Genomic DNA, 56,563 nt, shown 5'->3' with positions numbered 1-56,563 from the left:
GGCGCTCACGCGGCCTCCTCCCCGGCGGCGACGCCCAGATAGGCTTCCTGCACGGCGCGGTTCTCCCGGATGCGGGCGGGCGTGTCGGTGGCGATGATCCGGCCGTAGACCAGCACGGAGATGCGGTCGGCGAGCCCGAACACCACCGCCATGTCGTGCTCGACCATCAGCAGCGTGCGGCCCGTGGTGACCTCGCGGATCAGCTGGGTCGCGTGCTCGCTCTCGCTGTGGCTCATCCCGGCCATCGGCTCGTCGAGGAGGATCACCCGCGCGTCGCTGGCGATGGCGATGCCGATCTCGAGGGCCCGCTGCTCGGCATAGGCCAGCAGCCCCGCCGCCACCGAGGCGCGGTGGCCGAGGCGGATGCGGGAGAGAATCTCCTCCGTGCGCTCGGCCACGCCCGGCAGGCTCTCGACGCCGCGCCAGAAGGACGGGCCGTGGCCCATCGCCCGCAGCACAGCGCAGCGCACGTTCTCCCACACGCTGAGCTTGGGGAAGATGTTGGTCACCTGGAAGCTGCGGGCGAGGCCGGCCCGGTTGATCGCCGCCGGGCGCCAGCCGGTGATGTCCTGGCCCTCGAGCCGGATCGTGCCGCTCGTCGGCGCGAAGCGGCCGCTGATCAGGTGGAACAGGGTCGACTTGCCGGCGCCGTTCGGCCCGATGATGGCGTGGCGCTCGCCCACCGGGACGGCGAGGTCGACGCCGTTGATGATCTTGGCCGGGCCGAAGCTCTTGTGGACGCCGGACAGCTCGATCGCGGGGCTCGTGCTCACGGGGCCAATGCCGACGGAATTCTTGCTGACGGGATTGTTGCCGACGGAACTCATGCCAGCTTCTCCTTGGCGGCGGCGGAGGCCTCGTGCCAGGCGGCCGCGACCCGGGGCAGCACGGCGCGCAAGGCGAGCGCGCCGCCGATCGCCATGGCACCGGCGACGATCCAGGGCAGGACGTGGGCGGCGTCGAAGCCGAACCCGGCGAGGCTCATCTCGGTGCCGTCGCTCGCCTTGACCAGCATCCGGAACGCCATCTCGATCAGCGCGATGATGCCCGCCAGCATGATGACGAACGGCCCGAGGGCCAGGAGATAGGCCGGAGCCAAGCGGTGGACGGTGCCGGCGCGGATGAGCGGGCCGTGCATCAGAGCGAGACCGGCGATGCCGCCGGGGGCGAACATCACGATGGCGATGAACAGGAGCCCGAAATAGAGCTGCCAGACTTCCGTGAGGTCGCTGAGCGAGACCTGGAGCAGCGTCACCACCACGGCGCCGACGACCGGGCCGATGAAGGTGCCGATGCCGCCGATGAAGGTCGCGAGCAGCACCACGCCGGACTGGTGCACCCCGAGATAGGCCGAGTTGGCGATCTCGAAGTTGATCGCCGCCAGCGCGCCCGCGACGCCGGCGAACAGCGCCGACAGGCAGAAGGCGGTGATGCGGATCGCCTGCGGCTCGTAGCCCAGGAACTCGACCCGCTCCGGGTTCTCCCGCACGGCGTTGCACAGGCGCCCGAGCGGCGTCCGGGTGATCGCGTACATCGCCACCGCGCAGATCAGGCACCAGGCGGCGATCAGATAGTAGACCTGGATCTGCGGCCCGAAGCTGAGATCGAACACGCGCAGCATCTTGGTGCGGTTGGCGGTGATGCCCTCCTCGCCGCCGAAGAAGCTGTTCAGGACGTGCGAGCCGGACGAGACCAGCTCGGCGATGCCGAGCGAGATCATGGCGAAGACGGTGCCGGCGCGCCTCGTCGAGATCGCCCCGAACAGGATCCCGAAGGCGAGGCCCGCGAGCCCCCCCACCACCGGCATCAGCGGCAGCGGCACGGGCAGCCGCAAGGACGCCACCAGGTTCATCGCGTGGACGGTGAAGAAGGCGCCCAAGCCGTAATAGACCGCGTGACCGAAGGACAGGAGCCCGGTCTGGCCGAGCAGCATGTTGTAGGACAGGGAGAACACCACCATGATGCCCATCAGGCTCATCATGGTCAGCGCCGTGCCGCTGGTGAAGACGAGCGGCGCCACGACCAGGATCGCGGCGGCGAGGATCCAGGGCGCGACCCGGGCGACGAGGCTTAGCCCCCGCGGGCGGATCGACGGTCGGCTGCCTGCCTGCGCGAAGGACCCGGACGGCGCGATGTCGGCGAGGTCGCTCATGCTTCGCGGTTCCCGAGCAGGCCGGTCGGCCGCGCGATCAGCACGAGGACCAGCAGGAGGTAGGGGATGATCGGTCCGACCTGGGCGATCGTCACGTTCCACAGGTCGCCCAGCACGCCGCCGGACGGCGCGGCATCGATGCCGACGGCCTGGAGGACGCTGGCGACCGAGACGTCGAGCGAGATCGCGAAGGTCTGCACCAGCCCGATCAGGAGCGAGGCCGCGAAGGCGCCGGTGAGCGAGCCCAGTCCCCCGACCACCACCACCACGAACAGGATCGGCCCGAGCAGCCCCGCCATGTTGGCCTGTGTCACGAGCGCCGGCCCGGCGATGACGCCGGCGACCGCGGCGAGGCCGGTGCCGACGCCGAAGACCAGCATGAACACCTTGGGGACGTCGTGGCCGAGCATCGCCACCATGTTGGGATGGGTCAGGGCCGCCTGGATGATCAGCCCGACCCGCGTCCGCGTCAGGACGGCCAGCAGGGCGATGAAGATCACCACCGAGATCACCAGCATGAACAGCTTGTAGGCCGGGTAGTTGGTGCCGAACACCGTGAAGGCCGGAAAGTCGAGGATGGCCGGCACGCGGTAATCGACCGGCAGCTTGCCCCAGACCATCTGCACCACCTCCTCGATCACGTAGGCGAGGCCGAAGGTGAAGAGCAGCTCCGGCACGTGGCCGTGGCGGTGGACGTTGCGCAGGCCGTAGCGCTCGACGAGCGCGCCGATCCCGCCGACCACCACCGGCGCGACGACGAGGCCGACCCAGAAGCCGGCGAAGCGGCTGATCTGGTAGCCGAAGAACGCGCCCAGCATGTAGAAGCTGGCATGCGCGAAGTTGAGCACGCCCATCATGCTGAAGATGAGGGTGAGGCCGCTCGCCATCAGGAAGAGCAGCATCCCGTAGAGCACGCCGTTCAGCGTCGAGATGATGACGAGTTCGAGCACGCGGGGTCTCCTGCCGGTGCGGGGCGCCGGGGCCGGGATGCGGTTCCCGGGATGGCGGGCCGGCGGGCGCACCCACCGGCTTCGGATCTGCCTCGACCCCGCCCTGTCCGGGCCCGGACAGGGCCTGCGCGACGGGAGCCCCAGCGGAAGGAGATCCGGGAAGGGGCCTTTCGGGTCAGGACAGTCGCGCGACGCGAAGCGGCACCCCGTCACCCCGGGGTGCCGCCCTCCCTTCCTCAGCTCGGCCGGTCCATCTTGCAGGTGGTCGGCAGCAGGGTGTCCTGGGCGCTGACCTCGCCCGATCCGGTCCAGCCCCAGCCGGTATTCTCGCTGTCGAGGACCTTCGTAGTGTCGACCGGACCGAATCGCGAGATGTAGATCGGCTGGAAGATCTGGTGATCGTCCGGCCGGATGAAGCTGTCCTTGCCGTAGAGCGTGTCGTTGTGGATCGCATCCATCGCCTTGGCGATGGCCTTCGGGTCGGTCGACTTGGCGGCGAGCGTCGCCTTGGCCAGGATGTTCATCAGGTTGACCACCCGCGGATAGGTCAGCTCCTGGCCGGTCTTGGCGCGGAAGGCAGTCTCGAAGTCGTGGCCGGCCTTGGAATCGATGTTGGCGTAGCCCTCGGAGATCTGGAACACCCGGTCGGGCAGGTTGGCCTGCTTGATCGCCGTCGGACCGCCGCTGCCGCCGCCGTAATAGGTGTAGAAATTGGCCTGAAGCCCGGCATCGCCCGCCGCTTTCAGCAGCAGCGCCATGTCCTGCGCCCAGTTGCCGGTGATCACCGCGTCGGCGCCCGAGGCCTTGATCTTGGCGATGTAGGGCGAGAAGTCGTTGACCTTCTGCAGCGGCGCCACCTCGTCGCCGACGATCTGGATGTCGGGCCGCTTCTCCTTCAGCATCGCCCGGGCCGCGGCGCGCACCGCCTGGCCGTGCGAGTAATCCTGATTAATCAGGTAGACCTTCTTCACCTCGGGCTTGCCCTTGATGTAGTTGGTCAGGGCCGCCATCTTGATATCGGAATTGGCGTCGAACCGGAAGTGCCAGTAATTGCACTTGGCATTGGTCAGCGCCGGATCGACCGCGGCGTAGTTGAGATAGATGATCTCCTTGCCAGGATTGCGGTCGTTGTACTTGCCGACGAAGTCGATCAGCGCGGCGCCGACCGAGGAGCCGTTGCCCTGCACCACCACCCGGGCGCCGGAATCGATCGCCTTCTGGAGCTGGACCAGGCTCTCCTGCGGGTTGAGCTTGTTGTCGTAGCCGGTCACCTCGAGCTTCAGGTCGGGGTTCTTGGCGTTGAGCTGCTCGGCCATGAACTGGAAAGTCTTCAGCCCGGCCTCGCCGGTGCTGGCCCCGCCGCCGGAGAGCGGATCGACGAAGGCGATCTTCAGGCTCATCGGCGCGGCGAGCGCAGTCGAGGCCGCCAGGGCCACGAGGCCGGCGGCCGTGATGCGCGCGAGGGTCTTGACCAAGGCGTCCTCCTGGAATGGCGTTCCCGCGTTCTTGTGGCGCGCCGCATTCGGCGTCGCCGGCGGGTCCTTGCCCGCCTTGAGCTGACACTGCCTCCCCGTCCGGGACGGGTCAAGCCGCGAAATGACGATCCGCATCGCGAAACATGTTGCCGAGCCGGCGGCGTCCCGTCACCCTGGGAGTCGCCCGGAACGAGATCCGTAAGACAGGGCGTGGGAGGGAGGCGGCAGCATGGCACAGGCGGTGGCGGCGCGCGCCGGCGCGATCATGCAGGAGAGCGCGGAGCCGGAGGACAGCGACCGGCAATTCGTCACCGCGCTCTCCCGCGGCCTCCAGGTCCTGCGCGCCTTCCGGGACGCGGCCGAGATGCTAGGCAACCGCGAGATCGCGTCCCGCACCGGCCTGCCGAAGCCCACCGTCTCGCGCCTGACCCACACGCTCCTGTCCCTCGGCTACCTGGTGCACGACCCGGAGGGCGAGCGCTACGGCCTGGGTCCCGCCGTGCTGGCGCTGAGCGCCGCCTTCCTGCGGCAGAACTCCTTCCCGCAGATGGTCAAGCCGTTCCTGCAGGACCTCGCCACGGCGGTGCAGGCCCACGTGGCGCTCGGCCTCCTCGACGGGCTGTCGAGCGTCTACGTCCAGCTCTGGCGCGGGGAAGGCCAGCGCATCGTCCTGTCGAGCGAGGTCGGCTACCGCCTGCCGCTGGCCCGCAGCGCCATGGGCATGGCGACGCTGTCGAGCCTCGACGAGGCGGCGCGATCCGCGCTCATGACCCGCCTGCGCCGCGATGGCGCCGATGCGACGCGGCTCGACCAGACCTATCGCCGCTGCGCCGCCGAGATCGCCGAGCACGGCTTCTGCGTCGGCATCGGCATCTGGCACCAGGACATCAATGCCGTCGCGGCCCCGATCCACGCCCCCGGCGGGCGCGGCCATTTCGCGCTCAACATCAGCGGCCCGGCCTTCCTGCTCACCGAGGAGGTCCTGCGCCGGGACACCGGCCCGCGGCTGATGGAGACGATCGAGCGCATGCGCTCGCTCGGGATCGTCGATTGACGGATCACGCCTCCTCCAGGCCCGCGAACCACGCCGCATAGGGCGTGTTGCGGGCGAGGTGCCGGTTGTAGTCCGGCGCCCCGTCGGTCCACCAGGGCGGGCCGCGCTCGCCGAGCCCGTGCTTGGCCGCGTCGACCGCCGCGCGGGCCTCGGCCAGGGCGGCCCCGCCTTCGGCCTTCGCGTCGCGCACGGCGCGGCGGGCCCGCATCAGATCCTGCACCAGGGCCTCGCGCCGGGCGGCCGGCAGAGACGGATCGGAGCAGCGCCACAGCCGCCCGCGCACCACGATGTAGCGCCCGTCCGGCGTGGTCGGGACCGTCTTGCGCGGCATCACCGTAAGCTCCGCGATCGCCCGTGAGGCTTTGAGAGGGCGTTAAACCTTCGCGCGCAACCTCGTCGCGGGAAGCGGGAGCGGGTCCTCCTGCCGGGGGACGCCATGCACATCGTCGTCGTCGATCCGAGCCGGGTGGTGCTCAAGGTCATCAGCGGGCTCCTGACGCCCCGCGGCCATACCGTGGACACGTTCACGGATTCGCGCGAGGCGCTCGATTTCGTCACCGACAACGCATCGGTCACCACCCTGATCACCAGCCTCGAGGTGCGTCCCCTCAGCGGCCTGGAGCTGTGCTGGTCGGCCCGGCTGCTCGCGGATGCGCACCGCCCGCTCTACATCATCACGATGTCGTCGGCCCGCAACGCCCGCAACCTGGCGGAGGCGCTCGACAGCGGCTCGGACGACTTCATCGACAAGCCGCCGGGCCCGGAGGAGCTCTATGCCCGCCTGCGGGCGGCCGAGCGGATGACCGGGATGCAGCGCGAGCTGATCCGCCTCGCCGAGGCCGACGCGCTGACCGGGCTCCTCAACCGCCGCGCCTTCCTGCAAAGGGTCGGCGAGGTCGCGGACCGGGCCGGGGCCCACGGACGGCTGTCGATGGTGATGGTCGACATCGACCAGTTCAAGGCCATCAACGACCAGCACGGCCACGAGGTCGGCGACACGGCGATCCGGGGCGTCGCCGCGGAGCTGCTCACCGAGGCCGGCGGCATCGCCGGGCGCGTCGGCGGCGAGGAATTCGCCCTGGCCCTGCCCGGGCGGAACCTGGAGGAGGCCGAGGCCGCCGCCGGGCGCCTGCGGCTGCGCTGCACGCAGCTGCGCTTCAAGGGCCAGCGCGGCCCGGTGCAGCTCACCGCGAGCTTCGGCGTCAGCACCTGGTCCGAGGGCGAGACCGTCGGCGGCCTGCTCAAGCGCGCCGACATCGCCCTCTACGAGGCCAAGAGCACGGGGCGCAACCGGGTCGTCTCGGCGGCCACCGACCTGATCCTGGCGCGGGCCGGGTAGGCCGATGACGGCTCGGCCGGATCCGTCTAACCTCGGGTCATGACGGCAGCCGCAACCATCGGCGTGGAAACACCCCTGCAGGAGGACGTGGCGGTCCTCCTGTCACTGGCGGATGCCGTGGCGGCGCGCCTCTATCCGGAGGCTCAGCGCCGCCCGATCACGCCGGAGAGCCTGGCCGTACCGGGAACCCCCATCCTCGTCGCGCGCATCGCCGGAGCGGCGGCCGGCCTCCGTGCCGTGATCGAGCACGGCGCCGGCGCGGTGGAGCTGAAGCGCATGATCGTCGCCGCGGAGGCGCGCGGGCGCGGCGTCGGGTCCGCTTTGGTGCGGGGCGCCGAGTCCGAGGCGCGACGGCTCGGCGCCCGCGCGATCGTCCTCGAGGTCGGCAGCCGCAACACCGAGGCCCAGGCACTCTACCGCCGCGCGGGCTTCACGTGCCGCGGTCCGTTCCCGCCTTATCGCGCGCTGCCGGTCAGCCTCTTCCTGGAACGCGCCATCCCGGCCTGACCCAATGCGGGAAAATACCGAGGCGCGCGTGTCAAACTGGTCCGGACTTTCGGGTCCTCTCGCCTCGCGCGCCGGCTCCGTCCGCCCCGCTTTTCGCGACATCCTGCCGCAGAGTCGGTCTACCTAGGCATTCCGCCCCTCGGGCGCGCCCTCGCTCTGCCGCAAAGCCCGTCCCGCACGACCCTCCCCCCGCCGCGCTGGAACAAGGCTTGATCCGTCTCCTCCGTAGGCACCGCGCCTGTATCGCGCTGGAACGGAGGCAAGCGGCATGAGTGACGCCGTCAGGGTTCTGATCATCAACGAGCCGTCGGATCTGGGCGCCGCCTTCCGGGCGACGCTGGAGCATCATCCGGCCTTGCGGACGGTGGGCGAGGAGGAACTCGAGGAAGCCGGCTCGCCCTGCGTCGTCCTGGCCTTCGCGCCCGAGATCGGCCCGGCGGCAGTGGCGTCCTTGCGCGCGCGGGCGCCGGAGGCCCGGATCCTGGTGGCGTTCCAGGCCGCCGACGCGGCGGAGATCGGCCGGCTCGCCACGGCGGGCGCCGATGCCTTCGTGGCCCGCTGCGCGTCGCCGCGCGACATCTGCGCGACGATCCTGGCGCTCGCCCATGGCCTGCCGCTGCACGAGGGCGAGGCGGAGAATCCGGCGTCCGAGTCGGCGGCCGAGAGCCTGGGGCTCACCCCGCGGGAGGCCGAGGTGCTGCGCTTCCTCAGCGCCGGCTTCAGCAACAAGGAGGTGGCGCGCCGCCTCACGGTGAGCGTGCGCACGGTCGAGACCCACCGGCTCAACCTGCGCCGCAAGACCAAGACCGGCCGGCTCAAGGACCTGGTTCAGCTCGCCCGGCAGATCGGCCTGGCGCCAGTGCTCGAAGGCGAGACCCGGCCCCTGCGGCGCCTCTCCCACGAGGCACATGGCGCCGCTCCCCATTGAGGGGGCGGCGCGGTGGATCACAGGCGGTCCCCGGAGGAACCGCCCCGAATCAGGCGGCCTTGCGGGCCGCCGCCTTGCCGGACCGTGACGAGCCGGCCGAAGCTCTTTCACCCTTGACCGAGCGCCCCTTCGCCATGGTTCCCTTGCCCGGCTCCGCCTCCTTCATGCGGTCCTTGCTCGTGGACCGTTTGCTCGAGGATCCCTTGTTCGAGGACCCCTTGCTCGAGGATCCCTTGTTGCGCCCCGTCCCGGCCTTCGTCCTCGCCTCCTGCGCGGCCCGGGCGAGGCGGCCCTGGAGCAGGCCGAGCACCGCCGTCTCCTCGGGCCTGAGGCGGGCAATGTCGTCGCGCAGGGCCGCCTCGACCTCGTCCTTGACCTGGAGCAGCAGCTCGCCCTCGAGGTAGCAGCCGAGGATCTCCGGGTGGATGTAGCACTTGCGGCAGATCGTCGGCGTGTTGCCGAGCCGCTCGGCCACCCGCTCGATCGCCGCGCGCACGTTGCGCTTGGCCTTGGCCTCGCTGTCGAAGGCCTCGAACTCGCGCAAGGCCATCGCGGCCAGCACCGTCCCGGACCACGTCCGAAAATCCTTGGCGGTGATGTCGCGGCCGGTGATCTCGCGAAGATACGCGTTCACGTCGGCCGAGGTCACGTCCCGCTGCTCCCCGTCCTCATCGAGGTACTGAAACAGCTCCTGGCCGGGCAGGTCCTGGCAGGCCTTGACAATCTTCGCCACCCGGCGGTCGTGGACCGCGAGCTCCCAGACCTTGTTGCTCTTGCCCTTGAAGCGGAACCTCAGCTCCCGGCCCTCGATCCTGACATGCGGGTCGCGCAGGGTGGTGAGGCCGTAGCTCTTGTTCTGCTTGGCGTAATCGTCGTTGCCGACCCGGATCAGGGTGGTCTCGAGCAGGTGCACCACCGTCGCCAGCACCTTCTCGCGCGGCAGCCCGCGCCGGCCCATATGCTCCTCGACCGTCGCGCGGATGCCCGGCAGCACCTCCGCGAAGGTCATCATGTGGGCGAACTTGGTGCTCTCCCGGGCCTGGCGGAACTCCGGATGGTAGCGGTACTGCTTGCGGCCGCGGGCATCGCGCCCCGTGGCCTGGATGTGGCCGTTGGCGTGGCGGCAGATCCACACGTCGGTATAGGCGGGCGGGATCGCGAGCGACCGGATCCGCGCCAGCGCCGCCGCGTCGCGCACCTTCGCGCCCGTGCCGTCGACATAGGCGAAGCCGCGCCCGTTGCGCTTGCGACGATAGCCCGGCTCCTCGTCGCTGACGTAGCGCAGGCCGGCCTCGCGGGCGGCGTCGCGGGTGTCGACGCGATCCTCGGCGGCAGGCTCCGCCATCTCGGGATCCGACAGCATGGGCTTCACGACCTCACGGGTTGCGGTCGCTCTCAACCGGCGCGTGCCCGCATGGGTTCCTACGGGCGCGGAGTATCCAGGCGCGGAGGACCGCCGGACCGTATCCCGGCGCGGCGCCAGGCTGTAGGGAAGGCGGGACCTTGAGCGGGAGAGACCGGGTGCAGCCACAGGACGCGGGCGGAGAGGGGCGGCGGGCGCATGTCGCCTTCGTGGTCACCGAGGACTGGTTCTTCGCCTCGCACTTCCTGCCGATGGCCCGTGCGGCGGTGGCCGCCGGCCACGCCGTCTCGGTCGTCACCCGGGTGCGGGCGCACCGCGACGTCATCGCCGCCACCGGCGCCCGGGTGGTGGCGCTCGAGGCCGAGCGGTCGAGCCTCAACCCGATGGCGGCGGGCTACGCCGCCGGCCAGCTCGCCGCGATCCTGAAGGCGCTCAAGGCCGACGTCGTCCACTGCATCGCCCTGCGGGGCATCCTGGTCGGGGGCACGGCAGCGACGCTCGCCAGCATCCCGTCGCGGGTCTACGCGCTGACCGGCCTCGGGCTGATCGGCGCCCGGCAGGACCGGACGGGGCGCCTCGCCCGCACCGCCCTGCGCCTTCTGATCCGCGGCCCCCTCGAGACCGCCCGCACCCGTTACCTGTTCGAGAATCCGGACGACGCGACGCTGCTCGGCCTCGACCCGGAGAGCCCGCGCGTCGCGGTCGTCGGCGGTGCCGGCATCGACCCGGAGGCGTGGATCCCGCAGCCCCTGCCACCGCAGCCGCCTCTGCGGATCGCGCTCACCGCCCGGATGCTGTGGTCGAAGGGGATCGATACGGCCGTGAAGGCGGCCCATCTCGCGCGGGCCGAGGGCGCGAACCTCGAACTCGCCCTCCACGGCGCCCCCGATCCCTCGAACCGCCGCGCCATTCCCGAGGCGACCCTGCGCGAGTGGTCGCGCGACGGCGTCGTCTGGCACGGCCCCACCGACGATGTGGCCGGAGCCCTGGCCCAGGCCCACGTCGCCTGCCTGCCCTCCCGCGGCGGGGAGGGCTTGCCGCGGGCGTTGCTGGAGGCGGCGGCGAGCGGACGGGCGGCTCTCACCACCGACGTGCCGGGCTGCCGGACCCTGGTGCGGGACGGGATCGAGGGTCTGATCGTGCCGCCGGACGATCCCGCCGCGCTCGCCGCCGCGATGGCGCGGCTCGCCGTCGACCCCGCCCTCGTTGCCCGGATGGGGGCGGCGGCCCGCGCCCGGATCATCACCGGCGGCTTCACCGAGGCCGCGGTGACGGCCCGCGTGCTGCGGCTCTACGCGGAGCTCGCCTGATGGAGCCGGTCGCCTTCATCCGCGCCCACACGGCGCTCCGTCCCGTGCCGCACGCCCCGGCGATCCGCCTGCACGTCGCCGACGAGGCGACGGAATTGTGGGGCCGCACCGAGGAGGAGCTGGGCGAGATCGGCCTTCCGCCGCCGTTCTGGGCCTTTGCCTGGGCCGGCGGCCAAGCGCTCGCCGCCTACGTGCTGGAGCATCCCGAGACGGTGGCGGGCGCCCGGGTGCTCGACTTCGCCTCCGGCTCCGGCCTCGTCGCCATCGCGGCCGCCATGGCGGGGGCGGCCTCGGTCGAGGCGAGCGACCTCGATCCCTTCGCGCTGGCGGCGATCGGCCTCAACGCGGCCGAGAACGGCGTTGCCGAGCGCATCACCGCGAAAGGGGCCGACCTGATCGGCCGCGACGAGGGCTGGGACTGCGTGCTCGCCGCCGACATCTTCTACGAGCGCGACCTCGCCGCCCGGGTCGGCGACTGGCTGGCCGGCCTGCATGCCCGCGGCGCCCGGGTGCTGCTGGGCGATCCGGGCCGGGCCTACCTGCCGAAGGACCGGCTGGAGACCTTGGCGACCTACGAGGTGCCGGTGACCCGGGCGCTGGAGGATGCCGAGATCAAGCGGACGGGGGTGTGGCGGTTTCGGGGGTGAGGTCTCCTCCCCCGGCATTGCGAGCCGAATTCGAAACCCCCTGCGTCATCCCGGGGCCGCGAAGGCGGAGCCCCGGGATGACGGTGAGGATATGTGCGCAACTGGATCGATCCCAGGACTCAATTAAACCGCTGATCAATGCGCGCCCTGCTGCTGCTTGGCCCGCGCCACGATCTGCGTCGGGTTGACGAACCTGAGCGCGATCACCAGCCAGATCAGCGTCACCGCCATGTAGACCACCGCCATCGCGTCGATCGACTGCCCGGCGCGCACGCCGGCGGCGAAGACCGCGTAATAGAGCGCCACCACCAGGGTCTGGCTCGTCGGCCCGGCGACCAGGAAGGTCAATTCGAACATCGCGATGGTGCGCACCAGCACCAGGAGCAGGGCGGCCAGGATGCCGGGGATGAGGAGCGGCAGCAGGATCCGCAGGAAGAGCTGGCGGGTGCCGGCGCCGAAGACCCGGGCCGCCGCCTCGATGCGCGGGTCGATCTGCTCGATGAACGGGATCATCACCAGCACCACGAAGGGCACGCTCGGCACCAGGTTGGCCAGCACCACGCCCCACAGCGTGCCGGCGAGGCCCGCCTGGTAGAGCACGGTGGCGAGCGGGATGCCGTAGGTGATCGGCGGCACCAGGAGCGGCAGCAGGAAGACCAGCATCACCAGCCGCTTGCCCGGAAAGTCGCGGCGCGCCAGCGCGTAGGCCGCCGTGACCCCGAGGAGCCCGGAGACCAGCACCACCAGGAACACCACCTGGAGCGTCACGACCAGCACCTCGCCGAGCTGGAACTCGTCCCAGGACGCGGCGTACCAGCGGGTGGTGAAGCCGAGCGGCAGCCAGGTGCCGAGCCAGCGCGTGGCGAAGGAGTTGAGCACCACCGCGGCGATCATCGCCAGGAGGTTGAGGCAGAACAGCAGCGTGACGGACCAGACCGCCATCCGCCACAGGCGCGAGCCGAGGCCGGTGTCGCGGATCATCCCTTGGTGCCTCCGACCGGGCCGGTATAGAGGAGCGTGCGGCCCCAGAGCAGCAGCCCCACGATGGCGAGCTGGACCGCCCCCATGATCATCGCGATCGCCGAGGCCAGCGAGTAATCGTATTCCTCGAACGCCGCCTGGTAGGCCGCGATCGAGATCACCCGCGTGGCGCCCGCCGGCGCCCCGAGCAGCACCGCGGAGGGGAAGACCGAGAAGGCCTGGACGAAGGACAGGCAGAAGGTCACGGCGAGGCCCGGCAGGATCAGCGGCAGGATGACCTTCGTGAAGCGCTGCCAGGCATTGGCCCCATGGGTCGCCGCCGCCTGCTCCAGGGCCGGATCGATGCCGGTGACCGAGGAGAGCGTCAGCAGGAACGCGAACGGGAAGCCGGTGATGAGGAGCGAGGCGAACACGCCCCAGTAGTTGTTCGTGAGCTTGAGCGGGCTCCCGATCACCCCGAGCCAGACGAGAGAGCGGTTGAACCAGCCCTGCGGCCCGAGGAAGTTGAGCAGGCCTTCCGCCACCAGCACCGTGCCGAGCGTGATCGGCAGGACCAGGATCGTGGTCAGCAGGCGCTGGCGGCGCATCAGCCGCACCCTGAGGGCAATGGGCACCGCCAGCGCGAGGTTGAGCACCGTGACGGGGAGCGCCAGGCGCAAGGTCGCCGCGACGGTGTCGTAGAGGAACGGGTCGGAGAAGAAGCGGGCGTAGTTCGCCCACCAGGCGCCGGCCTTCGGCTGCAGCGACAGCACCAGGCCATAGGCGAAGGGATAGACGAACAGGCCGAGGATCGCGAAGAGAGCGGGCAGCACGAGGAGCGTGGTGCCATCGAGGCCGCTGGCGGCCAGCCGCACCGCGAGCGGCGGCGTCTCGGCCCGGGGTGCGGCCGTGGGGAGCGAGGCCGAGGTCACGCCGCCTCCCCGGGGAAGACCAGGACCCGCGGCGAGGCGGCGGCGAGGCGCACCGTCTCGTCCTGCGCCACTGCCCGGTCGGAGCGGAAGAACAGCTCGGTCCCGTCCTGCGCCACGGCGGTGCCGAAGAAGGCCCGGCCGCGATACTCGACGCTGGCGACCCGGGCCGGTACGCCGTCCGTCGCGGGCGTCAGGTCTTCCGGGCGGATCGCCGCGACGGCCGGCGCACCGGGACTCAGGGTCTCCCGCAGGGTGCCGGCGAGGCGGGTGCCGCAGATCTCGACCTCGGCCCGCGCGCCGTCCACGGCGACCGCCCGGCCGCGCAGGCGATTGCGAAAGCCCATGAAGTCGGCGACGTCCGGATGGGCCGGGCGCTCGTAGAGGTCCTCCGGCGTGCCGACCTGGCGGATGCGCCCGTCGCGCATCACCACGATCCGGTCGGCCATCGACAGGGCCTCGTCCTGGTCGTGCGTGACGTAGATCGTCGTCGAGCCGATGGTGTCGTGGATGCGGCGGATCTCGGCCCGCATCTCGAGGCGCAGCTTGGCGTCGAGGTTCGACAGGGGCTCGTCCATCAGCACCACCGGCGGCTCGATCACGATCGCCCGCGCGATGGCGACGCGCTGCTGCTGGCCGCCGGACATCTGGCCCGGGAGCTTCGCGGCCTGGGATTGCAGCCGCACCAGCGCCAGCGCGTCGTCGACCCGGCGCGCGGCCTCCTGGCCCCTCACACCCCGCATGGCGAGGCCGAAGCCGACGTTCTTCGCCACGTTCATGTGCGGGAACAGCGCGTAGCTCTGAAACACCATGCCGAAGCCGCGCTCCTCGGGCTTCAGCCGGTCGATGCGGCGCTCGCCGAGATGGATCGACCCGCCGGTGAGCGGCAGCAGTCCGGCGATGCAGTTGAGCGCCGTCGACTTGCCGCAGCCGGACGGGCCCAGGAGGGCGATGAACTCGCCCCCCCGGATCGTCAGGTCGAGCCCGTCGAGGGCGGTCATCGCGCCGAACCGGCGGCTCAGGCCGCTCAGGCGCAGATCCTGCGGCGCCTCGTGGTGGCGTGCCATCGGTGTCCTCTCCCCGCCTCTTCCGGGCCGCCGGCGCAGTGCTACCGCTTCTTGCCGGAGCCGACCTGCTCGTCCCAGCGCCGGAAGGCCACCACCAGCTTGTCGGGGTCCAGCGGCATCTCGATCGGATGCTCGGCGATCATCCGGTCGTATTCCGGCCGGCCGAACTCCTTCAGCGCCGCGCGGCTCTCCGGCGGGGCCATGTCGAGGGTGACGCCCTTCACGGCGGGGCCGGGATAGAAATAGCCCTCGTCGTAGGTATAGGCCTGCTGCGCCGGCTGGAGCAGGAAGGCCATCAGGTCGAGGATGACCGCGAGCTTCTCGTCGGGCACGCCCTTCGGCACTGCCATGTAATGGGCGTCCGCGACCCAGCGGAAATCCTTGAGCGTGCCGACCTTGGCCTCGGCCGGGACGACGCCGAGGACCCGCGGGTTGATGTCCCAGCCGGTGGTCGAGACGATGATGTCGCGGCTGCCCTCGCCCAGCTCCTTCATCGTCTGCGACGTGCCGCCCGGATAGTAGTCGACGGTCTCGCCGATCGCCCGCAGGTACTCCCAGGTCTTGTCCCAGCCCTTGTCGGGGTCGGTCGGATCCTTGTCGCCGAGGATGTAGGGCAGGCCCATGATCCAGGTGCGGCCGGGGCCGGAATTGGCCGGGCGGGCATACATGAACTTGCCCTTGTTCTGGCGCGCCCAGGCCAGGAGCTCCTCCGCCGTGGTCGGCACGGTCTTCACGCGCTCGGGCATGTACTCGATCAGCGGCCCGGACGGGTACCAGGCGACGCACAGGCCCTGGTCCTGGGCCAGGCCGTTCAGGCGCAACGCGGCGGGCTGGTAGATGTCGGCGGGTTTCGGCAGCTGGCCGGCATGGGGCTTGAGGTCGACCCAGAGCTTCTGCTCGATGCCGGCGGCGATGCCGTCGGTGCCGGTGAGCACGAGGTCGATGTCGACCCGGCCGGCGGCCTGCTGCGCCTTGAGCTTCGAGGGCAGTTCCGGCGCCGGCGCCTTGGTGAAGGCGAAGCGCGAGACGATGCCGGGCCGGGCCCGCCGATAGGCCTCGATCGCCTTCTGGGTGAGCGCCAGGTTGCCCGCCACATCGACCACGGTGACGACGACGGGCGATTTCGGCAGGGCCAGCTCGGCCCGGGCGCGGGCGCTGAGGACGAGTCCCGCCCCGGCCGCGAGACCCGCGACCGCCTTGCGGCGTGTGATCGTCATGTTTCCCCCGTTTCGCGAGTGGGCTCTGCCGGCCCTCGATCGGCACGGATGACTCCGTGCTTTCCATCCATTGGTGCACTAATATTTTAGCACGTCAAGTCTGACGGAAGGAAAGGCTGGTCGGCACGCACGCATCCGGACCCTCCCCCGTTCTGCGGGGGAGGGTTCGGGCGCAAGCGCCTCAGGTATACATCGCCTTGAGGTCCAGCGTGCTCTCGCGCCCGACCGCGTCGTAGTTCTGCTCGAGCCACGCCTTGGCCGCATCCCGCCCCGCATCGCGCAGTTCAAGGAAGAACGGCCATTGCGCCCGCAGGCGCGAGGAGGCCGAGGCGTCGTCGAGCGCGCCGCCGCTGCCGTCGATGCGGTGGAGCAGCACCTGCTTGTAGGCGTTCGAGCGCCCGAGCACGCCGTCGTCGATCAGGTCGTCGACGAAGTCGATCGCCCGCAATTCGCGCAGCAGGTTGGCGTTGAAGGTGATCTCGTTGAGGCGGTCGCGGATCTCGGCCGGGCTGCGGGGCGTCTCGCGGCGCTCGACCGGGTTGATCTGGACGAGCAGGATGTCGCGGGAGCGGGCCCCGTGATAGAGGGGATAGAGCGGCGGGTTGCCGAGATAGCCGCCGTCCCAGTGCGGGACGCCGTCGATCTCCACCGCCTGGAACACCGTCGGCAGGCAGGCCGACGCCATCAGGTGATCGACCGTGAGGTCCGGCCGCTCGAACACCGCCATCTTGCCGGTCCAGACATTGGTGGCCGAGATGTACAGGTCGGCCGGCCCGTCCCGCCGCACGGCCTCGAAATCGACCGTGTCGGCGAGCGCCCGCTTCAGCGGGTTGATGTTGAGCGGATTGGACGTATAGGGGCTGGCGACGGCGTTCCAGAACGCCCCGACCGGGGTCTTCTTCCAGAAGCTCATCACCCCGTCGACGAAGCTCTGCTGCGCCTGCGGCAGGTCGGCGTCGAGGCTGATCTCGCGCCAGAACGCCTCCAGGCGCTCGCGCGCGCCGTCGGGGCCGCCGCGCAGCCAGCCATCGACCATCACGACGGCGTTCATGGCGCCGGCGCTCGCCCCGGTGATCGCCTCGAAGGCGAGGCGGCCATCCTCGATCAGGGCGTCGAGCACGCCCCAGGTGAAGGCGCCGTGGGCGCCCCCGCCCTGGAGCGCCAGCGCGATCGGCTTCTCGGCCCGGGGGCCGACGAGGCCGCGGCCGAGCGGGCCGGAAGCCGCCTGGAGCGGACCGGAAGCCGCGAGGCCGGCGGTGTCGTGAGCCGCGTCGGGGACTTTCGCCCCGCGGGACTCCGCATGGTGGGGTAAGGTCGTGTCCGTCATGCTTCGGGATGTGGTGTGTTGCGCTGCGAAAGCAAATGGTGCGCCGCAACGTCGCGCCGGGATGGCCCGGCGTCACGTGCTTGACGCGTGCGGTCGGCACAATCAGCTAAGACGGTGATCCGGGCCGGGAATGCCCGGCAGGGGTTCCCGAAGCGCGGTGCTCTCCGGAAGGGGGGGTGGCAAGGATGTCGCAGCATTCCGGTCAGCAGGGCGGGATCGGCCGTTTCAGGCCGTCGATCGCGCCCGCTTGTCTCGCGGAACGAAGCGATTTCCACCGCGCCCGGAAATGCTCTAGACGGTTGTCACGCCGCGACTGAAGCGACCCCGAGACTCTAGCGAACGACCCCCGAAGGTATCCGATGGAAGCCATGGAAGCCCTCGCCGCGACCGCCCCGGCGGACGCCGCTCCCGAGATCGCCGGCCCGAGCCCCCGGCACCGCACCGTCGGCGTCCGGATCGGCGAGGGCGAGGGCGCGGTGGTGATGGGCGGCGGCGCCCCGATCGTCGTGCAGTCGATGACCAACACCGACACGGCAGACATCGACGCCACGGTGGCGCAGGTCGCGGCCCTCGCGCGGGCCGGCTCCGAGGTCGTGCGCATCACCGTCGACCGCGACGAGGCGGCCACGGCTGTGCCGAAGATCCGCGAGCGGCTCGACCGCATCGGCGTCAACGTGCCCCTCGTCGGCGACTTCCACTATATCGGCCACAAGCTCCTGACCGACCATCCGGCCTGCGCCGAGGCGCTCGCCAAGTACCGGATCAACCCGGGCAATGTCGGCTTCAAGGAGAAGAAGGACCTGCAGTTCGGCACCATCGTCGAGCTGGCCGCCCGCTACGGCAAGGCCGTGCGGATCGGCGCCAACTGGGGCTCGCTCGACGAGGCGCTCCTCACCCACATGATGGACGAGAACGCCAATTCGCCCCGTCCCCGCGACGCCCGCGCCGTCATGCGCGAGGCGATGGTGCAGTCCGCCCTCCTCTCCGCCGACCGGGCGGTGGAGATCGGCCTGCCGAAGGACCGCATCGTGCTCTCGGCCAAGGTCTCGGCAGTGCAGGACCTGATCGCGGTCTACCGCGAGGTGGCGCGGCGCTCGGACTACGCCATCCATCTCGGCCTGACCGAGGCCGGCATGGGCACGAAGGGCATCGTGGCGGCCTCCGCGGCGATCGGCGTGCTGCTCCAGGAGGGCATCGGCGACACGATCCGCTACTCCCTGACCCCGGAGCCGGGCGGCGACCGCACCGTCGAGGTGAAGGTGGCGCAGGAACTCCTCCAGACGATGGGCTTCCGCACCTTCGTGCCGCTCGTCGCCGCCTGCCCGGGCTGCGGCCGCACCACCTCGACGGTGTTCCAGGAGCTGGCCCGCGACATCCAGAACTGGATCACCACCTCGATGCCCGAGTGGCGCAAGACCTATCCGGGGGTCGAGGGGCTGAACGTCGCCGTGATGGGCTGCATCGTCAACGGACCGGGCGAGTCGAAGCACGCCGATATCGGCATCTCGCTGCCGGGCACCGGCGAGACCCCGACCGCGCCGGTCTTCATCGACGGCAAGAAGGCGATGACCCTGCGCGGCCCGACGCTGGCCAAGGACTTCGAGGGCATCGTCATCGACTACATCGAGCGCCGCTTCGGCCAGGGACGCCGCAGCGCCGCCGAGTGAGACCTGAGAGCGGGTTGAAGGCCGGCTGAGGGGGCAGGCGCGCGCCGCCTTGCGCCCCCCCGGACCCGTGCTACAATCCTGCCACAATCGGGCCCGGCGGACGCGCCGGGCCGAGAAGGATTCGAGCCCGCCACCCGGCCCATCAGCGCGCTTGGCGGCAATCCCGGCCGCCCGCGGGCGCATTCCCGAACAGACATGACACAGTCAGCCGCATCGACGGGGGGACCCGTCGCGCCACCCGAATCCCTCACGCCGCCGAGCGGCGGCCCGCCGACCCCGGCCGGCAGCGTCGACGAGGCCGAGGGCCACGGCCACGCCAAGGCGAGCTTCTGGACCCTGTTCCTCGGCTCCGTCGGCGTCGTCTACGGCGATATCGGCACGAGCCCGCTCTACGCCTTCCGCGAGGCCCTGGGGCCCGGCCGGGCCGACGGCGTGCTGACCGGCGAGGAGGTGCTCGGCACCGTCTCGCTGCTGCTCTGGGCGCTCGTGCTCATCGTCACCATCAAGTACGTCATCCTGCTCCTGCAGATGGACAACAAGGGCGAGGGCGGCATCCTCTCGCTGATGGCGCTCGCCCGCAAGGCGCTCGGCGGCTCGCACATCGTGTTCATGCTGGGCCTGTTCGGCGCCGCCCTGTTCTACGGCGACGCGATCATCACCCCGGCGATCTCGGTCCTGTCGGCGGTGGAGGGCCTGAAGCTCGTCACCCCTGCCCTCGAGCACTACGTCCTGCCGATCACCATCGCGATCATCCTGCCGCTGTTCCTGGTCCAGAGCCGGGGCACCGCCCGGATGGCGACGTTCTTCGGCCCGATCATGCTGGTGTGGTTCTCGGTGTTGATGCTCGCGGCCCTGCCGCACATCGCCCGCACGCCGCAGGTCCTGTGGGCGCTCAATCCCTGGCACGCGGTCCATTACCTGCTCGGCCACGGCACCGGGGCCCTGGTGGCCCTCGGTGCGGTGTTCCTGGCGGTGACCGGGGCCGAGGCCCTGTTCGCCGATCTCGGCCATTTCGGCCGCCGGCCGATCCAGACCGCCTGGATCGCCCTGGTCGGCCCGGCCCTCGCCGTCAACTATCTCGGGCAGGCCGCGCTGGTGCTGGCCAATCCCGACACGACCGACCCGTTCTACCAGCTCGTCCCCGAATGGGGCCTGCTGCCGATGGTGCTGCTCGCCACCGCGGCGACCGTCATCGCCAGCCAGGCGGTGATCACGGGCGCCTTCTCGCTCTCGCGCCAGGCGGTGCAGCTGGGTCTCCTGCCGCGGCTCGAGATCCGCCACACCTCGGAGGCGCATTCGGGCCAGATCTACCTGCCGCAGATCAACACGCTGCTGATGTTGGGCGTGGTGGTCCTGGTGGTGCTGTTCCGCTCCTCCAGCGCGCTCGCCTCGGCCTACGGCATCGCCGTCACCGGCACGATGCTGATCACCGCCGGTCTCGCCTTCCTGGTGCTGTGGCGGGTGTGGAAGTGGTCGCCCCTGGCCGCCGGCGCCACGATGGTGCCGTTCATCGCCGTCGAACTGCTGTTCCTGGTCTCGAACCTGCTCAAGGTGTTCGAGGGCGGCTACATGCCGCTGCTGCTGGCCGGCTGCCTCGTCGTGCTGATGTGGACCTGGGTGCGCGGCGTCACGATCCTGTTCAACAAGACCCGCAAGACCGACGTGCCGCTGACCGAGCTCGTCGCGATGCTGGAGAAGAGCCCGCCGCACCATGTCCGCGGCACCGCGGTGTTCCTCACCAGCGATCCCGAGACCGCCCCGGCGGCGCTCCTGCACAACCTCAAGCACAACAAGGTTCTGCACGAGAAGAACGTCGTGCTCACGGTCAAGACCATCGACCTGCCGCGCCTCAACGATTCCGACCGGGTCCGGATCGAGCCGATGGGGCCGCATTTCTGGAAGGTCGTGATGAAGTTCGGCTACATGGAATCGCCGAACATCCCGAAGGGCCTGGCGCTCCTGCGCAAGCAGGGCTTCAAGTTCGACATCATGGCGACGTCGTTCTTCCTGTCGCGGCGCTCGATCCGCCCGGCGGCGCAGTCCGGCATGCCGCTGTGGCAGGACCGGGTGTTCATCACGCTCGCCCGCAACGCCAACGACGCGACGGACTTCTTCCAGATCCCGACCGGCCGCGTGGTCGAGGTCGGCACGCAGGTCACGGTCTAGATGGGCGCCCTCGACGGCAGGCGGATCCTCCTCGTCATCGGGGGCGGCATCGCGGCCTACAAGTCGCTCGACCTGATCCGGCGCCTGCGCGAGCGCGGCGCCGCGGTGCGCTGCGTGCTGACGAAGGGCGCGCAGGAATTCGTGACGCCGCTCGCCGCCGCCTCCCTGTCCGGCCAGCGCGCCCATACCGACCTGTTCGACCGGGCGGACGAGGCCGATATCGGCCACATCAAGCTCGCGCGGGACGCCGACGCCGTGGTGGTGGCCCCGGCCACCGCCAACACGCTCGCCCGCATGGCCGGCGGCCACGCGCCGGACCTCGCCTCGACGGTGCTCCTCGCCACCACCCTGCCGATCCTGATCGCCCCGGCGATGAACGTGCGGATGTGGTTGCACCCGGCGACCCAGCGCAACCTCGCCCTGCTCAAGGGCGACGGCGTCCACGTGGTGGGGCCGAATGTGGGCCGGATGGCCGAGGCCGAGACCGGGCCCGGCCGGATGGCCGAGCCCGACGAGATCGCCGACGCGGTGGAAGCCCTGCTGGCGGGGCAGGAGGGTGAAGCGCGCAGAGGGGCGAAGCCTCTCGCCGGCCGCCACCTCCTCGTCACCTCGGGGCCGACCCACGAGCCGATCGACCCGGTGCGCTACCTCGCCAACCGCTCGTCCGGCAAGCAGGGCCACGCCATCGCGGCGGCCGCCGCCGCGGCCGGCGCCCGGGTGACCCTGGTCTCGGGCCCCGTGACCCTCGCCGATCCCCCCGGCGTGACGGTGGTGCGGATCGAGACCGCCCGCGAGATGCTGGCGGCGGTCGAGGCGGCATTGCCCGCCGACATCGCGGTCTTCGCCGCGGCCGTCGCCGACTGGCGCCCGGCCAGCTTCGGCGACGAGAAGATCAAGAAGGGACCGGAGGGCCCCCCTCCCCTCACGCTCACCGAGAATCCCGACATCCTGGCGACGATCGCCCGGCGGACAGAGGGGCGCCCGCCCCTGGTGGTGGGCTTCGCCGCCGAGACCACCGACGTGATCGCCCATGCCCGGGCCAAGATCGCCCGAAAGGGCTGCGACCTGATCGTCGCCAACGACGTCTCGGCCGCAACTGGCGTGATGGGTGGCGACCGCAACGCGGTCCACCTGATCGGCCGCGACGGCAGCCTCGAGACCTGGCCGGTCCTGGCCAAGGACGAGGTCGCGCGCCGCCTCGTCGCGCGGCTGGCCGAGCTGGCGCTCTCCCCCTGAGGCAAGATACCGCCGCACAAGCAGTGGGCGCCTGGGAAACCGGCATTATCTCTCCGCCTCCCGCTTCCGGGAGGTCGCCTTGCCCACCATCCTCGTCGTCACTCTGATCTGCGCCTCCTCCCTGGCGGCGCAGGATTGCACCCGCGACACCGCCCAGGACGTGATCACCCACCCGGCCCACTCGCCGCAGGAATGCATGCTGCTCGGTCCCGCCATCGCCGCGGGCACAGGTCGCGGCACCGAGGCCGGGACCTACGTGAAGACGCTGTGCGAGCGGCGGCGCTAGGCCGCACGCTTCCGGTCCGCCCACCCCTCTCCCTGGCACGCCCGTTGCCAAACATGACCGACCCCGCATCGGTCGCGACCGGCCGCGGCGTCCTCGTCAAGGGAGAGAGCCCATGAAGCGCGAAGACCTCACGGAAAAGCTCCTCGACATCAAGCGCGAGAAGGGCTGGACCTGGAAGCACATCCAGGACGAGATCGGCGGGATCTCGCCGATCCTGATCACCGCCGCCTGCATGGGACAGATGAAGCTGCCCAAGGCCCAGGCCGCGAAGGCCGCCGCCCTGTTCGGCCTCTCGGCCGCCGAGGAGCGGATGCTGAACGAGGCCCCCTATCGCGGCTCGATCCCGCACATGCCGCCGACCGACCCGCTGATCTACCGCTTCTACGAGCTGGTGATGGTCTACGGCACCACCTGGAAGGAGCTGATCCAGGAAGAGTTCGGCGACGGCATCATGTCCGCCATCGACTTCAACATGACGATGGAGCGGGAGCCGAACAACAAGGGCGACCGCGTGAAGATGCAGATGTCGGGCAAGTTCCTGCCGTATAAATATTACGGCAACGAGGAGGGGGTGCCGGAATACGGTTTCAAAGAGCCGTAGGAGGCCCGGCTCCGGCCGATCCGGGTGCGGGCGGCGAGGGCGGCGAGGGCGTCACCCCTCCGCCACCGCCTCCCGCCCGCGCCCGGTCCGCGTCGCCACCAGCGCCCCCGCCACGATGAGCCCGCAGGCGAGCGCCAGCGACCACGTCGCCGGGGCGTAGCCGGCGGCGACGAGGATCAGGGTCGAGAGCACCGGGGCGGCGTAGGAGCCGACGCCGAGGAGGCGGATGTCGCCGCGCTTGACGCCGATGTCCCAGAGGTAGAACGCCGCCCCGACCGGCCCGAGGCCGAGGGCCGCGACCGCGGCCCATTGCGCCGCCCCTTGCGGCCACACCGTGCGCTCGAAGGCGAGGTGGCAGACCAGGCTCAGGGCCGCGGTCGCGAGGCAGAACCCCGCCACCGCGTCGGTCGGCACCGCGCCGACCCGGCGCGACAGCACCGAGTAGCCCGACCACACGAAGGCGCAGGCGAAGGCCGCGAGGTAGCCCGGCACGGCGCCGGCCTCGAAGCTGAGCGTGCCGCGGCCGAGGAAGAGCGCCACCACGCCGGCGAGCCCGAGGAGCGCCCCGCCGACATGGGCGGCGCGCAGGCCCCCCTCCCCCGGCAGCAGGGCGGAGAACATCACGATCAGGAGCGGCCAGAGATAGTTGAGGAGCCCGGCCTCCGCCGGCGGCGCGAGGCGCAGGGCCGCGAAGTAGAGCGCGTGATAGCCGAACAGCCCGCCGACCCCGAGGGCCCAGACCGCGAGCGGCTGGCGCAGGGCCGCGAGGCCCGAGGGCCGGACGATCCAGCTGGCGCAGCCGAGGAGCCCGCCGACCAGGAACGTCATGGCGGCGAGCTGGAACGGCGGCACCGCGCCGGAGGCGGCGGTGAACAGGGCGAGCAGCGACCAGAGCAGGATGGCGCCGGAGCCGATCAGGGTGGCGGAGCGGATCGTCATGAGGTCGGCCTAGCACGCCTGAGCCTGCCGGCTCACGCGGAAATCGGCTAGGACACGGCATCGTCCGCCAGAGGAGCGCGCCCTGACCGAATCGGCTCCGACCGACCCCGCCCGGATCGAACTGGCGCCCGGCCTGATCCACCATCCGGGCTATCTCGACGAAGTGGCGCAAGCCGCGCTCGCGGCCGATCTCGCGGCCGTGCTGCGCGAGGCCCCGCCCTTCACGCCGGTGATGCCGCGCACGGGCAAGCCGTTCTCGGTGCGGATGACGAATTGCGGCCCCCTCGGCTGGGTCTCCGACCGGGCGGGCTACCGCTACCAGGCGACGCACCCGGAGACCGGCCGGCCCTGGCCGGCGATGCCGGCGGCTGTGCTCAGGGCCTGGGCCGAGCTCGCCGGCTGCCCGGCCGAGCCGGAGGCCTGCCTCGTCAACCTCTACGCCCCGGGGACCCGGATGGGGCTGCACCAGGACCGCGACGAGGCGGAGTTCGCGGCCCCGGTCCTTTCCCTGTCGCTCGGGGCCACCGCCCTCTTCCGCTATGGCGGCTCGCGGCGCACCGACCCGACCCGCTCGGTGCGGCTGGCGTCCGGCGATGCCCTGGTGATCGGCGGGCCCTCGCGCCTGATCTTCCACGGCGTCGACCGCATCCTGCCCTCCGACCTCCTCTCTGCCGACCTGCTGGCGCCCGAATCGGGGCCGGTCCTGCCCGAGGCGGTGGCGGCGGGCGGGCGCCTCAACCTGACCTTGCGACGCGTCTCGGCGATCCGTCCCGCTTGACAGACCGGCGCGCACGGCCGACGCATCCCGCAACGTCCCGAGACGCCGCCCGATCCCGGGCGGCCTTTCGCCAACCCAGAGACGAGTCTGATGTCGACGAGTCCCCTGTCGCTGCGCGTCCTTTCCCCGTTGCTGCGCGTCCTGACGCTGCTCTCCGTCCTGGTGACGGGCCTCCTGGGCCTGCCGGCCGGGGCGCTGGCGGCCGATCCGGTCTACCCGCCGGGCTCGCGCTTCGGCTTCGAGCCGGCCAAGGAGATGGTGGTGTCGCGCCGCTTCACCGGCTTCGAGCGGCAGAATGGCGGCGCCACCGTCTCGGTGGTCGAGCTGCCGCCCCAGGCCTACAAGGACCTCACCGCCAACTTCACCGACGAGAACCTGAAGAGCCAGGGCCTCGTGGTGAAGACCCGCGAGACCCTGAAGCTCGCCGACGGGCGCGAGGGCCTGATGTTCACCGGCGAGCAGCCGATCGAGCAGCCCGCCGGCACGCCGGCCCTGCACAAGTGGGTGTTCCTCGTCTCGGATCCGACCGTCACCGGCATCATCATCGGCCAGACCCTGCCCGCGGCCGAGTCCGACGAGGCGATGCGCGCGATGCTGACCAGCGTGCGGGTGCGCCCGGCCCTCACCCTCGACCAGCAGGTCTCGGCCCTGCCGTTCCGGGTCACCGAGACCGCGGGCTTCCGCCCGGTGCGGGTGCTCGGCGGCAACTCGGTGCTCTACACCGACGGGCCGAAGGACCAGATGATGAACCTGGAGCAGCCGATCCTGGTGCTCGCCGAGGCGGTGCAGCCGGCGCCGTCGGCCGAGCAGCGCGACGCCTTCGCGAAGGCCGCGCTCTACTCGAACCAGACCATGAAGGACTTCGCGATCGAGCGCTCGCAGAGCTTCCGCCAGAACGGCGCCGACTGGCACGAGATCGTGGCGCGAGCCACCGACGTGCCCTCGGGCACGCCCGTGGTGGTGTCGCAGACCATCCGCTTCCAGCCCGACGGCTATTTCCGCGCCGTCGGCGTGGTGCGCGCCCAGGACCGCGAGGCGATGCTGCCGCGCTTCCGCAAGGTGGTGGACGCCATCGCGTTCTGATCGTCTCTCTCCCACCCGCGACCCCCGGGATGAGGGCGCGGGTGGGATGAAGTCGGTCGATCACTCGATCAGGGGCAGAGGCGGGAGGGCGACAGCCCCGGCCGACCCGGACGACCGCGATGGAACTCAAGTGGATCGAGGACTTCCTGAGCCTCGCCGAGACCCGCAGCTTCTCCCGCTCGGCGGAAGCACGCGCCGTCACCCAATCGGCGTTCAGCCGGCGCATCCGCTCGCTCGAGGTCTGGCTGGGCACCGCCCTCCTCGACCGCAGCACCTACCCGATCACGCTGACCGCCGACGGCCGCCAGTTCCTCGAGACCGCCGAGGAGGTGGTGCGGCTCCTCACCCTGAGCCGGGCCGATTTCCGCGCCCGCAGCGACGGCGCCGGGCTGCCGGTGGTGACGATCACGGCGCTCCACTCGCTCTGCCTGTCGTTCCTGCCGCGCTGGCTCGGACGGATCCGTGACGCGCTCGGGCCGGTGGCGAGCCGGGTGCTGCCGGACAACTTCAACATCTGCGTCCAGGCCCTCGTCGAGGGCGGCTACGACCTGCTCCTGACCTATCACCACCCGGGCATCCCGATCCCGCTTGACCCCGAGCGCTATCCCTGCCGGATCGTCGGCCGAGACAGCCTGGCGGCGGTGGCCTCAGCCACCGGGCTGGTGCCGGATGCAAGTGGCCGGCTGCCGCTGCTGCAATATTCCCGCGGCTCGTTCCTCGGCCGCCTCGCGGGGATCGCGCAATCCGCCGAGGACGCGCCGGCGACCTACCCGGTCCATACCAACGAGAACTCGATGGCCGAGGCCCTGCGCTCGATGGCGCTCGGCGGCCACGGCATCGCCTGGCTGCCGCGCAGCCTGGTCGAGCCCGAGATCCGGGCCGGGGCGCTCACGGTGCTCGGCCGCGAGATGCCGATGGACATCCGGCTCTACCGCAGCGCCGAGCGTCACCGCTCCTTCCTCGACGAGGTCTGGGCCGTCGCGGCGGAGGACCCGCCAAACTATTCGGATGCGGAATAGTTCATCCCAACCATAGCATTGGCGCCCGCGGGCCTGCGGGATTATTCCGCCGCCATCCGGTGACGGCGCCACGGTTCTCCGCAGAACCGGCCCGGTTCCGGCCTCACACCGCCATCCGACGCGGCCCCGCCGCCTGCCCGCCCTCCGGCGCGCCGGCTCGCGGCCGCGCGCTCAAACATCCGCGCCCGGAGCCTGCCTTGACCGACCCAGCGACCCGCATCGAGCACGATCTTCTCGGCGACCGGGAGGTGCCTCGATCCGCCTATTACGGCATCCACACCCTGCGCGCCGTCGAGAATTTTTCGATCACCGGCACGACGCTCGCGACCTGCCCCGACCTGATCCGGGCGCTTGCGGCGATCAAGCAGGCGGCGGCCCTCACCAACCGCGAGCTCGGGCTGCTGGACGTCGAGCGCTGCGACGCCATCGTGGCGGCCTGCATCGAGATCCGGAGCGGCGCCCTGCACGACCAGTTCGTCGTCGACCAGATCCAGGGCGGGGCCGGCACCTCGACCAACATGAACGCCAACGAGGTGATCGCCAACCGGGCGCTCGAACTGCTCGGGGCCGCGCGCGGCGATTACGGGAGGCTCCATCCCAACGAGCACGTCAATATGGGCCAGAGCACCAACGACGTGTACCCGACGGCGCTCAAGATCGCCGGGATCGGGGCGATCCGCCGCCTCATCGACGCGATGGCGCGCTTACGCGGCAGCTTCGAAGCGAAGGCGGAAGAATTCCGCGACGTCCTCAAGATGGGCCGCACCCAGCTCCAGGACGCGGTGCCGATGACGCTCGGCCAGGAATTCGGCACCTACGCGCGGATGCTGGCCGAGGACGAGGCCCGCCTCGGCGAGGCCGAACTCCTGATCCGCGAGATCAATCTCGGCGCCACCGCGATCGGCACCGGCATCACCGCCCACCCGCTCTATGCCGGCCTCGTGCGCGAGCGGCTCTCGACCATCGCGGAGATCCCGCTGATCACCGCGGAAGACCTCGTCGAGGCGACGCAGGATTGCGGCGCCTTCGTGCAGGTCTCGGGCGTGCTCAAGCGCGTCGCCGTGAAGCTGTCGAAGACCTGCAACGACCTGCGCCTGCTCTCGAGCGGCCCGCGGGCCGGCTTGAACGAGATCAACCTGCCGGCGCGCCAGGCCGGCTCCTCGATCATGCCGGGCAAGGTCAACCCGGTGATCCCGGAGGTCGTCAACCAGGTCGCCTTCGAGGTGATCGGCAACGACGTCACCATCACCTTCGCGGCGGAAGGAGGTCAGCTCCAGCTCAACGCCTTCGAGCCGGTGATCGCCTACAGCCTGTTCCGCAGCCTCGCCCATCTGGAGGCGGCCTGCCGCACCCTCGACCTCCATTGCGTGCGCGGCATCACGGCCAACCGCGAACGCCTGCGCGCCAGCGTCGAGAACTCGATCGGCATCGTGACGGCCCTCAACCCCTATATCGGCTATCGCAACGCCACCGCCGTCGCTATGGAGGCGCACGCCACGGGCCGGGGCGTCTACGACCTCGTGCTCGAGAAGCAGCTGATGGCCAGAGACCAGCTCGACCGGGTACTCCAGCCCGACCAGCTGACGCGCCCGCAGGCCCTGACGGCACTCTAGTCTCGCCGCCACTTCACGGACGGAAACGCCAGACATTCGCGGAAGATCTCGGGCGCGCTAGAGATGGCGCCCGGGGCCCTTGCCGCACATCCGTTCACCCTTGGGAGGAACATGACAAATGGCACAGGTTGAACCGACCGGACGCTCGGGCCGGCTGACGCTCTATACCGGGATCGGCCTCGCCCTCGGCGTCGCCGTCGGCGCGGTGCTGCACGGCATGGCGGGAAGCGCAGCGGAAGCGAAGGAGATCGCCGGCTACTTCACCATCGGCACCGACATCTTCCTGCGGCTGATCAAGATGATCATCGCGCCTCTGGTCTTCGCCACCATCGTGTCGGGCATCGCGAGCTTCGGCGACACCAAGGCGGTCGGCCGCGTCGCGGGCTTCGCCATGGGCTGGTTCGTCACCGCCTCGATCGTCTCGCTCTCGCTCGGCTTCCTCGTCGCCAACATCTTCCAGCCCGGCGCCAGCCTCGGCCTGCCGCTGCCGGATGCGGGTGCGCAGACGGGCCTCAAGGCCGCCTCGATCAACCTGCGCGAGTTCATCACCCACGTCTTCCCGACCAGCATCGTGTCGGCGATGGCGACCAACGAGGTGCTGCAGATCCTGGTCTTCTCGGTGTTCTTCGGGTTCGGGCTCAGCGCGATCGACCGCCGCTACGCCGACCCGATGGTGCACATGCTGAACGGCCTCGCCCAGGTGATGTTCAAGGTCACCGACGCGGTGATGCAGGTGGCGCCGCTCGCGGTCTTCGCCGCCATGGCCTCGGTCGTCACCATCCAGGGCCTTGGCGTCCTGATCGATTACGGCAAGTTCATCGCCGTGTTCTATCTCGGCCTCGCGGTCCTGTGGGCGCTCCTCATCGGCGCCGGCTGGCTCGTTCTCGGCAACAGCACCGTGCGGCTGCTGCGCCTCCTGCGCACCCCGATGATCGTCGCCTTCTCGACCGCCAGCAGCGAGGCCGCCTTCCCGCGCACCGTCGAGGTGCTGGAGCGGTTCGGCGTGCGGCCCCGGGTCACCGGCTTCGTCTTGCCGCTCGGCTACTCGTTCAACCTCGACGGCTCGATGATGTACCAGGCGCTCGCCTCGCTGTTCATCGCCCAGGCCTTCGGCATCCATCTCAGCATCACCGAGCAGCTCACCATGCTCCTCGTCATGATGGTGACCAGCAAGGGCATCGCCGGCGTGCCGCGCGCCTCGCTGGTGGTGGTGGCGGCGACCGTGCCGATGTTTGGCCTGCCCGCCGCCGGCATCCTGCTGATCATGGGCGTCGACCAGATCCTCGACATGGGCCGCACCGTCACCAACGTGCTCGGCAACGGGCTCGCCACCGCGGCGGTCGCCCGCTGGCAGGGCGAGATGCAGGAGGGGACGGAGGAACTCGTCGAGGAGCCCGCCGAGGTCGCGATCCCGACCGGCAAGGCGGCGTGAGTCCCTCAGCTGACGGTCGTCGATGGACGGCTGCCGGCCGATCAGATCAGCCTACCCAATGACCTGAGCCCTCCGAAGCCAGAGCGCTGCGGGCTGCGGGATCTGACCTCCACCAAGTCATTCCGGGGCCGCACAGCGGAGCCCGGAATGACACGGAGAGTTTTTTGTCCGCCCGTAAGAACGAGCCCGCCGAGCGGCCCTACCCGACCTCCGCCAGCAGCGCGATCACCTTCTCCGGCATCGGCACCTGCACGTCGTGCGGCACCGCCAGCTCGCGGTACTGCCACCCGGCCTTCGCCTTGGCGCGCTGCCGGCTCGGCTCGATCGAGGCCAAAGCCGGGTTGGTGTAGGCGACGTAGGTCACCGGCAGGCCGGCGCCGGCGGGCTTGCTCAAGCGCACCGGGCTCTCGTAGGTGCCGATCGGGTGCGGCCGCAGGCGCTGGTGGAACCAGTCCTTGGCCGGACCCGCCGGGATCGGGAAACCCTCCGGGCCGGGCACCGGCAGGGCGACGCCCGCGCCCTGCTCCAGGGCCGCCTTGCGCCGGGCATCCGCCATGCCGGCGGGCAGGATCGTGAAGGCGGTGTCGCCGTTCTCGGGGATCAGCGCGTCGAGATAGACGATCCGGCGGATCCGGTCGGTCAGGCGGTCCGCGACCCCGGTGACCGCCATGCCGCCGTAGGAATGCCCGACCAGGACGACGTCGCGCAGGTCCTCCATGGCGATCAGGTTCGCCACGTCCTCGATATGGGTGTCGACCGTGATCTGTCGCGACAGCAGGTGGCTGCGCTCGCCGAGCCCGGTCTGGGTCGGCGTGTAGACCCGGTGCCCCTGTTGCCGCAGGCCGGCGGCGACGTCGTGCCAGATCCAGCCGCCGCCATAGGCGCCGTGGACCAGCACGTAGGTCTTCGAAGCCGCGCCTTGCGCCTGCGCGGCGCCGGACGCGAGGGCGGCGGCGCCCAAGGCGGAGACGCCCGCCAGGGCCATTCTGCGATTGACCGTCATGCTCTGGGTCCTCCCGTTGTTCGTTCTTGAGAGCGTTGTAGCGGCCCGCCGGCCAAGGTCCACCGGCGAAGGTCCGAAAGCCAAGGATCGCCGCGACATATGCACGGAGCGCGGCTCGCGCCCCGTCCCGCCGGTGCTATGGAGGGATCACCGACACGCTTGCCGCGCAACTTGCCACGCAACCTTGCGACCACACGAGGGCACGACCCACCGATGACCCACGCGGAGACCTCCACAACGGACCTCGCCGCCACGCTGTCGCCGCGGATGCGCGGCATCGGCACGAGCCAGATCGGCCTCGTCGCCGATCGCGGCCGGGACGATCCCGAGGTGGTCAAGCTGTGGATCGGCGAGGGCGACCTGCCGACGCCGCCCTTCATCGTCGAGGCGGCCCACCAGGCGATGCTGGCCGGCCACACCCGCTACGCCACCTCGCTGGGCCTGCCGCGCCTGCGCGAAGCGTTGAGCGCCTACCACGCCCGGCACTGGGACGTGGCGATCCCAGCCGATCGCTTCGCCGTCACGGCCGGCGGCATGAACGCCATCATGCAGGCGGCCCAGGCCCTGCTGGAGCCCGGCGACGAGATCATCATCCCCTCCCCGGCCTGGCCGAACCTGGCGGAGGCGGTGCGCATCACCGGCGGCGTGCCGGTGACCGTGCCCTACCGGGTGCAGGGCGACGGGCGCTTCGCCCTGCCGCTGCCTGACATCGAGGCGGCCATCACCCCGCGCACCCGCGTGATCGTGGTGAACTCGCCCTCGAACCCGACCGGCTGGATCATGCCGCTCGACGAGATGAAGCGCTTGCGCGATCTCGCCCGGGCGCGGGGCCTGTGGATCATCGCCGACGAGGTCTACGCCCACTTCACCTACGGCAACGCCATCGCGCCGTCCTTCCTGCAGATCTGCACCGAGGACGACCGGCTGATCGTCACCAACACCTTCTCGAAGAACTGGGCGATGACCGGCTGGCGCGCCGGCTGGCTGATCGCCCCGCGCGGTCTGGCCCCCACCTTCGCCAAGCTCGGCCAGTACAACACCACCTCGATCCCGACCTTCATCCAGCATGCCGCCGTCACGGCGCTGGAAGACGGCGACGGATTCATCCGCCAGATGGTCGCCCGCTGCGCCGAGAGCCGCGAGATCCTGGTGGCGGGACTCTCCCGCCTGCCCGGCGTCACCGTGTCGGTGCCGGAGGGCGCCTTCTACCTGATGGCCCGGGTCGCCGGCCCCGGGACCCCCCGCCCCGACGAGACCAGCCTCGCGATCGCCTTCCGGCTCCTCGAGGAGGCGAAGGTCGGCGTCGCGCCCGGCACCGCCTTCGGCCCCGAGGGCGAGGGCTTCATCCGCCTGTGCTTCGCCATCAGCCCGGGCCTCGCCCGGGAGGCGGTCGCCCGCCTCACCCCCGTTCTCGGCCGCTGAAGGGGGCTTCCGATGTCCGTACCGATCGCGTTCCTGGGCAAGCTCGATGCCGAGGAGGAGGCCGAGTTCCTGGCGGCTTTGTCCGCGGCTTTGCCCGAGGAGACCATCCGGCCGTTCCGGCTCTTGAGCGCGGAGGAGCGCGCCGGAATCCGGATCGCCATCGTGGCCAATCCCGATCCCGCCGAGGTGGCGCTGCTGCCGAACCTCGCCTGGATCCAGAGCCTGTGGGCCGGGGTCGAGCGGCTGGTGCGCGATCTCGGGCAGAACGGCGTGCCGATCGTCCGCCTGATCGATCCCGAGCTCGCCCGCACCATGGCCGAGGCGGTGCTGGCCTGGACCTACTATCTCCAGCGCGACATGCCGGCCTACCGGCGCCAGCAGGAGGCCGGGACCTGGCGCCAGCTCGCCTACCGGCCGCCGGCCGAGGCCACCGTCGGGCTCCTGGGCCTCGGGGCACTGGGCAGCGCGGCGGCCGGGCGCCTGGTGGGGGCGGGCTTCCGGGTCGCGGCCTGGAGCCGCTCGCCCAAGGACGTGCCGCCGGGGGTGACGGGCTTCTCCGGGCCGGACGGCCTCGCCGACCTCCTCGCGGCGAGCGACATCGCCGTCTGCCTGCTGCCGCTGACCGACGAGACCCGCGGCCTCCTCGATGCCGGGCGCCTTGCCGCGATGAAGCCGGGGGCGGCGCTGATCAATTTCGGCCGCGGGCCGATCGTCGCGACCGACGCGCTCCTCGCCGCCCTCGATACGGGGCACCTCTCGCACGCGGTGCTGGACGTGTTCGAGGTCGAGCCGCTGCCCCCCGGCTCTCCCCTGTGGCGCCATCCCGGCGTGACCGTGCTGCCGCACATCTCCGGGCCGACCACCCCGGCCAGCGCAGCCGCGATCGTCGCCGGCAACCTGCGCACCTATCGCGGCACGGGCCGGATCCCGGCCGCCGTTGACGTGGCGCGCGGGTACTGAGGGGACGCGTCCGCTCAGGCGACGCGCCGCAGGCCGGGGGGCTGCGCTGCGGCCGGCCCGCCACCGAACTCCGCCGGCTGGAGGCGCTGCAGCCAGGCCAGGGCACTGCGGGCGGCCTCCTCGGCCCGGCGCGCGCGGGCCTCGGCCGCCTCGACCCTCGCGGCCGCCCGCGCCTCCACCACCCGCAGCCTCTCCTCCGCCGCACGCACCCGCATCTCGGCCTGCGCCTCGCGCGCGGCGGCCTCGTCGAGCCGCTTATGCGCGCTGCGGAGCAGGGTCCTGGCCCGCAACTCGCGCTGCCGGACCTGCGTCTCGGCCTCGCCGGGCCCGCACGCGGCTTGCCGCGCCTGCACGATCAGGGCGTCCGGCGGCGGCGCGATGCCGTCGGTGGAGGCCGGGCCCTCACGCTCGTTCATGGCACCGAGCCCGTCACCGAGAGTCGCGATGACGCTCTGCTCGAGCCAGTCGCACGCATTGCCCGGTCGCGTCGCGCGAATGCTTTCGAAGACGTCGAGTCCCATGACGTGCGCCCCATCGGCCATCGCGAATCATCGATGCGCGTTGACCTTGACGCTCGCACGTCATCGTTAATTCACGCTTAAGCACGAGACGTGGAGCGAGAGCCGGAACATCCTATCCGAGACAGCCTTCCAAATCGCGATCGGATCGTCACTCGAAACATGTATTGAAGGCATCGCACATGCGATGCGACGAGGACTGTACTGCACGATCACTCGGAAGTACAGTCGCCAGGGCGACGGCCGACCACAATCCCAGCCTTTTGCCGGGCCGCATCCGGGTAGCGATCATGTCTTTGCCCGATGTGGATCAAACAGGCGATTTTTCACGATCCCGTGTGCGATGCACAAATCGCATTGGTGGATTACTATCCAATAACAGCAGGGGGCATCTTGATACAGATGCAATTTCCAAGTACGATGCCATTTACAAATTGAACAAATGTGAAATTTTCTTCTCGCGCACACGCCGACATCTCTCCACGTCATATCGGGATTCGTCGAAGGCGAGAACCCGGGGTCCAGAACCGCTGACGATGGCGAGCAAGGCGATCGGCATTCCGCCTCTTCCGGAGACGTGGCGGTTATGGATCCCGGGCTCCACTTTCGCGGCCGCGGGATGACGTGAAGGGCTGGATGGGGTCAGTCCGCTTAAACGGGCTCTGACTGCCGTCGAACGTCGGGGAGCACAGCATGATCGACGATGTTCTCGTCCAGGACGAGGTCAAGCGGCGCATCGAGCGGGACATCGCCCAGCGCCTCGCCGTCCACAAGGCGACCATCGGCCGGCTCGCGACCGCCCAGGCGAGCGCGCGCCTGCTCGGGGCCCCGGTCCTCAACCGTCCCCTGGTTCTCCTCGCGCAGGGCGACAGCTGGTTCGACTATCCCCTGACGGGGAACGGGCTGCCGCTGGTCGATACCGACGTCATCGCCCAGCTGCGCCGCATCGGCCCGATGCCGCCGACCATCCTCAACCTCGCCCATCACGGCGAGGCGGCGGTCGGGATGATGTCGCTGGAGAAGCAGTCGCGGATGATCGCCGCCCTGAGCGACCCCTCGAACTGGATCGACGGCAAGCCGGACGCGATCCTGTTCTCGGCCGGAGGCAACGACATCGCCGGGGACCAGTTCTGTATCTTCCTCGACTTCAACGACGGCAAGACCAAGGGCCTCAACGCGCAGCGGTTCGAGGGCGCCCTCGGCATGGTCGAGGCCTGCTACCGCGCCCTCTTCGCCATGCGGGACAGGGTGGCGCCCGGCGTCCCGATCCTCGCCCATTGCTACGACTTCCCGATTCCGAACGGTGCGCATCCGCCCTGCGCCGGCCCCTGGCTCAAGCCCTCGCTCGACTTCTGCAACTGGTCGACCGCGGCGGGCACCGCCATCGTCAAGCAGGCGCTCGTCGCCTTCCGGGCCATGCTGGCGCGGCTCGCGGCGGAGCCCGCCAACCTCTTCCACCTCGTCGAGACGCAGGGCACGCTCTCGGCCGCCGAGTGGGCGAACGAACTCCACCCCAACCCTGCGGGCTTCGCCAGGATCGCGAAAGCCGTCGCGACGGCCCTGGACACGCTTCCGCAGCCCCCGGCGCGAGCCGAGGCGCTGGCCGCCCTCGCGGCTTCGGCGGAAGCGTCGGGCGCCCCGGCCGCCAAGCCGGCCGGCGGCCGGGCGCCCTCTGGCGGGAAAGGTCGGCCGAAGCGCTGACACCCCGCCCGTTCGAAGGGCGCATCAATGGGTGATACGCGACAGCGCCACGATCGCACCAACGATGACGACGGCCTGGCAACCGATCGACCCGATCATCCATTTGAAGATGTCGGACTTCGTGGCCTCGACCTTGGCCTCCAGGCGAAGCTCGGCTTCACGCAGATCCGACCTCGTCGTGATCTTCAGGGTCTCGATATCGGTTTTGAGGCTTTCGATATCGGATTTCGTGGCGAGGTCAGCCTGGATTGCCTCGGCGATCGCCTCGGCCAGACCTTCGGCCTGTTCCGGCGACATTTTGGCCTTGTCGCGCAAGGTCCGGACAAAGCGCAGGATGTCGAAGGCGACGGCGGTCATTCAGCTGTCTTATACCATCGCGCTTTCGCATCGACACGTCGATGCGAAAGCGTCCGGCGCATCAGCGCCGGCGCCCATTCGGGCTGAGCCAGCGCCTTCGAACGAGTCCGTTCGAAGACGCGGCGGTATTACGCTTCAAGGAAACGGCCGGGCATACCGCGCATGAGCCTGAACTGTCGCGCTCGAAGGAGGGTACAAGGGTCGGCGTGCTGCGACCACCGTCATCTAAGCCGATTAGCAAAAGTGGTCGTCGGTTTTGCGACAGAAAGCTGCGACGAAACAGCAACCTAAGTGGAGGAAGCGTTGGCCTGCCAACGCAAGTCTGGTTAGGCGCCCGGAGCGCCGCAACGCGGCACCGCCCCCCGAAAATCCGCCCACGGCCTCGCCTTCGTCATTGACGCTCTCAGGTCCGTCGGCCTACCCCGGAGTCATGCGCGTGAGCCTGCCGACACGGTCGATCGGACGCGCGACCATCGCGGTGGTCGCGCTCTACGCGCTGTGCCTGCAGGTGCTGCTCGGCGCCCTCGCCCCCGTGCCGGCCCAGGCGGCCCCGGGCGCGGTGATCTGCCATACCGACGCGGCGGACGGCGTCCCGCAGGGCGGCCCCCATTGCGCCCTCGCCTGCTGCGTCGCGGCCCACCCCATCGCCCTCGCAGCGCCGCTCCTCCTCGCCTTCCACCTCGCCTGGGATCGGCCGAGCATCGCCGGCCGCGTCCCGCCCGCCGCCGACGAGAGCCCGGCGCGAGCCCCACCCGACACGAGCGCCAGCCCACGAGGACCGCCGCAGGCCTGATCGACTCACATCGCCACCTCGATCACGCCTTCCCGGATCCCCGCCCCATGCCCGCCGTCTCCTCCGCCCCCGCCCCGGGGCGCGCCCGCCTGCGCGATGCCCTCCATCGCGCGGTGTGGCGCTGGCACTTTTATGCCGGCCTCCTCTGCCTGCCGTTCCTGATCCTCCTGTCGGTCACCGGCTCGGTCTACCTGTTCAAGGACGAGATCAACCGCACGCTGTTTGCCCACCGCACCCTCGTGCCGGTGCGGGCGACGCCGCCCCTCTCGCCGGAGCGGCTGGTCTTCATCGCCGCCGACGCGGTGCCGGACGCCCAGCCGACGACCTATGCGAGCCCGGAGGCTCCCGACCGCACGGCAATCGTCACCATGGCGGGGCCGTCCGGCAAAACCCTCGTCTATCTCGACCCCTATGACGGCGCCGTCCTCGACCGGGTCGGGCGCAGCGAGGAGGCCATGATGGTGGTGCGCCGGCTGCACAGCCTCGCCACTTTCGGGCCGGTGGCGAACGGCCTGATCGAGGTCGTGGCCGGCTTCACGCTCATCCTGGTCCTGAGCGGGATCTCCCTCTGGTGGCCGCGCCGCCAGGGTGGCGGCCAAGGCGGCGGGGTCGTCTCTCTGCGCGGCACGCCGGCGCGGCGGGTGTGGTGGCGCGACCTGCACGCGGTCACCGGCTTCCTCGCCGGGGCCGGGCTGTTCTTCCTCGCCGCCACCGGCCTGCCGTGGTCGATCCTCTGGGGCGACCAGTTCCGGGCGGTGTCGAACCGCGCCGGGCTCGGCCAGCCGAACGAACTCTGGGCCGGGGTGCCGGTCTCGACGGTGCCGATGGGCGCGGTGCTCGACCAGACCGGCTGGGCGCTCGAGGACGCGCCGCTGCCGCGCTCGCAGGGTCGCGACGGCGTGCCGATCGGCATCGACCGGGCGACCGAGATCCTCGCCGGCCTCGGCATGCCGGCGGGCTACGAGCTGGCGCTGCCGCAGGGTCTGAGCGGCGTCTACGCGGCGGCCGCCTATCCGCGCGACGTCACCCGCCAGCGGATGATCTCCCTCGACCAATATACCGGCCGGCCGCTGGTGAACGTGCGCTTCAGCGACATCGGCATCGTCGGGCGCGGGATCCAGTACGGGATCGGGCTGCACAAGGGCGAGGTCGCCGGGCGCGTCAACCAGCTCCTGATGCTGGCCTTCTGCCTCGCCACGATCCTGCTCGCCGTCACCGCCGCGGTGATGTGGTGGAAGCGCCGCCCCAAGGGCCGCCTCGGCGTGCCGGCCTGGCCCGACGACCGCCGGGCGGTCGCGACCGTCACCGGCCTCGTCGTGGCGATGGGGATCGCCTTCCCCCTCACCGGGCTGGCGATCCTGGCGATGGTCGCCGTCGACGCCGCTTGGCTCGGCTTGCGGCGCGGCCTCCGGCGGCCCGCGACGGCCTGACGCGCAGTCTTCGTCGGCGCTCACGCGCCGCCTCCACCGCTTCCGACGAGACGTCCGATGCCGATCCCCCCCGGTTCCGGCCTGCGCCCGCGCGCGCTCGCCCTCCTCCTCACCCTCCTCCCCGGCACCGCCCTGGCGCAGGGCGCACCCGATACCATCGCCCTCGACGAGATCGCGGTCGCCGGCGCGAGCCCGCCCGGTCCCGCCTTCGGCGTCGCCGCCCCGCCGGGTTCGGGCCCGAGCGTGATCGAGCACCCGGTCGGCGAGGTGGTGACGGGAATCGGCCGGCGGGACGTGATCGCGAACCGCCCGGCGACCAGCGTCGGCCAGGTGCTGGTCAACAGCCCGGGCGTCACAATGCGTCAGGGCAACGGGCCGCGCGACGTGGTGGTGTCGATCCGCGGCAACAACGCCCGCTCGACCGGCGTGATCAAGAACATGGTGGTGCTGGAGGACGGCTTCGTCGTCACCCAGCCCGACGGCGCCTCGCGCTTCGACATCGCCGACCCGCGGGCCTATTCGCGCATCGACGTCTTCCGCGGGCCGCAATCACCCCTCTTCGGCAACTACGCCACCGGCGGTGCGCTCGCCTTCCGCACCCGCACCGGCCGGGAGATCGACGGCTACGAGATCGGCATCGACGCCGGCAGCTTCGGCACCCTCAACCACTATGTCACGGTCGGCGGCGCGAGCGGTCCCTCAGAGGTCAGCCTGTTCGCCAGCGATTTCCGGCTCAACGGCTTCCAGGACCATGCCAGCGCCGACACCCAGACGGTCAACCTGCTGGCGAGCTACACCCCCAGTCCGGACAACCGCTTCACCCTGAAGGTCATCAACAACACCCTCGACGCCGACCTCGCCGCCCGCTCGTCGCTCGCGCAGTACCGGATCAACCCGTACCAGCGCGGCTGCGCGAGTGCCGCGACCGCGGCGGCGGGCTGCACCACCTTCAACCTGTTCCGCAACGGCGCCTTCGGCGCCACCGTGCCGGTGACGGCGGACGAGGGCGCCTTCGGCCGCACCGACCGGCGCACGATCATCGCCGGCCGCTGGGAGCACGACATCGACGCCGACACGACGTGGCGCACGCAAGTCGGCTTCGACGAGCGCAACTTCGACCAGCCGTTCTACACCTCGTCGTCGCGCGGCAGCTATCCGTCCTACAATGTCCTGTCCGACATCACCCATCGCGGCGAGATGTTCGGCCTGCCGGTCGTCGGCTACGCGGCTTTCTCCTACAGCGCGATCGACAACCACATCGCCCTCTACAACCGGGCGCCCTATGGCGGCCCGCGGCTCGGCGCGCTCACGAGCAACCAGGAGGCTTCGCAGTCGAATCTCGGCGGCCGGGCCCGGGCCGAGGTCGCGCTCTCCGAGCAATGGACCGGGGTGCTCGGCGTCTCGGCCGAGAACACCTGGCTGACAGGGCGCACCCTCACCTACGCCTATTCGGCCGCCGGCACGACCCGCGCCCTGGCCGAGATCGACCGCAGCTTCCTCAACGTGGCGCCCGAACTGGCGCTGGTCTACCGGCCCGATACGGCCTGGGCCTTCCGGGGCCGCCTCGCCGCCGGCTACGCCACCCCGGCGGCGAGCGCGCTGTTCGTCACCCCGGCCGGCGTGCCGGGCAACAACACCGATTTGCGCACCCAGACCAATCTCGGCTTCGATCTTGGCGTCGACTGGTCGCCCCTGCCCGATCTGCGCCTGAGCCTGACCGGCTTCTACGAATTCTTCCGCAACGAGTTCGTCACCCAGTCGCCGGGGGCGGGCCTGCTCAGCTACACCTTCAACGCCCCGGCCTCGGAGCATCGCGGCATCGAGGCGGGCGCCGAGTGGGCCTTCTCGCCCGGCTGGCGCGCTGTCGCGGCCTACGGCCTCAACGACCAAGTCTACACCCGCTACGTCGAGCAATTGAGCGCCGGCAGCCTGACCGCGCGGTTCGACCGGGCGGGCCGCCTGATCCCGGGTGTACCGGCCCACCAGCTCCTCGCCCGCATCGGCTACGACCAGCCATCGGGACCACTGAAAGGTCTCGGCGCCTTCGTCGAGGCGGTCTACCAGGACGGGTTCTTCCTCGACAACGCCAACCTGCTGCGGGCGCCGGGCTACACGATCGTCAACGCCAACATCCACTACGACACCGACCTGATCGGATCCTATGCCAAGCGCCTCAGCCTCTATGTCGAGATGCGCAACATCCTCGACATGACCTATATCGCCTCGGCCCAGCCGCTGGCGAACTCGATCAGCGCCGTGACCGGCTTGCAGAACGGGGCGAGCGTGCTCGCCACGACCACCGGCTCGATCTTCGCCGGCGCGCCGCGCAGCGTCATCGGGGGGATGAAGCTGGCGTTCTGAGAACCGCTCGCATCAGCGCAACGGAATCTTGTGATCCTCGCTCGGTTTCGCGGACACCTCTGATACGCTCGGTGCGGGCGGGGAAGGTGTTTGAGGCAGAGACACGACGCGAGTTCACCCCCGAGCTCAAACGCGAGGCGGTGGCCCTGCTTGCGCCAGTGGCGGACCGTGCTGGTGGAAAAGGCTCCCCGCCACAGCAACCCGCGGGCTTGCCGGGCTCTGCTCCTGCGAGCCCGGTCGCCTCGCCGTCCGACCGGGCGGCCGAGATCGCCCGCCTGCGCCGCGACCCCGACCGGACGCGCATGGAGCGCGACGTGCTGAAAAAACCGATCGGCATCTTCGCGGCGATGCCCAAGTGACGTTCGCCTTCATCGAGCCGCATGCGACCACCTGGCCGGTGCGTCACATGTGCCGCGTGCTCGGAGTGTCGCCCAGTGGGTATCACGGCTGGCGATCACGCTCTGAGAGCGCGCGGTCGGCCTCCAACCGCCAGCGCCTCGACGAGGTGCAGCGAACCCATACCGGGCATCACAGGCGATATGGTTCGCCTCGGGGGCATGCCGCAACGGGGGCGGATCACCCCCCTGAGGTGAGCACGTTCGACGGTCTCACCCATCTCTCGCTGGCCCAGACCCGGGCCGGTCAAGGCGGCGAGGCCGCGGCAGCCCGGACCGTGCTCAAGAGCTTGCGTCCGAACGGCTGCACCATCACGGCCGATGCGCTCCACTGCCGCGCCGACACGGCTGCGGTCATCCGGGAGGCGGGCGCCGACGACGTGCTCGGGCTCAAGACGAACCAGCGGATCCTGTAAGCCAGCGCCGAGGCCGCCTGCGCCACGGCGCCTGATGACCTGCCGTCCCTGACGCGCGGCGAGACCGGGCATAGCCGCCACGAGCAGCGGACCGCCAGCGTCATGCGGACTCCGGCGGCGGCGCGTGGATGTCCGCGTCCAATCCCGAGTGAACGTCGCGATGGCAGGAGCATCACAGGTCCGCGCCTGCGTGATCCAGGCGTCGATGTCCGCGGGCGGCGTCCTGATCATCGGCGACGGTCTTGCCCTTCCCGGCGGCGCGCATGAGTGCGGTGAAGCGGCGGGCCAGACCCGTGACGGTCCGCGCGGTGTCGTCCTGCTCGACGCGGCTCACCACAGCCGCGTCGCCCTCATCCAAGACCGAGAACGGTTGCACGAGCAGCCCCGCAAGCTGCCGTGCCGGCGGCAACGGGGCTTCCGTTATAGGCGGCTCCGAGGCGGATGGCTGCCGACGACAACAAGAGAATCTGGCGAAGGACGTATTGTCGGTCTACGGTATTGCCATGCTCTACTGACCTGCCGTGAGCCGAGTGGCACCAGGCGTTTGCACACGCACGATATCTCCCGGCTCGAGAAGCGTCCCCTCCGTCGCGAGCCGCTCTTGTGCTGCGGCCCCGTCACCGCGCAGTACGAGATAGGCCGGCCGTGGCTCGTCAGGTCGCGATCGCGTGCCGGCCCCGGTCGGCGCGATGCCCTCCGCTTCCGCGAGAAGCTGCCGCTGCGTCTCGATGCGCGCGCCGACCTCGTTGAGATCGCTGTCGGCTTGCTGAAGCTCGGTGATCAGCGCGGCTTGTCTCTGATTTGCCAGGGCTACCCGATTTTGTTCAGTGCGGCTGATGGTCTGGCGCGCTCGTGAGATGAACGTCTCAAGCTCACGCTGCTTGCTCTCGATCTGCGCAAGGTTGCGCTCGAGGAGGTACTGGCGTGCGGTGGGTGTGAGCCCGCGCCCCACCATGACTCGCACCTCGTCCAGTTCGCGGCGGATGAGCTGGGCCTCCCGTCCCTGCGCATCGATTGTCGCCCGCAGGCTGGCGATCTCGTCATTGAGGTGGGTGACCTGCTCCGTCAGCCGGTTGGTGTCGTCAAGGAAGGATTTGCGTCGAGCTTGCATCAGCCGACGCTCCTCCTCGAGATGACCTGCGACGTCGAGGGCCGGTCCGGCCTCCGCGGGCGGGCGGATATCCGGCGCATTGTCGAGCTCCGATTGCAGGCGGGCGCGGCGAACGGTCAGGAGCGTCCGTTTGGCCGCGAGGATCTTGAGATCGCCAGCAGCAAGTGCTGCATCACGCTCGAGCCGCAGCCCGGCATCCGAGGCCCGGTAGTAACCGCCAGCCATCGCAATCGCGTGGAGCACCGTCATGCCCGACCGATAGGGGTACTCCCCCGGCCGCTGCACGCTACCGAGAATGTAGTAGGATAGCTGGTAGGCGCGGGTCTGCGCGGCTACGGCAGAAGGAACTCCGAGGAGCATTATGATGATGCCCGACGCAAAAAGTGCCGACCTGAGAGCGCGATCGAATGGCATGCTCACCCTCGACAACAGAGGCCTTCCAATATATATTAGTAGTCATCTTGCCACATCGCAACCATGAAATATTGCTGCCGATGCTCAAGATCATACTCAAACAAATTATCCGTTCGCGGTATAATTATTACAAATGTATTTTAGTCTCGCCGAGCCGTCACCCTTTTCCAGGCAGCATATCAATAGCAGAGCGCCGTATCTTGCCTACCGCCCCTCAGGCCGATATATTGCAATGCCTCCGAAGCAAGGAGCGTGCCTGATGGACGCGTCGCAGAGCGAAGGGACGACGCAATGAACGCCATACCGAGCCTGTTCGGCTCCGAGCCCGAGGTTCGGTCCGACAGTCACGGCTTCAGCGTCACTGATTTTCGGCGGCTGATGCGCAAGCACGGCCTCCTGATTCTCGCATGCTTCAGTATCGTGACAAGCCTCATCGCCTGGGGCGTGGCTCGCCTGCCACCAGCCTACACGAGCAGGGCGCTCGTCCTCGTCAAACTCGAACAGGCTGGCACGCCATCCTTCTTCTCGGGCATCGCAGCCTTTCGCGACTCTACGACCCAGGACAGCGCCAACCGCCGCATGGAAAACGAGATGGAGCTCGCGGAGAGCTGGCCGCTCTCAGCCGACGTCGTGCGCGCGTTGGGACTACGCTACGATCAAGTCTACCATCCACCGCTTACTCACCTCATGCGTCCTTTTGCGGACGCATTCGATCGGTTCGTCGCCCCTATTCTAGGTCTCTCGCCCGATCCGGACAAGCGCGGCTTTGGTGAAACCGTCTCTGCCTTCCGGGCCAGCCTCGACGTGACACCGGTCGCCAGCAAGAGCAGCGACACCAATTCGAACATCGTATCGATGCAGCTGCGCGGCACCGATCCCGAACGCACGCGGCTCGCCTTGGAGGAGCTCATCACCCGCTTCCTGCGGCACGATGCGGATGAGAATCGCGAAACGGCGCGCAAGGCTCAGGCTGTGGTGGCGCGCCACGCGGAAACGGCCGAGGCCGAGGTTGTGGCGGCGCAGCATCGGGTCGAGACGTTTCTTGCTGCCTTGGGCGGTTCGGCCAAGCCCGAGCAACGCGAGCTCGGCACACCGCGCGACCCGACAACCATCGTCCGGCTCAAGGCTCGTTTGCAAGACCTGCGGATGGAGCTTCTCGAGTTGCGCATTCAATACGCGGAACCGACCGAGCAGACGCGTGCTCTCGAGGGTGTCATTACGGCCCTGACCGAGGAGCTCGATCGCGAGCAGCGCGGCGTAGCGCGCAGCGACGCCGTCTTGCAGCGCCTTGAGCGGGACCTGCGCCTCAAGGAGAGTGCGCTCATGGACCTTCAGAAGCGACTCGGTCAGATCGCGCTCTACCTTGAAATGACCGAGGGCGAGTTCACGAACCGCGTGGTGGTCGAGCCTCCCTTGAAGGCTCGCAGCTCCGACTGGAAAACCCGGCTCGCTATCGCCGCCGCAGGGTCCGTTGCCAGTCTCTTCCTCGGTTTTGCACTCGCCGGACTCCGCGAGCTGGTCGACCCACGCCTCCAGACGGCTGCCGAAGCGCGCGTGAGTCTCGGCATCCCCGTCCTTGCGGCAATGCCGATCTTCAAGGCCGACACCATCCGTAACAGCTTCGCGTCCCTGTATCCCACGACCGTCCGGGCAAGCTTGCCAACGAGCGTCCATGAGCGATCTTCATAGTCTCTTCGGGGGACTCAGCCTCGCGCTCTTCAGCCAAATGGCCGAACATGGTTCGTCTGGGCGCTGCCTGCCGTATCCCTTCACGGCTGCCGTCGGCAGCGCACGGCGGGGCGAGGGACGTACCTTCGTGGCCGAGGGGCTCGCGCTCCATGCGGCCTCTCTCAGTCCACACCGGATGATGCTCGTGGACGGGAACAGCGCGCGATCACACCTCACGGGGCGTTACGGCGGCCAGGGCGAGCCCGGGCTTTTCGACTTTCTACGGGGTTCGGACGCGGTGCCTCGGCTTCTGACCAGCCCGTTGCCGAACCTATCGATCGTGGGTAGCGGCAACCTGCCCGATCCGACACTGCTCTACCGACAGGATGGATTGAAGCGATTTCTCACCTGGGCCGGCGAGCGGGCGAATGCGATCATCATCGATATGCCCTCCTTCGAGACGGACGCGCTGCCGATCGTGGCCGCGGTCGATCGCGTGCTCCTGGTCGTGGACGCGACCACCACGTCACGGCAGGCAGCGAAGGCCGCGCTCGCACGCATCCCAAAGAGCAAATCGTGGGGCGTGGTCCTGAACAGGTGTCCATCCCACGGTCTCGCGGCGGTGACATGATGGGCCGGCTGACAAGGAATGAGTGATGATCGCCCCTGCCCAGGTGAGCGCATCTCTCGGCGCTTGGCTCGCCGCAATGACGGCAGCCGTCGCGCTTGCCGCAATGTTCCTGATAATCATCGACCTGCCTCCGACTTGGGCGATCTTGATGCTGCTCGCGGCGCTTGGATTTGCTTGCGTCGCGTGGAGTGGAAACCCGCGCGACAGCTTGCTATCGATCTTCCTTCTAACGCTGCCTGTCGAGATCTCGAAGGCCCTGACCTCGGAAGGTTCGGCCTACAGCCCGACGCTGTCGGTTTATCTTTACGATCTTGCCTTCATCCCGCTCACGGGATTCTGGGTCCTCGACCGGCTCGTAGGTGTGCCGCGCGCGCGCTGGAGCCGTCTGCATACCGTCGCCGCGGCCTTCCTGGTTTGGATGGCGATCTCGGCCGCGACCTCGATCGCATCGGTGAGCTGGTCGATTTTCCTCAATTTTTTGAAGTATTTCACATATCTCCTTGTCATCGGCGACCTGACCCGAGATCCTCGGCGACTGCGGATCGCCATCTACTCGCTCGCAGCCGGTCTTGCACTCCAGCTCAGCATGGTCGTGCTACAGGTTGTGACGGGATCCGATCTGCAAATCCGTGGCTCGAAGAACACTGATCTCGGCCGTCTTCTCGTGTTCGAGCAGGGCGGAGGTCTTCACGTACGTCGCCCTTCCGGCTTCCTGGCCCATCCCAACGTCTTCTCCGATTATTTGACCTTTGCCCTGCCGCCGCTCATGGCGCTCGCCTTGCTCGGTCCCGCCAAACTGCGACGCGCATGGTGGCCGACCGTGCTTCTGCTCGTCGGCTCACTCGTCGCACTCGTCCTTGCCCTGTCCCGCGGCGGCTGGATTGCTTTCGCCTCATCCGCCCTCTTCGTCCTTGCAGTGGGGTGGCTGCGCGGTCTCGTCCAGGCCAGACACATCGCGGCCCTTGCGGTCTGTGGCATGCTCGCGGCGGCGATTTTGCCCGTGGCGTTCCCTGCTGCCATCTATCGGGTGACGCTCAGCGATCAGCGTTCCTCGGATGCGCGCTTGGCAATGATCGACCAAGCCCTTCTGATCATCCGTCGCTTCCCAATTACCGGCGTAGGGCTGGCGGGTTACAATCAAGCCGCCCAGACTAATATTCCTACATCATTCGCATCACTCCTACCGGCATTCCGTGAGACACTGCTCAAGGGAGTCGTACATAATAAATATCTACTCACGTTTGCCGAGTCCGGAATAATCGGTATTGCCCTTTTCTGCGCGATGTTAGTAATTTATATTACCATGCCCTTAAAGTATAACATGCAGATAAATTCAGAATACTGGGCGTTTTTACTTGGGCTGTCAGGCGCAGGAGTAGCGCAAATGGTTTTCTACTTATTTGATCATTTTTCTTATGATATTAGACTTGGACTTCTCTATACGATGGCGGCGCTGATGATCGGCGTATGCGACCAACTGGAACGCGCCTGTGAGGCAGCATGCGCATACTCCACATCGACCCCGACGACATAGACAACCCGCTAAGCGGGGGCGGTCCACGTCGAACGTTCGAAATCTGCCGGCGCCTTGCCCAGCGCCACGAGATTACCGTCGTGACGCCAACCTTCCCCGGTTCGACGCCGGTGCTCCTGCGGGAGGGGGTGCGTTATGTCCGCCTCGGCCGACGCGTCGGCAACCACGGTTCCTCGCATCACATCACGTTCTTCTTCGCGCTGCCGGGCTTGGTGCGGCGGCAAAGCTGCGACCTCATCGTGGAGGATTTTATGCCGCCGGCGTCTGTGACCCTGACGCCGCTGCTTGCGCGGGCGCCTGTCATCGCCTCCGTCCAGTGGTCCTATGCGCGCACCCTCGCGCAGCAATACCGTGTGCCCTTCCACTGGATCGAGGCCGCAGGCCTGCGCTTCTACAATAACTTCATCACGATGAGCGAAGACGCACGTCACGATCTTCTGAGGCGGCGACCCGGCGCCAGGATCGAGGCGATCGGGAACGGCGTCAGCGATGATCTCTTCGACGTTCCAGAGAGGCCGGGAGACGCGATTCTCTATCTCGGCCGCGTGGACCTCGAGCGCAAGGGTGTAGGAATGCTGCTGGAGGCCTACGCGCGGCTTCCGGCGCCGCGCCCGCCCCTCATCATTGCGGGGCACGGGTGGGAGCACGCAGCGACCGAGCGGCGGGCGGGCGAACTCGGCGTCGCGGACACGACCCGCGTCCTCGGCCGCGTCGACGCCGTGGAACGGCGCGAACTGCTTGCGGCCTGCCGCTTCGCCGTGTTCCCTTCGCGGGAAGAAACCTTTGGAATGGTGATCACGGAGGCCTGCGCCGCATCAAGGCCCGTCATCCATTTTGATGTGCCGCCGATGAACGAGATCGCACAGGGTGCGGGCAACATCGCTGTGCCGGCCTTCGATATTCCCCTCTTCGCCGAGGCGATGGCAAGCCTCGCGCGGGCGCGCGACGCGGAGATCGTCGCGCGCGGACGCGACTGCCGTGCCCACGTCCAAGACCAGTGCTGGGACGCAGTCGCTGCCCGCCAGGAGGCGTTCTATCTCGAAACCGTCGAGCGTGCGCGACAGTCTGGATCTGCGCGTCTCAGGTCATCATGAGCCTGAGCGCGAGGCGGACATTGTGGGCGCTTGAGCGAGCACGCTCGTTGAGTCGCGGGTCGCGACGCACAAGAACGGCGCAACGATAAATTGCCCAGCGCAGCGCAAAACCAGTCACGGTCAATGTGTCGAACAGATATGTTCGCAGTCGTCCCGCCCTGTGCGCGTAGAACGTCCGCATCCCCTTGAGCGATGTCAAAAGCACCTCGCCGGATTGCTGCTTCATACTGGCGCCTTGGAAGTGGGTCACGGTGGCAATAGGCGTATAGATGACGCGTCCCCCGGCCGCACGGATGCGATGACAGAGATCGATATCTTCGCCATACATCCAGTAGACCGGGTCGAAGAGGGGCGGAGGCACGCGCTCGCGCCGAAGCATGAGGCAGGCGCCGGTCACCCAGTCGACGTCGATGTCCTCGGCGACATCGCGGGTGAGGTAGATCGAGCTGTCGCGCCCAGTCCAAGCGAGGAGCGAGGCTGGGAACAAGTAATGGGCGGCAACGCTACCGAGCGTAGGAAATCGCCCCCCAGTCCACCGCTGCAGCGATCCGTCCGCGTTGCAGAGGCGGCAGCCCGCGGCAGCAACGTCGGGCCGCGCACGCAGATGCGCGAGGAGGCGCTCGACCGCTCGGTCTTGGATGAGCGTGTCGGGGTTGAGCAGGAGCACGAAAGGAGCGTTCGTCTCTTCGAAGGCGAGCGTGTTCGCGCGCCCAAATCCCAGGTTCTTGCCGGATGCGATGAGGCGGACGCTCGGGAATTCCGATCGCACCATCTCGATCGTGCCGTCACCTGAAGCGTTGTCGACCACGATGACGTCCAGCGCCCCGTCGCCGAGATCGGTTTCGCTGAAAAGCGAGGCGAGGCAGTCCCGCAGGAGATCACATACCCGCCAAGAGACGATGATGACCGTCAGGACAGGAGCCGTCACGGTGCCACCCTCATCGCGGCGCTTCTGGCCCCACGAGCGTGCATGTAAGGTGCAATGATTGCGACATCAGAGGGAACCGAGCGGAGTATCGTCACGCCCGGTCCCATTTGCACGCGACTGCCGACCACGACTCGCCCAGCAACGACGACGTTCACACCGAGCGTGACATCGTCGCCAAGGCGCGGGCAGATGTCGAGCGCAGCGCCGAAGGCGGGCGCCCCCAGCGGCCCCACGATTGCCTTGGTGTACAGAGTCAGGTTTCGGCCGGCACTGCCGCGGAAGACGATCCCTGGCGGATGCGGCACGTAGAGGCCGGGTCCTATCCGCGCGGACGGCTCGATGAGGGCCCTGCTGAAAACGAGGTTCGCGCGGGCCACAGCTCGGCCCAGGCGGATGGAGCCTCTCGTGTGCAAGGCGTGGGCCAGGCGGTAAAGTGCGCAGCAGATCAGAGAAGGTGTCAACAGAATGCTTGTTTGCCTCAGCAGACCGGGCTTATGTCCCTGGAATGCCTGCGCCTGCTGCGCGTACCGGATGACGTCCGAGGCGATCAAGCTTAAGATCCCGCCATGACGCTCTTCGGCCGAGGCAAGATTCACATTTGTTGGTAATTGATTCATCGGCTCGGCTCATGAGATGAGATGTAGCGAGCAACCTAATGCGCACTATAGCGCACCTCGCATGCCGCCGTCACTCCGGGGGATTGCCGATGCTGACCAAACCTTTCACCGCGGAATTGAGCGGCTACAAGGGTATTCTGCCAACGGGCACCGTGCGCAGTGACGTCACGACCGAGGACTACGCTGATGCGCAGGAGATCTTCCAACCCGGCAAGGCCAGGGGCTTCCTCTTGCCCATCATTCGCGAGGCCCCCGCACGAACACTGCTCGACGTAGGCTGCGGCATGGGTGGAATGGCCACAGCGCTTGAAGAGGAGGGCTACCAGAGCTACGGCGTCGATCTGCCGGGTCTTGAACGGCGTTGGGCCTCGGCGGGACGGAGTCCCGACCGGTTCTTCCTTGTCGACCCAGATCGCTTCGCACTGCCGTTCGTCGACGGTTCGATCGACTTTGCGTTTACATTCGGCGTGATCGAGCATGTCGGGACGACCGATGGTCACGCCGATCGGCGACCGAATTGGCACACGGCCAGGCGCGATTGGCTGCGCGAGATCTTCCGGGTCCTGCGGCCCGGCGGCCGCATGCTGGTCGGCGGCCCGAATCGAGGTTTCCTGCTCGACGTCGCGCACGGGCCCGACAGTCGAGCCGCAGCCTGGGAGCTCTGGCTCACGCGTCGCCTCGGCGTGACGGTCCACCGGATCTGGGGCGACAACTTTCTCTGGGCCTATGGCGACGTGCGGCGATACCTCGACGGGCTGCCCTGCACGATCGAAGCGAGGAGCGTTGCGGGATTTCTGGAGTTTTCGCGTGCGCCGGCCGCGCTGCGTGGCCTCGCGCGCGCCTATGTGCGCCATCTCCCACGCGCGCTCCTTGGTACAGGTTTCAATCCGTGGGTCATGGCACTCATTACACGGACCCATTAAGGGCAGTGCTCCAGGTCTTTGATTTTGCCGCATCTTCTTCGACGAACCGGTATCCACGTCGTCGGAAGATGCTCTAGCGTCATCATCAGGAGTCTTCGCGTGACACCCTCGATCTCGCGTCGTGCTGTCCTGTACACGACCGTTGCGTTCGGCACGACGCTTCACAGTCGTCCAGCGCGCGCTGCCTACGAGGCGCGCGTCACCATCGACGCCTCCGCCTCGGGACGTCCGGTTAATCGCGCCGTCCTCGGCAGCAACGTGCAGTGGGTGGATCGCGGCGACGAAATGATCGACGGCGCCCGCCATCCTAAGCCAAGCATGGATGAGGCGGCGCGGCGCATTGGTCCGACCGTTCTGCGCTATCCCGGCGGTTCGCTGAGCGACCTTTATCCATGGCGCAACGGTGTCGGCCGGTCCCGGGGGGCAGGTACGCACTTCTTCAGCGGTGCCACGCAGACGATCGAGTTCGGCACGGACGAGTTCCTCGATCTCTGCGCGCGCCTTGGCGCCCGCCCTCTGATCACCGTCAACGTTGCGACCGGCACCCCTGATGACGCAGCCGACTGGGTGCGCTACGTGACCAAGGCCGCGCAACAGCGCGGCATCCCTCCTGCCGATTGGTGGGAGATCGGGAACGAGCCCTATCTGCGCGAGGACAAGCAGCGCGCGATCGCACTCGGACCTGATGAATATGTCCGGCGTGCCGACCCGATCATTGCAGCGATGCGAGGAGCGGCTCCGGGCCTCAAGCTCGGCATTCCCTTGCGGGCTGACCAGATCGGTGGGCTTCCGGCGACGCCTTTTCCTGGATTCAATCAGAAAGTCCTGCGCGGTTTACGCGAGAAATTCGATTTCGTCTCAACACACGAGGCCTACGCCCCATTCGCGGTTGATCGCTCCTACGCTGACAAGGACCTCTACCTCGCACTGATGGCGGCGCCCGAGCAGATCGCCGACGGCATCGCAGCGACGCGCGCGCAGGTCAGCGCACTGCTCGGGCGCACGTTGCCGATTGCCGTCACGGAGTGGAGCGCCCTTTTCAGCATAGGCGGGCGCAGCGATGGCCAGATCGCGACCGCGGCGGGTGCGCTGTTCGCGGCGGATCTGCTGCGGGTGTTCGTGCAACACAGCGATGTCATGGTCGCCAACCACTGGTCGTTGTCGGGCAACTGGCATTTCGGCGCTCTCGCTCAGGACGGACAGCCGCGACCGGTGGCAATCCTCCTCGCCGCCTTCGGCACGGCCCTCAGGGGAAACCTCATCCCCGCTTCTGTCGAAACGCCCTCGTTCCCGACGCCGCGGGTCGGCTACGTCGCTGCCCGGCCCGCCGTCCCACAGATGACGGCCCTCGCCATTCGTGACGAACGGCGCCTGACGCTGTCTCTCGTCAATCGGAGTCCGGACGCGTCCGCGAACGTTCGCGTCACCTGCGGGGTCAGCAGTCCGAAGGCGGCGTCAGCGCAGGTGCTTGCGCCTACATCGCCATTCGCCACGATTGTCGCGTGGGAGCGCAAGTCCGTCTCACTCGATGATGCGACGATCAGCCTTGAGATGCCCCCGCACGCGGTTGCTCTTCTCCAGATTGCGCTCGCTGCACCGTGAACATTCGGTGAGAGCCGCGCCTGGAATCGTGGCGTGGGCGTGAGGTCATGCGGCACTCCGGTTCTGCCAAGCAGAGCCCAGTTCCAGGGTAGGCGTTCGTCGATCCGCCGGGTGGGGTGAGCAGACAGCCAAGCCAGCACAACGGCCAGCCACGCCAGCGGATTCGACAGGGTTGAGATTCGCCCTGGTGATCGGTGTCCCCCTGGCTCCGGAGACCTAGCAGGCTGCTGAAAAAGGGCTTCGCCTGTCGGCAGAAGCGTGATTCACTCTTCTGGGATCATCGGGAGAGTTTTCAGTGCGTGGTCAGGATCTCCGAAGCAGCTCGCTGTTCTCCTACGTGGATCTCGAGCGCCGCATTCGGCCTGACCATCCCCTGAGAACGATCCGAACTTTGGTCGACGAGGCGCTCACGACGCTCGACGGGCAGTTCTCGGAGATCTACTCGCAGATTGGCCGCCCCTCGATCCCACCCGAGCAACTCCTGCGCGCCATGCTGCTCCAGGCATTCTACTCCGTGCGCTCCGAGCGACAGTTGATGGAGCGCCTCGACTTCGACCTGCTGTTCCGCTGGTTCGTCGGCCTCGGCATCGACGATCCCGTCTGGGATGCCTCCACCTTCTCCAAGAACCGCGATCGGCTGCTGGGCGGCAGCGTGGCCGCCGCCTTCCTGAGCGCCGTGCTGGCGATCCCGCGCGTCAAGCGGCTGCTGTCGCAGGATCATTTCACCGTCGATGGCACCTTGATCCAGGCTTGGGCCTCGATGAAGAGCCTCAAGCCCAAGGACATTGCGCCCTCCGACCCGCCTGATCCCCCGGCAGGCGGGCGCAATCCCGACGTCGACTTTCGCGGCAAGAGCCTGTCCAACGACACTCATCAGAGCAGCACTGACCCCCAGGCGCGGCTCTACCGCAAGGGTCAGGGCAAGGAAGCCAAGCTCTGCTTCATGGGTCATGCGCTCATGGAGAACCGCAATGGGCTGATCGTCGATGGCTGCGTGACCCAGGCGACGGGGCAGGCCGAGCGCGTCGCGGCCCTGGCGATGATCGAGAAACGGGCCAACCGTCCCACCCGCGTCACCCTGGGCGCCGACAAAGGTTACGACGCCGCGGACTTCGTGAACGAACTGCGCGCCATGGCGGTGACGCCGCACGTGGCCTGCAACACGGCGGGACGCCGCTCCGCCATCGACGGACGCACCACACGCCAGCCCGGCTATGCGATCAGCCAGACGATCCGCAAGCGGATCGAGGAAAGCTTCGGCTGGAGCAAGGAGATCGGCCTGATCGGCCGCATCCGGGTCCGCGGGCGGGAGCGGATCGACATGGCCTTCACCTTCACAGCCGCAGCCTTCAACCTCGTGCGGCTGCCAAAACTCCTCGGAGCGTAAGCGACCGCCTGACGACAGAACGGTGCCGCCTCTTGCTCAACGCAGCCGAACCCTGCCCCAGCGCAGCGGTTGAGCCCGGCACGACGAGCCACCGCAACGCCGGTGCAAGGCGAAAACCAGCAAACCAAACGGCGCCAAGCCAGGCATCAAAGCGACAAGCCCCTTTTTCAGCAGCCTGCTAGGGCACTGACGCGTTCGAAAGGAACACTGCGCGCGTCAAATTTCTGTTGGATCGCAGGCGGTTGGCATTAGAGCGCATGACGCGTTTGTCGGTGTCATACCGCCACGCCTTCGAACGGACTCGTTCGAAGGCGTGGCGGTATCAGAGGCGGGGATCGAGCGGCTCCGATTCCAGGGCGAGCACGCCGAACACGCATTCGTGGACGCGCCGCAGCGGCTCCCGCGCCACGAACCGCTCCAGGGCCTCCAGCCCGAGCGCGAATTCGCGGAAGGCCAGGGAGCGCTTCGCCCCGAGCCCCCGCTGACGCAGCAGCGCGAGGTGCTCGGGCGTGTCGTAATCCGGGCCGTAGATCAGGCGCAGGTAGTCCCGGCCCCGGCATTTTACCGCGGGTTGCGTGATCCCGCGGCGGCCGCGCGCGACGAAATCCGCGGGCTTGACCACCATGCCTTCGCCGCCGCTCGCCGTGAGGTCCAGCCACCAGGCGATCGCTGCCTCCACCTCGGCCGCGCTGTCCAGGTCGACCATGACCGTGGCGGTCGTCCGGAACAGCGGATCGACGGACGCCAGCCGCGCGAGATGACCCATGTGCCAGGACTGCGTCCTGTCGCTCTGCACCCGCCCCTCGCTGGCCAGGAGATGGAACGGTGCGATCCGCAGATCGTCGATCCCGGTAATCGGCCAGGCGTAGCGGCGGATGACCGAGGCGAATGTCTCGGCTCGGCCGAGGCGATCCGTCGCCTGCGAGAGCAGGTCCCCGACATCGGCGCCGTGGGCGCGGGCGCGCCGGAGCGCGTCGGCGAGAGTGCCGAGGCCGATCCGGGCGGCGGCCGGGGTCGGTGCGTATTGTCCGGTGATGAGGGCCTGCGCCTTCGCCGACCACGGCATGATCTCGGCGTCGAGCAGCACCCAATCCGTATCGAGTTCGGCCATCAGCCCGCTGGAATCGAGCGCGTCCCGGGTTCGCGCCAGGACCTCCTCCTGCTGGCGCGCATCGGCGAAGAAGGCGCGCCCGGTGCGGGTGTAGACCGCCCCGAGGCCTCCGCCCCCGACCCCGAACCGGCGCCGGGCCACACCCTCGTCGCGGCAGACGACGATGAGCGCGCGCGAGCCCATGTGCTTCTCCTGGGCCATGACCTGCCGCACGCCCTCCCGGCAATAGAAGTCCAGCGCCTCGCGCGGATGCTCCAGGTAGCCGTCCTCCTTCGCGGTCTCGCAAGGCGATATGGTCGGCGGCAGGTAGATCAGCCATTTCGGGTCGATCGCGAACCGGCTCATCACCTCCAGGGCCGCGGCCGTGTTCTCCTCCCGGATCGTCACCGAGGGCATGAGCCGCGTCGTGATGATCCGCTTGCCCGAGACGTCGGCGAGATCGAGCAGGTCGTCCACCTCGGCCTGCGCGCCGACCTCCGCGCCCAGGACGATGGCCGACGCGAGGGGCCGCGTTGGCTCGGCATAGACCTGCCCGGCCGGAACCCAGACGATCTCCATCTCAGGGTAGCGCAACGCCGTGAGCCGGCCGCCGAACACGCAGCCGGTATCGACGCAGAGCGTGTTGTTGAGCCACGCCGCCTCGATCGCGGGCGTGTGGCCGTACACCACCTTCGTGTCTCCCCGGTACTCGGCCGCCCAGTTCTGGCGCACCGGCAGGCCGAACTCGTCGACCTCGCCCGTGGTGTCCCCGAACAGGCAGAAGCCGCGGACCGCCCCCGAGGCGCGGCCCATCATCTCGGCCTTGATTCCCGCATGCGCGACGGCCAGCCTGCCCGCATCGAGCAGGTAATGGCTGACCAGCCCGCCGATGAAGCGCCTGGCACGGGCCCGGAAGGCCTCGCTTTCCGCCGACAGGCTGTCGATGCTGGCCTGGAGCCCGTGGCCGACCTTCACGTCGCGGCCGTTCAGCCACTTCTCGACCTTCGCCTCGTGGTTGCCCATCACGCAGAGGGCGTGGCCGTCCTCGACCATGTCCATCACGAGGCGCAGCGCGTCGGCGACGCGCGGGCCGCGGTCGACGACGTCGCCGACGAAGATTGCCTTGCGCCCGGGCAGCGGCACCACGCGGTAGCGCGGCTCCCCGTCCCGGCTCTCGCGCGTGATCGCGTAGCCGAGCCGCTCCAGCAGCGCCGCGCACTCGGCGGCGCAGCCATGCACGTCGCCGATGATGTCGAAGGGCCCCGCCTCGTCCCGGCGGTCGGTCCAGAGCCGCTGCCGGGACACGGTGACAGCCGCGATCTCGGCCTCCGAGCGCAAAGCGTGCACCTGCCGGAAGCCCTCGCGGGGAAGACCGCGCAGGCCGCGGCGCAAGGAGGCCATCTGGTTGCGGATCACGTGCGGGCCGAAGACGCGATCGGGCCGGGCGGCATTGCGGGCCCGGCACACGTCCTCGCCCGAGTCCAGCACGATCGCGACGCTGAGCGCGTGCCAGCGCCGGGCAACCTCGACGAGCTTCCTGCGATCGTCCGGCCTGACATTCGTCGCGTCCACGACGGTGAGGCGGCGGTTCTTGAGGCGAAGGTCGAGGATGGCGTTGAGGAGCGCGAAGGCGTCGGGCGTAGCGCCCTGATCGGTCTCGTCGTCCGCGACGATCCCCCGGCAGGCATCCGATGAGACGATCTCGGTCGGCCGGAAGTGACGGCGCGCGAAGGTGGACTTGCCGGCCCCGGAGGCGCCGATCAGCACCACCAGCGCGAAGTCCGGCACAGTGATCGCGGCGGAGGTCATGTCGTCGAGGCTCATCGGGAGGACACCGCCAGCTGGCTCGGCGCGCCGAGATCGGCATAGGCATCCCCGCTACCCACACCCCCAAGGCCTTCAAGGCGCACGGCGTAGCCGTATGTCGAGGCCACGCGCTCGGCCCAGCCCTCGAACTCGGCCCGGCTCCACTCGAAGCGATGATCGGGATGCCGGAGCTGGCGCGCGGGGAGAGTGGGGAACAGGACGTTGTAATCGCGGTTCGGCGTGGTGACGACGACGGTCGCCGGACGGGCGTCGCCGAACAGGGCGCGCTCGAGATGCGGCAGGCGGTCAGGCTCGACATGCTCGATCACCTCGACGAGGGCGGCGGCGTCGAACCCG

The 56,563-nt window shown here is 69.2% G+C and carries 51 protein-coding genes and 1 pseudogene (1 of these 52 only partly in view); 31 read left to right on the top strand and 21 right to left on the bottom strand.

Going from position 1 to position 56,563, the window contains the following annotated elements:
- Window positions 1–5: 5 nt before the first annotated feature.
- The 4 genes from DA075_RS25585 to DA075_RS25570 all read right to left on the bottom strand — a co-directional run bounded on the left by DA075_RS25585 (window position 6) and on the right by DA075_RS25570 (window position 4,577).
- A complete protein-coding gene (locus tag DA075_RS25585) occupies window positions 6–827 on the bottom strand; it encodes an ABC transporter ATP-binding protein (RefSeq protein ID WP_099955625.1) in 822 nt (273 codons plus the stop codon).
- On the bottom strand, window positions 824–2,152 hold the full coding sequence (locus DA075_RS25580) for a branched-chain amino acid ABC transporter permease (RefSeq protein ID WP_099955624.1): 1,329 nt from the start codon (window positions 2,150–2,152) through the stop codon (window positions 824–826). The genes DA075_RS25585 and DA075_RS25580 overlap by 4 nt, the downstream gene beginning before the upstream one ends.
- Window positions 2,149–3,102, bottom strand: a complete 954-nt coding sequence (locus tag DA075_RS25575) for a branched-chain amino acid ABC transporter permease (RefSeq protein ID WP_099955623.1) — start codon at window positions 3,100–3,102, stop codon at window positions 2,149–2,151. Before DA075_RS25575 ends, DA075_RS25580 begins: the two co-directional genes overlap by 4 nt.
- A gap of 236 nt (window positions 3,103–3,338) precedes the next feature.
- Window positions 3,339–4,577: a branched-chain amino acid ABC transporter substrate-binding protein gene (locus DA075_RS25570; RefSeq protein ID WP_232387155.1), complete on the bottom strand. Its 1,239-nt coding sequence runs from the start codon at window positions 4,575–4,577 to the stop codon at window positions 3,339–3,341.
- Between the two features lie 229 nt (window positions 4,578–4,806).
- On the opposite strand from DA075_RS25570, the gene DA075_RS25565 reads away from it, so the two are divergent.
- Window positions 4,807–5,631: an IclR family transcriptional regulator gene (locus tag DA075_RS25565; RefSeq protein WP_099955621.1), complete on the top strand. Its 825-nt coding sequence runs from the start codon at window positions 4,807–4,809 to the stop codon at window positions 5,629–5,631.
- A gap of 4 nt (window positions 5,632–5,635) precedes the next feature.
- Here the strand turns inward: DA075_RS25565 and DA075_RS25560 are convergent, their stop codons facing one another.
- A complete protein-coding gene (locus tag DA075_RS25560; RefSeq protein ID WP_099955620.1) occupies window positions 5,636–5,962 on the bottom strand; it encodes a hypothetical protein in 327 nt (108 codons plus the stop codon).
- Window positions 5,963–6,067: 105 nt separating this feature from the next.
- On the opposite strand from DA075_RS25560, the gene DA075_RS25555 reads away from it, so the two are divergent.
- The 3 genes from DA075_RS25555 (at window position 6,068) to DA075_RS25545 (ending at window position 8,405) form a co-directional block, all read left to right on the top strand.
- Complete coding sequence (locus DA075_RS25555) at window positions 6,068–6,970, top strand: GGDEF domain-containing response regulator (protein WP_099955619.1); 903 nt, start codon at window positions 6,068–6,070, stop codon at window positions 6,968–6,970.
- Window positions 6,971–7,009: 39 nt separating this feature from the next.
- Window positions 7,010–7,477, top strand: a complete 468-nt coding sequence (locus tag DA075_RS25550) for a GNAT family N-acetyltransferase (RefSeq protein WP_099955618.1) — start codon at window positions 7,010–7,012, stop codon at window positions 7,475–7,477.
- A 268-nt stretch (window positions 7,478–7,745) separates the two neighbouring features.
- Window positions 7,746–8,405, top strand: a complete 660-nt coding sequence (locus tag DA075_RS25545) for a LuxR C-terminal-related transcriptional regulator (RefSeq protein ID WP_099955617.1) — start codon at window positions 7,746–7,748, stop codon at window positions 8,403–8,405.
- A 49-nt stretch (window positions 8,406–8,454) separates the two neighbouring features.
- On the opposite strand, the gene DA075_RS25540 is transcribed toward DA075_RS25545, so the two are convergent.
- A complete protein-coding gene (locus tag DA075_RS25540) occupies window positions 8,455–9,768 on the bottom strand; it encodes a DNA topoisomerase IB (protein ID WP_099955616.1) in 1,314 nt (437 codons plus the stop codon).
- Between the two features lie 158 nt (window positions 9,769–9,926).
- Here DA075_RS25540 and DA075_RS25535 point away from each other — a divergent pair, with 158 nt between their 5' ends.
- Window positions 9,927–11,078: a glycosyltransferase gene (locus DA075_RS25535; RefSeq protein ID WP_099955615.1), complete on the top strand. Its 1,152-nt coding sequence runs from the start codon at window positions 9,927–9,929 to the stop codon at window positions 11,076–11,078.
- Window positions 11,078–11,725 carry a class I SAM-dependent methyltransferase gene (locus tag DA075_RS25530; protein WP_099955614.1) on the top strand — a complete coding sequence of 216 codons (648 nt, stop codon included), beginning with the start codon at window positions 11,078–11,080 and terminating at the stop codon, window positions 11,723–11,725. The genes DA075_RS25535 and DA075_RS25530 overlap by 1 nt, the downstream gene beginning before the upstream one ends.
- A 135-nt stretch (window positions 11,726–11,860) precedes the next feature.
- Here the strand turns inward: DA075_RS25530 and DA075_RS25525 are convergent, their stop codons facing one another.
- From DA075_RS25525 to DA075_RS25505, 5 genes are all read right to left on the bottom strand, one after another.
- On the bottom strand, window positions 11,861–12,706 hold the full coding sequence (locus DA075_RS25525; RefSeq protein ID WP_099955613.1) for an ABC transporter permease: 846 nt from the start codon (window positions 12,704–12,706) through the stop codon (window positions 11,861–11,863).
- Window positions 12,703–13,617, bottom strand: a complete 915-nt coding sequence (locus DA075_RS25520) for an ABC transporter permease (protein WP_232387160.1) — start codon at window positions 13,615–13,617, stop codon at window positions 12,703–12,705. Before DA075_RS25520 ends, DA075_RS25525 begins: the two co-directional genes overlap by 4 nt.
- Window positions 13,614–14,681, bottom strand: a complete 1,068-nt coding sequence (locus tag DA075_RS25515) for an ABC transporter ATP-binding protein (protein ID WP_099955612.1) — start codon at window positions 14,679–14,681, stop codon at window positions 13,614–13,616. Before DA075_RS25515 ends, DA075_RS25520 begins: the two co-directional genes overlap by 4 nt.
- A gap of 41 nt (window positions 14,682–14,722) precedes the next feature.
- Entirely contained in the window at window positions 14,723–15,898 is a 1,176-nt protein-coding gene (locus DA075_RS25510; RefSeq protein ID WP_099955611.1) for an ABC transporter substrate-binding protein, read from the bottom strand.
- Between the two features lie 181 nt (window positions 15,899–16,079).
- The gene (locus tag DA075_RS25505; RefSeq protein ID WP_099955610.1) at window positions 16,080–17,225 is read right to left on the bottom strand and encodes a patatin-like phospholipase family protein; all 1,146 of its coding nucleotides are present in this window, start codon (window positions 17,223–17,225) and stop codon (window positions 16,080–16,082) included.
- A 359-nt stretch (window positions 17,226–17,584) separates the two neighbouring features.
- Here DA075_RS25505 and ispG point away from each other — a divergent pair, with 359 nt between their 5' ends.
- From ispG to cynS, 5 genes are all read left to right on the top strand, one after another.
- Window positions 17,585–18,892, top strand: coding sequence for a flavodoxin-dependent (E)-4-hydroxy-3-methylbut-2-enyl-diphosphate synthase (gene ispG, locus DA075_RS25500; protein WP_099955609.1), 1,308 nt, complete (start codon window positions 17,585–17,587; stop codon window positions 18,890–18,892).
- 195 nt (window positions 18,893–19,087) lie between these two features.
- Complete coding sequence (locus tag DA075_RS25495; protein WP_099955608.1) at window positions 19,088–21,058, top strand: potassium transporter Kup; 1,971 nt, start codon at window positions 19,088–19,090, stop codon at window positions 21,056–21,058.
- On the top strand, window positions 21,059–22,294 hold the full coding sequence (gene coaBC, locus DA075_RS25490; RefSeq protein ID WP_099955607.1) for a bifunctional phosphopantothenoylcysteine decarboxylase/phosphopantothenate--cysteine ligase CoaBC: 1,236 nt from the start codon (window positions 21,059–21,061) through the stop codon (window positions 22,292–22,294).
- 79 nt (window positions 22,295–22,373) lie between these two features.
- A complete protein-coding gene (locus tag DA075_RS25485; protein ID WP_099955606.1) occupies window positions 22,374–22,580 on the top strand; it encodes a hypothetical protein in 207 nt (68 codons plus the stop codon).
- A gap of 112 nt (window positions 22,581–22,692) precedes the next feature.
- A complete protein-coding gene (cynS, locus tag DA075_RS25480; protein ID WP_099955605.1) occupies window positions 22,693–23,181 on the top strand; it encodes a cyanase in 489 nt (162 codons plus the stop codon).
- A 51-nt stretch (window positions 23,182–23,232) separates the two neighbouring features.
- On the opposite strand, the gene yddG is transcribed toward cynS, so the two are convergent.
- Window positions 23,233–24,120, bottom strand: coding sequence for an aromatic amino acid exporter YddG (gene yddG, locus DA075_RS25475; protein ID WP_099955604.1), 888 nt, complete (start codon window positions 24,118–24,120; stop codon window positions 23,233–23,235).
- Between the two features lie 82 nt (window positions 24,121–24,202).
- Between yddG and DA075_RS25470 the strand changes: the two genes are divergently transcribed.
- From DA075_RS25470 to DA075_RS25450, 5 genes are all read left to right on the top strand, one after another.
- The gene (locus DA075_RS25470; protein ID WP_420813161.1) at window positions 24,203–24,898 is read left to right on the top strand and encodes an alpha-ketoglutarate-dependent dioxygenase AlkB; all 696 of its coding nucleotides are present in this window, start codon (window positions 24,203–24,205) and stop codon (window positions 24,896–24,898) included.
- 105 nt (window positions 24,899–25,003) lie between these two features.
- Window positions 25,004–25,981 carry a hypothetical protein gene (locus DA075_RS25465; protein WP_420813160.1) on the top strand — a complete coding sequence of 326 codons (978 nt, stop codon included), beginning with the start codon at window positions 25,004–25,006 and terminating at the stop codon, window positions 25,979–25,981.
- A gap of 119 nt (window positions 25,982–26,100) precedes the next feature.
- The gene (locus DA075_RS25460) at window positions 26,101–27,000 is read left to right on the top strand and encodes a LysR family transcriptional regulator (RefSeq protein WP_099955602.1); all 900 of its coding nucleotides are present in this window, start codon (window positions 26,101–26,103) and stop codon (window positions 26,998–27,000) included.
- 197 nt (window positions 27,001–27,197) lie between these two features.
- Window positions 27,198–28,613 (top strand): aspartate ammonia-lyase, encoded by a 1,416-nt coding sequence (gene aspA, locus DA075_RS25455; RefSeq protein ID WP_099955601.1) that lies wholly within the window; start codon window positions 27,198–27,200, stop codon window positions 28,611–28,613.
- Between the two features lie 118 nt (window positions 28,614–28,731).
- Window positions 28,732–30,045 (top strand): dicarboxylate/amino acid:cation symporter, encoded by a 1,314-nt coding sequence (locus DA075_RS25450; protein WP_099955600.1) that lies wholly within the window; start codon window positions 28,732–28,734, stop codon window positions 30,043–30,045.
- 199 nt (window positions 30,046–30,244) lie between these two features.
- Here DA075_RS25450 and DA075_RS25445 read toward each other — a convergent pair whose 3' ends face one another.
- The gene (locus DA075_RS25445) at window positions 30,245–31,048 is read right to left on the bottom strand and encodes an alpha/beta hydrolase (protein ID WP_232387168.1); all 804 of its coding nucleotides are present in this window, start codon (window positions 31,046–31,048) and stop codon (window positions 30,245–30,247) included.
- A gap of 213 nt (window positions 31,049–31,261) precedes the next feature.
- On the opposite strand from DA075_RS25445, the gene DA075_RS25440 reads away from it, so the two are divergent.
- Both DA075_RS25440 and DA075_RS25435 read left to right on the top strand, forming a co-directional pair.
- Entirely contained in the window at window positions 31,262–32,470 is a 1,209-nt protein-coding gene (locus DA075_RS25440; protein ID WP_099955598.1) for a pyridoxal phosphate-dependent aminotransferase, read from the top strand.
- Window positions 32,471–32,482: 12 nt separating this feature from the next.
- The gene (locus DA075_RS25435) at window positions 32,483–33,430 is read left to right on the top strand and encodes a 2-hydroxyacid dehydrogenase (RefSeq protein ID WP_099955597.1); all 948 of its coding nucleotides are present in this window, start codon (window positions 32,483–32,485) and stop codon (window positions 33,428–33,430) included.
- Window positions 33,431–33,444: 14 nt separating this feature from the next.
- On the opposite strand, the gene DA075_RS25430 is transcribed toward DA075_RS25435, so the two are convergent.
- Window positions 33,445–33,846, bottom strand: a complete 402-nt coding sequence (locus DA075_RS25430) for a hypothetical protein (protein ID WP_123834428.1) — start codon at window positions 33,844–33,846, stop codon at window positions 33,445–33,447.
- Window positions 33,847–34,641: 795 nt separating this feature from the next.
- Between DA075_RS25430 and DA075_RS25425 the strand changes: the two genes are divergently transcribed.
- On the top strand, window positions 34,642–35,649 hold the full coding sequence (locus DA075_RS25425) for an SGNH/GDSL hydrolase family protein (protein ID WP_174800121.1): 1,008 nt from the start codon (window positions 34,642–34,644) through the stop codon (window positions 35,647–35,649).
- A gap of 24 nt (window positions 35,650–35,673) precedes the next feature.
- Here the strand turns inward: DA075_RS25425 and DA075_RS25420 are convergent, their stop codons facing one another.
- A complete protein-coding gene (locus DA075_RS25420) occupies window positions 35,674–36,006 on the bottom strand; it encodes a DUF1640 domain-containing protein (protein ID WP_099955595.1) in 333 nt (110 codons plus the stop codon).
- Between the two features lie 436 nt (window positions 36,007–36,442).
- Here DA075_RS25420 and DA075_RS25415 point away from each other — a divergent pair, with 436 nt between their 5' ends.
- From DA075_RS25415 to DA075_RS36770, 5 genes and pseudogenes are all read left to right on the top strand, one after another.
- Window positions 36,443–36,799 carry a hypothetical protein gene (locus DA075_RS25415; RefSeq protein WP_123834426.1) on the top strand — a complete coding sequence of 119 codons (357 nt, stop codon included), beginning with the start codon at window positions 36,443–36,445 and terminating at the stop codon, window positions 36,797–36,799.
- Between the two features lie 47 nt (window positions 36,800–36,846).
- On the top strand, window positions 36,847–38,229 hold the full coding sequence (locus DA075_RS25410) for a PepSY-associated TM helix domain-containing protein (protein WP_099955593.1): 1,383 nt from the start codon (window positions 36,847–36,849) through the stop codon (window positions 38,227–38,229).
- 57 nt (window positions 38,230–38,286) lie between these two features.
- Window positions 38,287–40,590 carry a TonB-dependent receptor family protein gene (locus DA075_RS25405; protein ID WP_099955592.1) on the top strand — a complete coding sequence of 768 codons (2,304 nt, stop codon included), beginning with the start codon at window positions 38,287–38,289 and terminating at the stop codon, window positions 40,588–40,590.
- Between the two features lie 224 nt (window positions 40,591–40,814).
- Window positions 40,815–41,167, top strand: a pseudogene (locus DA075_RS25400) (IS3 family transposase); the annotation flags it as partial.
- A gap of 12 nt (window positions 41,168–41,179) precedes the next feature.
- The gene (locus tag DA075_RS36770) at window positions 41,180–41,401 is read left to right on the top strand and encodes a transposase (protein ID WP_164712170.1); all 222 of its coding nucleotides are present in this window, start codon (window positions 41,180–41,182) and stop codon (window positions 41,399–41,401) included.
- 172 nt (window positions 41,402–41,573) lie between these two features.
- On the opposite strand, the gene DA075_RS25395 is transcribed toward DA075_RS36770, so the two are convergent.
- On the bottom strand, window positions 41,574–41,810 hold the full coding sequence (locus tag DA075_RS25395; RefSeq protein ID WP_099955591.1) for a hypothetical protein: 237 nt from the start codon (window positions 41,808–41,810) through the stop codon (window positions 41,574–41,576).
- Window positions 41,811–41,909: 99 nt separating this feature from the next.
- Window positions 41,910–42,926 carry an SLBB domain-containing protein gene (locus DA075_RS25390; protein ID WP_099955590.1) on the bottom strand — a complete coding sequence of 339 codons (1,017 nt, stop codon included), beginning with the start codon at window positions 42,924–42,926 and terminating at the stop codon, window positions 41,910–41,912.
- Window positions 42,927–43,217: 291 nt separating this feature from the next.
- Here DA075_RS25390 and DA075_RS25385 point away from each other — a divergent pair, with 291 nt between their 5' ends.
- The 4 genes from DA075_RS25385 to DA075_RS25370 are packed head-to-tail and all read left to right on the top strand — an operon-like array spanning window position 43,218 to window position 47,853.
- Window positions 43,218–44,615 (top strand): GumC family protein, encoded by a 1,398-nt coding sequence (locus DA075_RS25385; protein ID WP_099955589.1) that lies wholly within the window; start codon window positions 43,218–43,220, stop codon window positions 44,613–44,615.
- Complete coding sequence (locus DA075_RS25380) at window positions 44,599–45,225, top strand: P-loop NTPase family protein (RefSeq protein ID WP_099955588.1); 627 nt, start codon at window positions 44,599–44,601, stop codon at window positions 45,223–45,225. The genes DA075_RS25385 and DA075_RS25380 overlap by 17 nt, the downstream gene beginning before the upstream one ends.
- 25 nt (window positions 45,226–45,250) lie before the next feature.
- Window positions 45,251–46,759, top strand: coding sequence for an O-antigen ligase family protein (locus DA075_RS25375; RefSeq protein ID WP_099955587.1), 1,509 nt, complete (start codon window positions 45,251–45,253; stop codon window positions 46,757–46,759).
- Window positions 46,726–47,853 carry a glycosyltransferase family 4 protein gene (locus tag DA075_RS25370; RefSeq protein WP_099955586.1) on the top strand — a complete coding sequence of 376 codons (1,128 nt, stop codon included), beginning with the start codon at window positions 46,726–46,728 and terminating at the stop codon, window positions 47,851–47,853. The genes DA075_RS25375 and DA075_RS25370 overlap by 34 nt, the downstream gene beginning before the upstream one ends.
- On the opposite strand, the gene DA075_RS25365 is transcribed toward DA075_RS25370, so the two are convergent.
- Entirely contained in the window at window positions 47,840–48,781 is a 942-nt protein-coding gene (locus tag DA075_RS25365) for a glycosyltransferase family 2 protein (RefSeq protein WP_099955585.1), read from the bottom strand. The two genes, DA075_RS25370 and DA075_RS25365, sit on opposite strands and share 14 nt — an antisense overlap.
- Window positions 48,778–49,398 carry a hypothetical protein gene (locus tag DA075_RS25360; RefSeq protein WP_099955584.1) on the bottom strand — a complete coding sequence of 207 codons (621 nt, stop codon included), beginning with the start codon at window positions 49,396–49,398 and terminating at the stop codon, window positions 48,778–48,780. The genes DA075_RS25365 and DA075_RS25360 overlap by 4 nt, the downstream gene beginning before the upstream one ends.
- A gap of 89 nt (window positions 49,399–49,487) precedes the next feature.
- Here DA075_RS25360 and DA075_RS25355 point away from each other — a divergent pair, with 89 nt between their 5' ends.
- The 3 genes from DA075_RS25355 (at window position 49,488) to DA075_RS25345 (ending at window position 53,310) form a co-directional block, all read left to right on the top strand.
- Entirely contained in the window at window positions 49,488–50,321 is an 834-nt protein-coding gene (locus DA075_RS25355; protein ID WP_164712486.1) for a class I SAM-dependent methyltransferase, read from the top strand.
- Between the two features lie 99 nt (window positions 50,322–50,420).
- Window positions 50,421–51,923: a hypothetical protein gene (locus DA075_RS25350; RefSeq protein WP_123834424.1), complete on the top strand. Its 1,503-nt coding sequence runs from the start codon at window positions 50,421–50,423 to the stop codon at window positions 51,921–51,923.
- Between the two features lie 295 nt (window positions 51,924–52,218).
- Complete coding sequence (locus tag DA075_RS25345) at window positions 52,219–53,310, top strand: IS5 family transposase (protein ID WP_099951685.1); 1,092 nt, start codon at window positions 52,219–52,221, stop codon at window positions 53,308–53,310.
- 322 nt (window positions 53,311–53,632) lie between these two features.
- Here DA075_RS25345 and DA075_RS25340 read toward each other — a convergent pair whose 3' ends face one another.
- Together DA075_RS25340 and DA075_RS25335 are read right to left on the bottom strand one after the other, a co-directional pair.
- Complete coding sequence (locus tag DA075_RS25340; RefSeq protein ID WP_244936331.1) at window positions 53,633–56,224, bottom strand: polynucleotide kinase-phosphatase; 2,592 nt, start codon at window positions 56,222–56,224, stop codon at window positions 53,633–53,635.
- A protein-coding gene (locus DA075_RS25335) for a 3' terminal RNA ribose 2'-O-methyltransferase Hen1 (RefSeq protein WP_099955581.1) crosses the window boundary here: on the bottom strand, window positions 56,221–56,563 show its end. Its footprint extends 1,061 nt past the window's final position; only the last 343 of its 1,404 coding nucleotides appear in the window; its start codon lies off the right edge, out of view — the gene reads right to left on this strand; it ends in the stop codon at window positions 56,221–56,223. Before DA075_RS25335 ends, DA075_RS25340 begins: the two co-directional genes overlap by 4 nt.

The sequence above is a fragment of the Methylobacterium currus genome (assembly GCF_003058325.1).
Taxonomy (GTDB): domain Bacteria; phylum Pseudomonadota; class Alphaproteobacteria; order Rhizobiales; family Beijerinckiaceae; genus Methylobacterium; species Methylobacterium currus.
The sequence above is the reverse complement of the archived record's forward strand: the minus strand, read 5'-3'. Positions and strand labels throughout refer to the sequence as shown.

What these genes read in the sequence shown, in the direction of transcription:
- DA075_RS25585 (WP_099955625.1), bottom strand. Translation starts at nt 827, where the DNA reads ATGAGTTCCGTCGGCAACAATCCCGTCAGCAAGAATTCCGTCGGCATT.
- DA075_RS25580 (WP_099955624.1), bottom strand. Translation starts at nt 2,152, where the DNA reads ATGAGCGACCTCGCCGACATCGCGCCGTCCGGGTCCTTCGCGCAGGCA.
- DA075_RS25565 (WP_099955621.1), top strand. Translation starts at nt 4,807, where the DNA reads ATGGCACAGGCGGTGGCGGCGCGCGCCGGCGCGATCATGCAGGAGAGC.
- DA075_RS25560 (WP_099955620.1), bottom strand. Translation starts at nt 5,962, where the DNA reads ATGCCGCGCAAGACGGTCCCGACCACGCCGGACGGGCGCTACATCGTG.
- DA075_RS25555 (WP_099955619.1), top strand. Translation starts at nt 6,068, where the DNA reads ATGCACATCGTCGTCGTCGATCCGAGCCGGGTGGTGCTCAAGGTCATC.
- DA075_RS25550 (WP_099955618.1), top strand. Translation starts at nt 7,010, where the DNA reads ATGACGGCAGCCGCAACCATCGGCGTGGAAACACCCCTGCAGGAGGAC.
- DA075_RS25545 (WP_099955617.1), top strand. Translation starts at nt 7,746, where the DNA reads ATGAGTGACGCCGTCAGGGTTCTGATCATCAACGAGCCGTCGGATCTG.
- DA075_RS25540 (WP_099955616.1), bottom strand. Translation starts at nt 9,768, where the DNA reads ATGCTGTCGGATCCCGAGATGGCGGAGCCTGCCGCCGAGGATCGCGTC.
- DA075_RS25530 (WP_099955614.1), top strand. Translation starts at nt 11,078, where the DNA reads ATGGAGCCGGTCGCCTTCATCCGCGCCCACACGGCGCTCCGTCCCGTG.
- DA075_RS25525 (WP_099955613.1), bottom strand. Translation starts at nt 12,706, where the DNA reads ATGATCCGCGACACCGGCCTCGGCTCGCGCCTGTGGCGGATGGCGGTC.
- DA075_RS25515 (WP_099955612.1), bottom strand. Translation starts at nt 14,681, where the DNA reads ATGGCACGCCACCACGAGGCGCCGCAGGATCTGCGCCTGAGCGGCCTG.
- DA075_RS25510 (WP_099955611.1), bottom strand. Translation starts at nt 15,898, where the DNA reads ATGACGATCACACGCCGCAAGGCGGTCGCGGGTCTCGCGGCCGGGGCG.
- DA075_RS25505 (WP_099955610.1), bottom strand. Translation starts at nt 17,225, where the DNA reads ATGACGGACACGACCTTACCCCACCATGCGGAGTCCCGCGGGGCGAAA.
- ispG (WP_099955609.1), top strand. Translation starts at nt 17,585, where the DNA reads ATGGAAGCCATGGAAGCCCTCGCCGCGACCGCCCCGGCGGACGCCGCT.
- DA075_RS25495 (WP_099955608.1), top strand. Translation starts at nt 19,088, where the DNA reads ATGACACAGTCAGCCGCATCGACGGGGGGACCCGTCGCGCCACCCGAA.
- coaBC (WP_099955607.1), top strand. Translation starts at nt 21,059, where the DNA reads ATGGGCGCCCTCGACGGCAGGCGGATCCTCCTCGTCATCGGGGGCGGC.
- cynS (WP_099955605.1), top strand. Translation starts at nt 22,693, where the DNA reads ATGAAGCGCGAAGACCTCACGGAAAAGCTCCTCGACATCAAGCGCGAG.
- yddG (WP_099955604.1), bottom strand. Translation starts at nt 24,120, where the DNA reads ATGACGATCCGCTCCGCCACCCTGATCGGCTCCGGCGCCATCCTGCTC.
- DA075_RS25460 (WP_099955602.1), top strand. Translation starts at nt 26,101, where the DNA reads ATGGAACTCAAGTGGATCGAGGACTTCCTGAGCCTCGCCGAGACCCGC.
- DA075_RS25450 (WP_099955600.1), top strand. Translation starts at nt 28,732, where the DNA reads ATGGCACAGGTTGAACCGACCGGACGCTCGGGCCGGCTGACGCTCTAT.
- DA075_RS25445 (WP_232387168.1), bottom strand. Translation starts at nt 31,048, where the DNA reads ATGACGGTCAATCGCAGAATGGCCCTGGCGGGCGTCTCCGCCTTGGGC.
- DA075_RS25440 (WP_099955598.1), top strand. Translation starts at nt 31,262, where the DNA reads ATGACCCACGCGGAGACCTCCACAACGGACCTCGCCGCCACGCTGTCG.
- DA075_RS25435 (WP_099955597.1), top strand. Translation starts at nt 32,483, where the DNA reads ATGTCCGTACCGATCGCGTTCCTGGGCAAGCTCGATGCCGAGGAGGAG.
- DA075_RS25430 (WP_123834428.1), bottom strand. Translation starts at nt 33,846, where the DNA reads ATGAACGAGCGTGAGGGCCCGGCCTCCACCGACGGCATCGCGCCGCCG.
- DA075_RS25425 (WP_174800121.1), top strand. Translation starts at nt 34,642, where the DNA reads ATGATCGACGATGTTCTCGTCCAGGACGAGGTCAAGCGGCGCATCGAG.
- DA075_RS25420 (WP_099955595.1), bottom strand. Translation starts at nt 36,006, where the DNA reads ATGACCGCCGTCGCCTTCGACATCCTGCGCTTTGTCCGGACCTTGCGC.
- DA075_RS25410 (WP_099955593.1), top strand. Translation starts at nt 36,847, where the DNA reads ATGCCCGCCGTCTCCTCCGCCCCCGCCCCGGGGCGCGCCCGCCTGCGC.
- DA075_RS25405 (WP_099955592.1), top strand. Translation starts at nt 38,287, where the DNA reads ATGCCGATCCCCCCCGGTTCCGGCCTGCGCCCGCGCGCGCTCGCCCTC.
- DA075_RS25390 (WP_099955590.1), bottom strand. Translation starts at nt 42,926, where the DNA reads ATGCCATTCGATCGCGCTCTCAGGTCGGCACTTTTTGCGTCGGGCATC.
- DA075_RS25385 (WP_099955589.1), top strand. Translation starts at nt 43,218, where the DNA reads ATGAACGCCATACCGAGCCTGTTCGGCTCCGAGCCCGAGGTTCGGTCC.
- DA075_RS25380 (WP_099955588.1), top strand. Translation starts at nt 44,599, where the DNA reads ATGAGCGATCTTCATAGTCTCTTCGGGGGACTCAGCCTCGCGCTCTTC.
- DA075_RS25375 (WP_099955587.1), top strand. Translation starts at nt 45,251, where the DNA reads ATGATCGCCCCTGCCCAGGTGAGCGCATCTCTCGGCGCTTGGCTCGCC.
- DA075_RS25370 (WP_099955586.1), top strand. Translation starts at nt 46,726, where the DNA reads ATGCGCATACTCCACATCGACCCCGACGACATAGACAACCCGCTAAGC.
- DA075_RS25360 (WP_099955584.1), bottom strand. Translation starts at nt 49,398, where the DNA reads ATGAATCAATTACCAACAAATGTGAATCTTGCCTCGGCCGAAGAGCGT.
- DA075_RS25355 (WP_164712486.1), top strand. Translation starts at nt 49,488, where the DNA reads ATGCTGACCAAACCTTTCACCGCGGAATTGAGCGGCTACAAGGGTATT.
- DA075_RS25340 (WP_244936331.1), bottom strand. Translation starts at nt 56,224, where the DNA reads ATGAGCCTCGACGACATGACCTCCGCCGCGATCACTGTGCCGGACTTC.